This window comes from Flagellimonas allohymeniacidonis (assembly GCF_004296335.1).
Classification (GTDB): Bacteria; Bacteroidota; Bacteroidia; order Flavobacteriales; family Flavobacteriaceae; genus Flagellimonas; species Flagellimonas allohymeniacidonis.
Window position 1 is genome coordinate 359,910 of the sequence record NZ_SGIU01000002.1, and the last position, 57,671, is coordinate 417,580.

At 42.5% G+C, this 57,671-nt stretch carries 49 protein-coding genes (2 of these 49 cut by a window edge); 9 read left to right on the forward strand and 40 right to left on the reverse strand.

Translation table 11 applies throughout. From position 1 onward, the window contains the following. Positions 1-283, forward strand: the 3' end of a protein-coding gene (locus EW142_RS09980) for a vWA domain-containing protein (protein WP_130613441.1). It extends 890 nt beyond the left edge of the window; only the last 283 of its 1,173 coding nucleotides appear in the window; the start codon falls outside the window, past its left edge; the stop codon is at positions 281-283. A 49-nt stretch (positions 284-332) separates the two neighbouring features. Here EW142_RS09980 and EW142_RS09985 read toward each other — a convergent pair whose 3' ends face one another. Continuing rightward, on the reverse strand, positions 333-1,328 hold the full coding sequence (locus EW142_RS09985; protein ID WP_130613443.1) for a PorP/SprF family type IX secretion system membrane protein: 996 nt from the start codon (positions 1,326-1,328) through the stop codon (positions 333-335). 127 nt (positions 1,329-1,455) lie between these two features. On the opposite strand from EW142_RS09985, the gene EW142_RS09990 reads away from it, so the two are divergent. The 4 genes from EW142_RS09990 to EW142_RS10005 all read left to right on the forward strand — a co-directional run bounded on the left by EW142_RS09990 (position 1,456) and on the right by EW142_RS10005 (position 5,701). Then, the gene (locus tag EW142_RS09990; RefSeq protein ID WP_130613445.1) at positions 1,456-2,352 is read left to right on the forward strand and encodes a NifU family protein; all 897 of its coding nucleotides are present in this window, start codon (positions 1,456-1,458) and stop codon (positions 2,350-2,352) included. Between the two features lie 68 nt (positions 2,353-2,420). After that, entirely contained in the window at positions 2,421-2,621 is a 201-nt protein-coding gene (locus tag EW142_RS09995) for a dodecin family protein (protein ID WP_130613447.1), read from the forward strand. Positions 2,622-2,686: 65 nt separating this feature from the next. Then, positions 2,687-4,798 carry a thioredoxin domain-containing protein gene (locus EW142_RS10000; protein ID WP_240740194.1) on the forward strand — a complete coding sequence of 704 codons (2,112 nt, stop codon included), beginning with the start codon at positions 2,687-2,689 and terminating at the stop codon, positions 4,796-4,798. Positions 4,799-4,879: 81 nt separating this feature from the next. Then, positions 4,880-5,701 carry a mechanosensitive ion channel family protein gene (locus EW142_RS10005; RefSeq protein ID WP_130615660.1) on the forward strand — a complete coding sequence of 274 codons (822 nt, stop codon included), beginning with the start codon at positions 4,880-4,882 and terminating at the stop codon, positions 5,699-5,701. On the opposite strand, the gene tsaB is transcribed toward EW142_RS10005, so the two are convergent. The 18 genes from tsaB to EW142_RS10095 form a co-directional block, all read right to left on the reverse strand. Continuing rightward, the gene (gene tsaB / locus EW142_RS10010; RefSeq protein ID WP_130613449.1) at positions 5,698-6,372 is read right to left on the reverse strand and encodes a tRNA (adenosine(37)-N6)-threonylcarbamoyltransferase complex dimerization subunit type 1 TsaB; all 675 of its coding nucleotides are present in this window, start codon (positions 6,370-6,372) and stop codon (positions 5,698-5,700) included. The genes EW142_RS10005 and tsaB overlap by 4 nt on opposite strands. A gap of 16 nt (positions 6,373-6,388) precedes the next feature. Next, positions 6,389-7,726 carry a TolC family protein gene (locus EW142_RS10015; protein WP_130613451.1) on the reverse strand — a complete coding sequence of 446 codons (1,338 nt, stop codon included), beginning with the start codon at positions 7,724-7,726 and terminating at the stop codon, positions 6,389-6,391. A 48-nt stretch (positions 7,727-7,774) separates the two neighbouring features. Continuing rightward, positions 7,775-8,887 carry an efflux RND transporter periplasmic adaptor subunit gene (locus EW142_RS10020; RefSeq protein WP_130613453.1) on the reverse strand — a complete coding sequence of 371 codons (1,113 nt, stop codon included), beginning with the start codon at positions 8,885-8,887 and terminating at the stop codon, positions 7,775-7,777. Positions 8,888-8,924: 37 nt separating this feature from the next. Next, positions 8,925-10,181 (reverse strand): ABC transporter permease, encoded by a 1,257-nt coding sequence (locus EW142_RS10025; protein ID WP_130613455.1) that lies wholly within the window; start codon positions 10,179-10,181, stop codon positions 8,925-8,927. Next, positions 10,181-11,410, reverse strand: a complete 1,230-nt coding sequence (locus EW142_RS10030) for an ABC transporter permease (RefSeq protein WP_130613457.1) — start codon at positions 11,408-11,410, stop codon at positions 10,181-10,183. Before EW142_RS10030 ends, EW142_RS10025 begins: the two co-directional genes overlap by 1 nt. Next, positions 11,403-12,104 carry an ABC transporter ATP-binding protein gene (locus EW142_RS10035; RefSeq protein WP_130613459.1) on the reverse strand — a complete coding sequence of 234 codons (702 nt, stop codon included), beginning with the start codon at positions 12,102-12,104 and terminating at the stop codon, positions 11,403-11,405. Before EW142_RS10035 ends, EW142_RS10030 begins: the two co-directional genes overlap by 8 nt. Positions 12,105-12,202: 98 nt before the next feature. Continuing rightward, on the reverse strand, positions 12,203-13,315 hold the full coding sequence (locus EW142_RS10040) for an efflux RND transporter periplasmic adaptor subunit (RefSeq protein ID WP_130613461.1): 1,113 nt from the start codon (positions 13,313-13,315) through the stop codon (positions 12,203-12,205). 28 nt (positions 13,316-13,343) lie between these two features. Further along, positions 13,344-14,603 carry an ABC transporter permease gene (locus EW142_RS10045; protein ID WP_130613463.1) on the reverse strand — a complete coding sequence of 420 codons (1,260 nt, stop codon included), beginning with the start codon at positions 14,601-14,603 and terminating at the stop codon, positions 13,344-13,346. 17 nt (positions 14,604-14,620) lie between these two features. Then, positions 14,621-15,865 carry an ABC transporter permease gene (locus EW142_RS10050; RefSeq protein WP_130613465.1) on the reverse strand — a complete coding sequence of 415 codons (1,245 nt, stop codon included), beginning with the start codon at positions 15,863-15,865 and terminating at the stop codon, positions 14,621-14,623. A 113-nt stretch (positions 15,866-15,978) separates the two neighbouring features. After that, on the reverse strand, positions 15,979-16,191 hold the full coding sequence (locus tag EW142_RS10055) for a hypothetical protein (protein ID WP_130613467.1): 213 nt from the start codon (positions 16,189-16,191) through the stop codon (positions 15,979-15,981). Positions 16,192-16,196: 5 nt separating this feature from the next. Then, positions 16,197-16,730: a DUF420 domain-containing protein gene (locus EW142_RS10060; RefSeq protein ID WP_130613469.1), complete on the reverse strand. Its 534-nt coding sequence runs from the start codon at positions 16,728-16,730 to the stop codon at positions 16,197-16,199. Continuing rightward, entirely contained in the window at positions 16,730-17,476 is a 747-nt protein-coding gene (locus tag EW142_RS10065; protein WP_130613471.1) for an SCO family protein, read from the reverse strand. The genes EW142_RS10060 and EW142_RS10065 overlap by 1 nt, the downstream gene beginning before the upstream one ends. After that, entirely contained in the window at positions 17,457-18,089 is a 633-nt protein-coding gene (locus tag EW142_RS10070; RefSeq protein ID WP_130613473.1) for a hypothetical protein, read from the reverse strand. Before EW142_RS10070 ends, EW142_RS10065 begins: the two co-directional genes overlap by 20 nt. 69 nt (positions 18,090-18,158) lie before the next feature. Continuing rightward, a complete protein-coding gene (locus tag EW142_RS10075; protein ID WP_130613475.1) occupies positions 18,159-18,542 on the reverse strand; it encodes a cytochrome C oxidase subunit IV family protein in 384 nt (127 codons plus the stop codon). A gap of 51 nt (positions 18,543-18,593) precedes the next feature. Next, positions 18,594-19,568, reverse strand: coding sequence for a cytochrome c oxidase subunit 3 (locus EW142_RS10080; RefSeq protein ID WP_130613477.1), 975 nt, complete (start codon positions 19,566-19,568; stop codon positions 18,594-18,596). A 92-nt stretch (positions 19,569-19,660) separates the two neighbouring features. Then, entirely contained in the window at positions 19,661-20,242 is a 582-nt protein-coding gene (locus EW142_RS10085; RefSeq protein ID WP_130613479.1) for a cytochrome c oxidase subunit 3, read from the reverse strand. A gap of 3 nt (positions 20,243-20,245) precedes the next feature. Beyond that, the gene (gene cyoE / locus EW142_RS10090) at positions 20,246-21,148 is read right to left on the reverse strand and encodes a heme o synthase (RefSeq protein ID WP_130613481.1); all 903 of its coding nucleotides are present in this window, start codon (positions 21,146-21,148) and stop codon (positions 20,246-20,248) included. A 101-nt stretch (positions 21,149-21,249) separates the two neighbouring features. Next, positions 21,250-21,489 (reverse strand): helix-turn-helix domain-containing protein, encoded by a 240-nt coding sequence (locus EW142_RS10095; protein WP_165395252.1) that lies wholly within the window; start codon positions 21,487-21,489, stop codon positions 21,250-21,252. A gap of 304 nt (positions 21,490-21,793) precedes the next feature. On the opposite strand from EW142_RS10095, the gene EW142_RS10100 reads away from it, so the two are divergent. Both EW142_RS10100 and EW142_RS10105 read left to right on the forward strand, forming a co-directional pair. Further along, positions 21,794-22,042 (forward strand): hypothetical protein, encoded by a 249-nt coding sequence (locus EW142_RS10100; protein WP_130613483.1) that lies wholly within the window; start codon positions 21,794-21,796, stop codon positions 22,040-22,042. 170 nt (positions 22,043-22,212) lie between these two features. Beyond that, the gene (locus EW142_RS10105; RefSeq protein WP_130613485.1) at positions 22,213-22,584 is read left to right on the forward strand and encodes a SnoaL-like domain-containing protein; all 372 of its coding nucleotides are present in this window, start codon (positions 22,213-22,215) and stop codon (positions 22,582-22,584) included. Positions 22,585-22,762: 178 nt separating this feature from the next. Here EW142_RS10105 and EW142_RS10110 read toward each other — a convergent pair whose 3' ends face one another. The 11 genes from EW142_RS10110 to ruvB all read right to left on the reverse strand — a co-directional run bounded on the left by EW142_RS10110 (position 22,763) and on the right by ruvB (position 40,241). Next, positions 22,763-23,467: an energy transducer TonB gene (locus tag EW142_RS10110; RefSeq protein ID WP_130613487.1), complete on the reverse strand. Its 705-nt coding sequence runs from the start codon at positions 23,465-23,467 to the stop codon at positions 22,763-22,765. Between the two features lie 52 nt (positions 23,468-23,519). Then, entirely contained in the window at positions 23,520-23,921 is a 402-nt protein-coding gene (locus EW142_RS10115; RefSeq protein WP_165395253.1) for a VanZ family protein, read from the reverse strand. Then, the gene (gene gcvH, locus EW142_RS10120) at positions 23,914-24,294 is read right to left on the reverse strand and encodes a glycine cleavage system protein GcvH (protein WP_130613490.1); all 381 of its coding nucleotides are present in this window, start codon (positions 24,292-24,294) and stop codon (positions 23,914-23,916) included. The genes EW142_RS10115 and gcvH overlap by 8 nt, the downstream gene beginning before the upstream one ends. A gap of 101 nt (positions 24,295-24,395) precedes the next feature. Beyond that, complete coding sequence (sov, locus tag EW142_RS10125) at positions 24,396-31,541, reverse strand: T9SS outer membrane translocon Sov/SprA (protein ID WP_130613492.1); 7,146 nt, start codon at positions 31,539-31,541, stop codon at positions 24,396-24,398. A 5-nt stretch (positions 31,542-31,546) separates the two neighbouring features. Further along, positions 31,547-32,128 carry a Holliday junction branch migration protein RuvA gene (gene ruvA / locus EW142_RS10130; protein ID WP_130613494.1) on the reverse strand — a complete coding sequence of 194 codons (582 nt, stop codon included), beginning with the start codon at positions 32,126-32,128 and terminating at the stop codon, positions 31,547-31,549. 25 nt (positions 32,129-32,153) lie between these two features. Next, positions 32,154-34,454 (reverse strand): NADP-dependent malic enzyme, encoded by a 2,301-nt coding sequence (locus tag EW142_RS10135; protein ID WP_130613496.1) that lies wholly within the window; start codon positions 34,452-34,454, stop codon positions 32,154-32,156. Between the two features lie 115 nt (positions 34,455-34,569). Then, positions 34,570-36,285, reverse strand: a complete 1,716-nt coding sequence (locus EW142_RS10140) for a sodium:solute symporter (protein WP_130613498.1) — start codon at positions 36,283-36,285, stop codon at positions 34,570-34,572. Positions 36,286-36,477: 192 nt separating this feature from the next. Next, positions 36,478-37,401: a tRNA epoxyqueuosine(34) reductase QueG gene (gene queG, locus EW142_RS10145; protein WP_130613500.1), complete on the reverse strand. Its 924-nt coding sequence runs from the start codon at positions 37,399-37,401 to the stop codon at positions 36,478-36,480. A gap of 42 nt (positions 37,402-37,443) precedes the next feature. Next, on the reverse strand, positions 37,444-37,851 hold the full coding sequence (locus EW142_RS10150) for a DUF4242 domain-containing protein (protein WP_240740195.1): 408 nt from the start codon (positions 37,849-37,851) through the stop codon (positions 37,444-37,446). Positions 37,852-37,947: 96 nt separating this feature from the next. Beyond that, entirely contained in the window at positions 37,948-39,033 is a 1,086-nt protein-coding gene (locus tag EW142_RS10155) for a nickel-binding protein (protein ID WP_130613501.1), read from the reverse strand. A gap of 185 nt (positions 39,034-39,218) precedes the next feature. Next, positions 39,219-40,241, reverse strand: a complete 1,023-nt coding sequence (gene ruvB / locus EW142_RS10160) for a Holliday junction branch migration DNA helicase RuvB (protein ID WP_130613503.1) — start codon at positions 40,239-40,241, stop codon at positions 39,219-39,221. A gap of 141 nt (positions 40,242-40,382) precedes the next feature. Between ruvB and EW142_RS10165 the strand changes: the two genes are divergently transcribed. Beyond that, positions 40,383-42,647, forward strand: coding sequence for an acyl-CoA dehydrogenase family protein (locus EW142_RS10165; RefSeq protein ID WP_130613505.1), 2,265 nt, complete (start codon positions 40,383-40,385; stop codon positions 42,645-42,647). Between the two features lie 5 nt (positions 42,648-42,652). Here EW142_RS10165 and EW142_RS10170 read toward each other — a convergent pair whose 3' ends face one another. From EW142_RS10170 to EW142_RS10210, 9 genes are all read right to left on the reverse strand, one after another. Next, complete coding sequence (locus tag EW142_RS10170) at positions 42,653-43,477, reverse strand: GIN domain-containing protein (RefSeq protein WP_130613507.1); 825 nt, start codon at positions 43,475-43,477, stop codon at positions 42,653-42,655. Between the two features lie 118 nt (positions 43,478-43,595). Beyond that, complete coding sequence (locus tag EW142_RS10175; RefSeq protein WP_130613509.1) at positions 43,596-45,413, reverse strand: cytochrome c oxidase subunit I; 1,818 nt, start codon at positions 45,411-45,413, stop codon at positions 43,596-43,598. 40 nt (positions 45,414-45,453) lie between these two features. Then, the gene (locus tag EW142_RS10180; protein WP_130613511.1) at positions 45,454-46,512 is read right to left on the reverse strand and encodes a cytochrome c oxidase subunit II; all 1,059 of its coding nucleotides are present in this window, start codon (positions 46,510-46,512) and stop codon (positions 45,454-45,456) included. A 28-nt stretch (positions 46,513-46,540) separates the two neighbouring features. Further along, complete coding sequence (locus EW142_RS10185) at positions 46,541-47,878, reverse strand: quinol:cytochrome C oxidoreductase (protein ID WP_130613513.1); 1,338 nt, start codon at positions 47,876-47,878, stop codon at positions 46,541-46,543. Positions 47,879-47,899: 21 nt separating this feature from the next. Then, positions 47,900-48,472 carry a c-type cytochrome gene (locus tag EW142_RS10190; RefSeq protein WP_240740196.1) on the reverse strand — a complete coding sequence of 191 codons (573 nt, stop codon included), beginning with the start codon at positions 48,470-48,472 and terminating at the stop codon, positions 47,900-47,902. Positions 48,473-48,476: 4 nt separating this feature from the next. After that, complete coding sequence (locus EW142_RS10195) at positions 48,477-49,001, reverse strand: DUF3341 domain-containing protein (protein ID WP_130613517.1); 525 nt, start codon at positions 48,999-49,001, stop codon at positions 48,477-48,479. Between the two features lie 2 nt (positions 49,002-49,003). Next, the gene (gene nrfD, locus EW142_RS10200) at positions 49,004-50,752 is read right to left on the reverse strand and encodes an NrfD/PsrC family molybdoenzyme membrane anchor subunit (protein WP_130613519.1); all 1,749 of its coding nucleotides are present in this window, start codon (positions 50,750-50,752) and stop codon (positions 49,004-49,006) included. A 33-nt stretch (positions 50,753-50,785) separates the two neighbouring features. Continuing rightward, entirely contained in the window at positions 50,786-53,902 is a 3,117-nt protein-coding gene (locus tag EW142_RS10205) for a TAT-variant-translocated molybdopterin oxidoreductase (protein WP_130613521.1), read from the reverse strand. 30 nt (positions 53,903-53,932) lie between these two features. Continuing rightward, the gene (locus EW142_RS10210; RefSeq protein WP_130613523.1) at positions 53,933-55,300 is read right to left on the reverse strand and encodes a c-type cytochrome; all 1,368 of its coding nucleotides are present in this window, start codon (positions 55,298-55,300) and stop codon (positions 53,933-53,935) included. 219 nt (positions 55,301-55,519) lie between these two features. On the opposite strand from EW142_RS10210, the gene EW142_RS10215 reads away from it, so the two are divergent. Continuing rightward, on the forward strand, positions 55,520-55,909 hold the full coding sequence (locus EW142_RS10215) for an SPOR domain-containing protein (protein WP_130613525.1): 390 nt from the start codon (positions 55,520-55,522) through the stop codon (positions 55,907-55,909). 37 nt (positions 55,910-55,946) lie between these two features. Here the strand turns inward: EW142_RS10215 and infB are convergent, their stop codons facing one another. Further along, a protein-coding gene (gene infB, locus EW142_RS10220) for a translation initiation factor IF-2 (protein WP_130613527.1) crosses the window boundary here: on the reverse strand, positions 55,947-57,671 show its 3' portion. 984 nt of this gene lie beyond the right edge of the window; the window shows 1,725 of its 2,709 coding nt (coding positions 985-2,709); its start codon lies beyond the right edge, outside the window; the stop codon is at positions 55,947-55,949.

Genomic DNA, 57,671 nt, shown 5'->3' on the forward strand with positions numbered 1-57,671 from the left:
TTTAGTGGATGCCATTGAGGATGATGAAATTGAGCTTTCTGAATTATCAGACAAGGATCTCCCTACCGAACTCAAGGGTAAGTCTGAAAAGGAAATTGAAAAATACATTGACGGTAAGAAGGAAGAACGCCAACGGATTCAGAAAGAAATTCAAGAGTTAAACGCAAAGCGGGAAGCTTATATCGCCGAGAACAAAAAAGAAGAAGAGGGCGAGTTGGAAAATGCTCTACTGAGTGCCATCAAAAATCAAGCGGCTAAGAAAAATTATAAATGGGATGAATGATTGAATGAATTAGCCGTAGAAAATGGTCCGTTGTTACAACGGGCCATTTTTAGTTATTGGCTGCTGGGCAATAACAATCATAGCGTTTGCCCTGATCACTCTGACCAAAGTCGTAGCCTAGAGTTATCTGATGAAATCCTCCATTGTCAAAACGGATATCCCCAGATTGGTAGGAGTAATTGTAGGAAAACAAGAAATTATCCCAGTTTATTCCAACAATCGGTGTGAACAATTGCAAACGTTGTTCGCCAAAGCCGCCGTTCTGCTGAAATTGGGCTCCGTCAAAACTACGACGGTAAGAAAGACCGGCCCAAACGGTTCCAAAACTCACATCTCGGTAGACCTTGGCATTGATATCGATGGTTTTTTCCTCAGTGAACTCGGTCAATTGCAAGAGTACCGAGGGTTCTATTCGGGTGTTGTTTCCGAAAACATACCCCACTGAGAACAAATATCTTCTCAAATTATCAAATTCTGCTGCACTATATAGATCACGTCCACTTCCCAATACATTTAATACAGCGATGTGTGCATAGAACTCAAATAGATTGTAGGACGCACCCAAATCCATATTAAAGTAACTTGTTGTATTCTTTGTTCCGGAAATAACAGGATCTGGCACAATGGACCTAAACTCAGATTCATCCAAACTGCTCAAAATGGCTCCAACACTTAAACCAAAGGATAACTGGTTCAAGGTTCTAAAGTCTCCTGCAAGTTGTAAATGGTGTGCATAGGTGAACTTAAAACCGGTTTGTGAATGATATCCGTTCGAATCATTGAATAGAATTGCCCCTACTCCGCTGCGTTCCCCGACCCTAAAGTTACCGTTCAAGGTTTGAAGACTTGGTGCTTCATCCACGTTGAACCATTGTTTTCGGGCTGTAAGTCTTATTTTACCCCCTTCGGCAATACCTGCCATTGAAGGATAGACCAAATAATAGTTATCGGCCAAATAATCAAAATATACCGGAATTCCTTCTTGAGCTTTTGAGGAAAAGGCAAAAAAGGAGAGCAGGACTGATAGGGTTAAGTAGCGTCTCATGAAACGATAATGGGGCTATGGTTGATATTTATCGATAATCAAACATTTAAATAACGGCTTTAACACTACATTATTATATATTTTGAAGCTGATATTTACTTTGGTATTTTTGTACAAATTTCTTGCTATGAAAGAATACAACATTACCTTGGTTGCCACTGACAGCCCCAAAATATTAAAATTTGAGGCGAATCAGTTCTTGGTGAAGAGCAATTACGAGTTCAAAAATATTGATGAGGCGAAAAATTCTCCCCTCGCGCAACAGTTGTTTTACCTTCCTTTTATCAAAACAGTTTATATATCAGGCAATTTTGTGGCCATGGAGCGATTTGATATCGTTGAGTGGGATGATGTAAAAGATGAAGTGGCTCAACAGCTGGTGGAGTACTTGAATGCCGGTGAGCCCGTGGTTCATGAAGAATTGAATGGCAAAAAGGAGCCTGTGACCGTCTATGCAGAGGTAACGCCCAATCCTGCGGTTATGAAGTTCGTGGCCAATAAGAGGATTGTTCCAGCTATTTTCGAATTCAAAAACATCGATGAAGCCAAAGATTCCCAGTTGGCAAGGGAACTTTTCCATTTTCCATTTGTAAAAGAGGTGTTTTTTGATGAAAACTACGTTTCCGTTTCCAAATACGATATGGCAAACTGGGAAGAAGTTACTTTGGAAGTCCGAGAGTTTATTCGTGATTTTCTTGCAGATGGAAAAGAAGTAGTCTCGGCAGAGGCCGCTTCAAATCCCCAAAACTCAGTTCCAGACCATATAGAACAAGCTGAATACGACGATACCTCCCTTCAAATCATAGATATCTTGGAGGAATATGTAAAACCGGCGGTAGCCAGTGATGGGGGGAATATCTTGTTTCAATCCTATGAAGAGGACAGTAAAACTGTAAATGTTGTGTTACAAGGGGCGTGCAGCGGGTGTCCTTCCTCTACCTTTACCCTAAAAAATGGAATTGAGACCATGCTCAAAAACATGATGGGTGACAAGGTGAATGAAGTGGTTGCCATAAATGGTTGATTCTCCCAGTAAAAATGGGAGGTTTCAGGGATTTTTTATACCTTGAATAAAATTTAAAAACATTAACCATGGCAGTTTTAAAAGTTATTGAGGTATTGGCAAACTCCGACGAAAGTTGGGAACAGGCAGCAAAAAATGCCCTGGAGCAAGCCTCAAAATCGGTAAAGAACATTCGATCTGTGTATATCAATGAACAAAGTGCTTCCGTAAAGGATGGCAAGATTGATGATTACCGGGTGAATGTTAAAATCACCTTTGAGGTCAAATGACCTCAAACAAACAATAAAAACACAAAGCGCCCCTCCAAGGCGCTTTTTTGTTTAATCCATAAAGTATGACCAAAAAGCTTTCTGTCATATCCATGATCTTATGCTTCTCTTTTGGTTGTACCCAAAAAAAGAATGATGTGACCCATAAGCATACCAACGCACTCATACACGAGTCCAGTCCCTATTTATTGCAACATGCCCACAACCCTGTAAATTGGGAGGCTTGGAAACCTGAAGTTCTGGAACGTGCGCAAAAGGAGGACAAGCCTTTGCTCATAAGCATTGGGTATGCCTCCTGCCATTGGTGCCATGTTATGGAAAAGGAGTGTTTTGAAGACGAAGAGGTGGCTCAGGTGATGAATGAGAGGTTCATTAATATCAAAATCGATCGGGAAGAACGCCCTGATGTGGACCAAATCTATATGGACGCTATACAGTTGATATCGGGTCATGGTGGTTGGCCTTTGAACATTGTGGCCCTACCGAACGGAAAGCCCTTTTGGGGGGCAACTTATGTTCCTAAAAAGAATTGGATACAATCGCTTGAGCAGCTCTCAAAAATCTATAAGGAAGATAGAGCAAGGGTTGAGGAATATGCCAACAATTTATCACAAGGGGTTACTGCCATCAATCTTGTTGAAAACAAAGAAGGGCAAAACCTCTATAGTATGGACCAATTGGATGCCGCGGTAAGCCAATGGTCACAATATTTTGATACTTTTTTGGGAGGCTATAAGAGAGCTCCCAAGTTTATGATGCCAAATAATTGGGATTTTCTGCTGCACTACGCCACAGCGACCTCACATGGTGAAATTTTGGAATATGTGAACACCACATTAACGCGAATGGCGCATGGTGGCATATTTGACCAAGTGAGTGGCGGGTTTTCTAGATATTCCGTTGATACCAAGTGGCACGTTCCGCATTTTGAAAAGATGCTCTATGACAACGGGCAATTGGTCAGTTTGTATGCAAAAGCCTATAGCGTCACCAAAAATGAACTTTATCGTGAAGTAGTAGAGCGTACCATCGATTTTGTGATTGAGGAACTAAAAGATGAGAAAGGTGGGTTTTATTCTTCCCTGGATGCCGACAGCCTTGATGAAAATCAGATACTAAAGGAAGGTGCCTATTATGTTTGGACTGAAAATGAGCTTAAAACCTTAGTGGGTGACGATTTCCCTCTGTTTCAAGACTACTACAACATTAATTCCTACGGGCTTTGGGAAGAGGGAAACTATGTTTTGATTCGGGATAAATCAGCCGAAGAAGTATCCAAAAAGCACAATATCAGCCCATCCGAGCTGAAGACAAAGATGAATCTGGCCCTTGAAAAGCTCAAAAAACATAGGGAAAATCGCCCAAAACCCCGTTTGGATGATAAAATCCTTGCTTCCTGGAATGGGTTGATGCTCAATGGGCTTGTAGATGCCTTCCGCTATCTGGGTGATGCCCAATATCTGGACCTTGCTATCGAAAATGCTTTGTTTATCGAGCAGGAGCTGATGAAAGAAGACCATTCCCTTTTTAGGAACCATAAGAATGGGGGAAGTTCCATCAATGCCTTTTTAGAAGATTACGCCACGATTACAGAGGCCTATCTGAATCTATACGAGGTGACTTTTGATGAAAAGTGGCTCAATCATGCCAAAAATCTATTGGACTACACCAAGTCGCATTTTCTTGACAACGAATCAAAGTTGTTCTTTTTTACTTCGGATGAAGACCTTTCCTTGATTCGACGTAGTATTGAGACCAACGATAATGTTATTTCAGCCTCCAATTCAATTATGGCCAAAAACCTTTTAAAATTCCACAAATTATTCCCAGAAGAAGGCTATGGGGATATGGCAGCACAAATGCTCAAAAATGTTCAGGAGAACTTCGATAAGAGTGCACAAAGCTATGCGAACTGGTTACATCTTGTTCTCTTTGAATCCCAAAATTTCTATGAAATTGCCATTGTGGGCACTAATTTTAAACGCATTGGAACCGAAATTGCTGGCCAGTACCTCCCCAACAGTGTTTTGGCAGGTACAGCTCGAGAAGGGAATCTTGGGCTGTTAGAAAATCGGTACAGCGAAGGAAAGACTTTGATATATTTATGTATTGAAGGTGCGTGCAAACTGCCGGTGACATCGGCCGAAGAAGTATTCAAGCAAATAAAAGTCCGTTGAACCAGTTTAACCAAAATTTAAAATGCAAGCTTTGACTTGTTCAGAGCTTTTGTTAAGTTGAACCCTCAATAAAAAATGAACATGAAAGAACTTGCCAATTATCAAAAACATCTAGAGCAGGCCATAGATTGGTTTTGGAATATGCTGCCCAACTTGATTCTCGCCATTATTATCCTTGTCGTAGGACTTTGGGTCGTAGGTTTTTTGAACCGGATGGTTCGAAAGTTTTTTGAAAAGAAAGACTATGATGAAACGCTGGAGTCCTTTTTGCAGAGTTTCATAAAGATTACACTGAAAGTTCTTCTTTTTGTTTTGGTAATTACACAATTGGGCGTAAAAACATCCTCTTTGATCGCCCTTCTAGGGGCGGCGGGTTTAGCTGTTGGCCTGGCCCTTCAAGGTTCTTTGGCCAACTTCGCAGGCGGGGTTCTTATTTTGGTTTTCAAACCTTTCAAGGTTGGCGATTGGATTTCTGCCCAGGGACTGGACGGCAGTGTAAAACAGATAACGATTTTCAGCACTAAACTGAACACTTTTGGGAACCAGGTTGCCATTATTCCCAACGGACAACTTTCCAACGGCAACATCGTCAACTATAATATGGAGGATACCCGAAGGGATAAGTTTGATGTCGGAATCAGCTATGGGTCCAACATCAAAAAAGCCAAGGAAATTTTATTGCAGCTTTGTGCTGAAAACGAAGATATCCTTGCTGAGCCAGCACCTGAGGTTTACGTTGGCGAATTAGGAGATAGTTCGGTGAACCTTACGCTTCGTTTTTGGGCCAAGAACGACGTGTTTTGGCCAGCACATTTTTATGTGATCGAACAAACTAAATTACGTTTTGACGAAGCGGAAATTGAAATTCCATTCCCACAAAGAGTGGTTCACGAAGCCGACTAGCTTTTTTTGCCCTGCAAAACAAAATCTTTGAGATAGTAAGGTTCAAAATAGGCCACGTCCTCGAAAAGTGCCTGCTCAAATTTTTGATGGGCAATAGCTCCCATCTCTTGGGCAGATGGCATTATCGTAGTATTGAAAACAAAGTTGGCATGCTTTAAGACCTCAGCACATTTTGCAGCACCGTTGCCTATAAAGTGCACTTTTTTGGTCCCAACATATTCCTGAAAGGAATTCTCATCAATTACCTCGGCCCTTGTCTCCCTGATTTCTTGATATTGATAGTCGAAAACAGCAGAATAGACCTCCATACGCCTAGCATCCAAAACGGGAATAGCAACCTCACCCTTTTCCATTTCGATTTGCCTCGCCATACTTTCCAAGGTAGGGATGGCAATAAGCGGTAAATCCAAAGAAAAACAAAGTCCCTTCGCTGCTGAAACCCCAATTCGGAGTCCGGTATAGGACCCAGGGCCTTTGCTCACTGCAATAGCATCCAAATCGTGGAAAGTGAGTGAGGACTCCTTCAATATTTCATCAATGAAAATATGAAGCTGCTCGGAGTGGGAATAATTAAGGGCATTATTCTCTCTCAAAAAAAGAGTCTTCCCATTTTCCGAAATGCTTACGGAACAATTGGTAGTCGCAGTTTCTAAATTGAGTATTTTGGCCATAAAGGCCACAAAGATACTAGTTTAATGCGATGGGAATGCCAAAATAGAATTCCAAAATCTTAAGTCGGAAAATGTAATCGTACTTCGTTCGAATTACATCCGCCTCAGCATTATCGACCCGAGCTTGGGCCTGACTGAAATCGAAGGCATTCATCAATCCCACATCGTACCGCTCTTTGGCATAATCATAGGCCAAACGCCGGGCATCCATCGTTTTTAGAGCTGCCTCATATGCCTTAAAAAAGGTCGTAACATCAACATAGGCTTGTTGGATGTTCGTCTCCAAGGCCAACTTATCCTGTTCTAACTGAAGCTTTGCCTGTTCCAGATTGATTTTTGAGCGCCTCACACTGTTTCGTGTGCTCCAGCCATTAAAAATGGGCACGTTCAAACTGGCACCATATGAAATTCCATCGAAGACGTAGAGCTGTTCTGTAAAGGGAATAAGACTACCATCAGGTCCAAAGTTTTGGTCAGAGTATCGTGTGTTATAATTAAAGAATGCTCCAACCGTAGGGTAGTTGGCACCCTTGGCAATTTGAAGGTCTTTTTCTGCCAATTCTACACTCGTTTCTGAAAACCTAATGTCGTTTCTGAAGGTGAGTGCCTTATCGAATATCACTTTGGCTGAGTTCTTTAGGATATCAGAAGGCGGAATACCAAATTCCTCATCGGCGATATCGAAATTTTCATAATCCGTGATTTGAAGCAATTGGGCCAGGCTCACCCTGGAAATCAAAACCAATCCTTCGCCATTGATAATCTGCTGTTCTTGATTGGCGGCCGTGGCCTCAATCTCCAACAAGTCTCCCCTGGGCAATACGCCCGACTCAACCAATTCACGAGTACGTTTCAAATCCTGTTCCGTGACCGCATACTGCGCCTCAAACGTCTTTAGTTGCTCTTTGTTGGACAATACTTGCAAATAGGCATTTGCCACATTCAATCGAATGTCATCCTTTAGATCATCCAACCTGTACTGGTTGGCAATAGCATTCAATTTGGCCCTATTGAACTGATGTACGTTCCGAAGACCATCAAAAAGGGTAATGGCCGATGTAAGGTTACCTGTAAAGTTCAAAATTGTTGTGTTTACAGGTTCTTGGGTAGTTGGGTTAAACGATAGACCCGTACTCGCCGTTAATCTTGAATCACCATTTAACGATGGTAGAAAGGCCCCAAGGGCGTCTGATTTATCGATTTTGGCATTTTCCAAGTCCAGCTCGAACTGTTCGATGCTCAAATTGTTTTCAACGGCGTATTCCACGCATTCTTGCAAGGTCCATTTTCGCATCTGGGCATTCGAAAAGGACATAGCAAGGACTACTATGACAAGGGTTATTTTAAGTCTCATTCGTTTTTTGATTTTTTTTGGTTATCTATTCTGCTTGCTGGTTGTCAACTAGGAATCCTCGTCACTTTTCTTTTCAAGTGTATTCCAAACCTTGACCTTGGAATCCTCATCAAGTCCTGAGACCACTTCCACATCAATTCCATCGCTCACGCCCAACTCAATGTCCTTTCTTTCAAATTCATTTTCGCCCACTTCAATCTCCACAAAAGGCTTTTCAGTATCCTTGTCAAACTGCAACAACGCTTCCTTGATAGATAGGACATCTTTTTTCTCTTCGAGGACGATGGACGCATTTGCACTATATCCAGCTCGCACATAGGTGCTGTCATTAATGACCAAATCCCCTTCAATCTTAAATTGTACTGCTCCCTCCTCTTCAACTCCCTTGGGGGCGATAAACTTCAAGTTGGCATTGAACTTATCCTTTTCAAGAGCTCCCAAACTTATTTCCAGCGGCATACCCACCGAAAGCTTTCCAACTTCGGCTTCATCCACCTCTCCTTCAAAAATCATTTTGTTCATATCAGCAATGGTGGCGATTGTGGTACCATCGTTGAAATTGTTACTTTGGATGACCTGATCTCCTTCTTCAACAGGAATTTCCAAAATGGTTCCTGAAACTGTAGCTCTAATATTGGTATTGGCACTGGATGAACCGCCAATGGAACCTCTTTTGATAATTTGATAGTCAGTCCTGGCATTTGTCAATTCCTGTTGGGCTTGGTCGTACGTCAACTTTTGGTTGTTAAAATCTTGACTGGAAATTACACCCTTATCGAACAAAGTTTTGTTCCGATCAAATTCGATTTTTGCATTATTCAATGAAATTTCAGCATTTCGTACCCTACCTGCAGCCTGATTCAAAGATTGCTCGTTGGGAACGACCTTGATGACAGCAATAAGGTCCCCTGCATTCACATCAACCCCCTCTTCCAAGAAAATCTTATCGATAATCCCAGAAATTTGAGGTTTTATGTTAATCTCATCCTCTGGAATTACCTTTCCTGTGACAATGACTTTATTAATGATATCCTTGCGTTCAACAGTTTCAGTCTCATACAGCTTTTTGGGTGTGGAATTTTGTTTAATAAAGTATACAACGGCCAGCATAATCGCTATCACTGCAACACTAATTAATCCATACTTCAAATATTTGTTCATTTTCTTTTCTATTTGTTATTTCCTTAGTTTTTATTGGTTATTCTTCCCTGAGGGCCTCAATAGGTTTAACTTTAACTGCTTTGTTTGCGGGTAATAGGCCAATCAATACACTCAGGCCTACCATCAATAAGAATGAAATTCCAAATTGAGGAATGCTGATCATGGGATCCACAAACGGAAAATCCTCGCCGCTACCCCATAAGGAATCCAGTATCGACAATATCCCCACAGACAAGGCAAAACCGATTAACCCTGCAAAAGCGGTCAACACAATGGCTTCTACAACAATTTGACGCTTTACAATAATAGGTGTTGCCCCTAGAGCTCTTCGTACTCCAATTTCTTTTGTTCTTTCCTTGACCGTGATAAGGAGGATATTGCTAATGGCAATAACTCCAGCAAGCAGCGTAAAGATTCCCACAAAGAATGAAAACCCTTTGAGGACATTGGTGAACGCACTGATATTGTTGAAAATCTCAGACATGTCAAAACTGCCTATGGCCCGTTCATCATCTGGATGTATATCGTATTTGTTCTTTAAGATTTTTTTGATGTCTCTTTCTACTATGGCCACCTTGGTGTCAGGTTCCACGGCAATGGCCATCCACCCCATGCGGTCTCCTGAATTGAATGCTTTTTGAAAGGTGGTGAAGGGAATAAATACGGCATTTTCTCCGTCGATATTAATATTGTTGTTGGGCTTGTATATCCCTACTACAGCAAAGAAAACCCCATTTATTCGAATTTCCTCTCCTATGGCGTCTTCTCCCTTCTCAAAAAGCAACTTGTACGTTTCCTCTCCAATGACGCATACTTTTTTGGAGTGTTCAATATCATTATTGTTCAAGAATCGGCCTTCGACCAAGCTTTTCTTAGTTATGTTATCAATTTCAGGAAAATCTCCATACACGGCTGAACCACTTGTTTGACCCTTTCGATAGACTGTAACAATATCCCTGTGGCTTCCAAGTTCAATTCTGGGAGCCAAGACCTCTATTTCCGGAATCTGGCGCTTCAGAATTTCGGCATCCTCAATCTTGTATCGAATTCGTCTTCCCCTTTCAAATCCTTTGTAAGGTTCTGAGGTAGATTGCCCCCAAACAAAAAGACTATTTGAAGCGGTACCTGCAAATACTTTGTCAAATCCATTGCTCATTCCATTGGCCGACCCTAATAACAACACTAATATGATCATCGCAAATATGACCCCCAGCATGGTCAAAAATGTTCGAAATGCATTTTTTCCCAGGGTATGGAAAATTTCAGACCATAAATCTTTGTCAAATAACCACATTACTTATCTCTTAATGCTACAATTGGTTTAACACTCGAAGCTTTAATGGCTGGTATCAATCCGGCCAAGACCCCAGCAATAATTAATATTATTGTTGCCGTAACCACGGTTCCACCACTTACCGAGGGGTTGCTGAACGCAGGTGTTTCAATTGCCGGTCCTACAAGTGACAATACCGTCCATGCAAACATCAATCCTATAAACCCAGAAAGTGCAGTGATGAAAATTGATTCCAACAAGACCAAGTTTATGATTTGGCGTGGTCGAGCTCCCAACGCTTTTCGCACCCCTATTTCCTTGGTTCTTTCTTTGATAGTAAACACCATAATATTTCCGATGCCCACAATGCCGGCAATTAGGATAAGAAACCCTACCCCAATTCCAATGGCCTTTAGAACTGCGGTGAAACTACTGATGTCGTCAAATGCTTCAGCGTAGTTCCAGACAAAGAGTCCTGATTGATCTTCAGGAGATATCTTATGCCTTCTTTTCATAAGTTCTTCCAAACGACCTGAAAAGGCCAATGCCTTTGAAAGGTCATAGGTAGGATTATATGTGAGGGCTATAACATTAATGTTGTTGGTATTGCCATAAATTCGCTGATAAGTGGTTATGGGGGCGTATACCCTTCTTTCGGCATTGTCATCACCCTCATCGGTAAAAATGCCTATTACCTTAAATGGCAAGTTGTTCATTTCCACAAACTTTCCTAGAGGGTCCTCGTCCTTAAACAAATCTTCAGCCACCTTCCTGCCGATTACCGCTACCTTGGCCTTATTGATTACATCCGCTTCATTGAAATACCTTCCATCAATGACAAGGGTTTTCTCAATAATTTGATGATCGGGGTGTACAGCTTGTACAGGATACGAACCGGTCTCACTCTTATATCTTGCTGTGGCATTCGCATAGTACCTTGCACTAATGTATTCCACATCCTTTGGGAAACTCTTGGCAATGTAATCCAAGTCCTCATTTTTTAACTGTACTCTTCGACCTGCCTCAAAACCTGCATAGGCTTTCGCAGTAGTCCCTGGACGAACGAAAATAGTATTTGTGGCATCGTCATTGAATTGACCAACGAACCCGTTCTGCATCCCATTTACTGATGCTAGAAGCATAACCAAAATGAATATGGCCCATCCCACAGAAAACCCAGTCAAAAAAGTACGTAATTTGTTCTTTTTGAGTGTGTTGAATATTTCTTGCCAAATATCCCTATCAAACATATTGCTCGGCTCTAACTTGTTTCACTTTCTTGTCCTCAACGATAACCCCATCCTTTAGGTGCACAATGCGCTTACACATATGCGCGATATCCTCTTCGTGGGTAACTACCAAAATGGTATTTCCCTCGTCGTTTATCTTTTGGATTAGGGCCATTACTTCATACGAGGTGGTACTGTCAAGGGCTCCTGTAGGCTCATCGGCCAGCAACACTTTCGGTTCTGCTGCCATCGCCCTAGCAATGGCCACCCGCTGTTTTTGTCCACCTGATAACTCGCTGGGTAGATGGGATGCCCATTCTTTTAGACCCACTTTATCCAAGTAATTAAGTGCCTTTTCCTGGCGTTCCTTCCGTCCTACTTTTTGGTAATAGAGTGGGAGAGCCACATTTTCTAGTGCACTTTTATAATTGATTAGGTTAAAGGACTGGAACACAAATCCAAGGAATTTGTTTCGATACTGTGCAGCCTTGGTTTCAGTCAAATCTTCAATAGGGACGCCATCGAGAGTGTATTCTCCTGAGTCAGCACCGTCCAAGATACCCAAAATGTTGAGTAAGGTTGATTTTCCAGAACCCGAAGAACCCATAATGGCCACCAATTCGCCTGCTTCAGCTGTAAAATTTATTCCCTTTAAAACATGAAGGGAATTGCTCCCCATTTTATAGGACTTGTGAAGATCTTTAATTTCTATCATGATTGGTTCTGTTAGCTATCTGGGTTGTAACTCCCCCGTAATAGGACTTACAATTTGATAAAATGTTACAAGAAAGGTTTAAAATTTTTGTTAAATGGTTAATTGGCCTCTTCGTCATCTGAAACACTGTTCCAGACCTTGACCTTATCGTTCTCGGAAATTCCAGATCTTACCTCAACAAAAATACCATCACTAACCCCTAATTCTATGTCTCGTCGCTCGAATTGTTGATCGGCCGTCTCAATCTCAACAAAAGGTTTTTTGGTATCATCATCAAACTGGACCAAGGCCTCTTTCAATGCCCAGACACTATCCGCTCTGGCCAGAATAATAGAGGCATTTGCACTTAACCCGGCTCTGATAAAGGTGGTATCTTTTTTAGTCAAGGTTCCTTTGATTTCAAACTGAATGGCTCCATTTTCTTCTTTCCCTTTTGGCGCGATGTAATCCAGGACCGCATCAAAAACTTGATTCTCTATGGCGCCTACGGTAATTTCCAAGGGAAGGTCCTCTTTGATTTTTCCTACTTCGGATTCATCGACCTTGCCTTCGAAAATCATCTTTTCAACATCGGCAATGGCAGCAATGGTAGTACCCTCATTGAAGTTATTGCTCTCGATGACCTGGTTTCCCACCTCAACAGGAACCTCCAACACCATACCACTTACAGTGGACCGAATTAGGGTATTGGCAGCATTACGAAACCCGCTGGTGGTTCCTGTATTTACGATATCGAACCTTTTATTGGCTGCTCCATAGGTCTGTTTGGCTTGATCATAGGTAACCTGGGCGCGCTCCAAATCTGCCTGTGAAATCACGCCTTTATTGAAAAGGGACAACTGCCTTTCATAGTTTCTTTTTTGGTCATCCAAATTAATTTTGGCCTCATCAATGGCATTTCGAGCATCATTCAAGGCATTCAAATTGGGAACTACTTTAATTTTTGCCAAAAGATCACCAGATTTTACATAGTCTCCCCCTTCCACATAAATCTCTTCGATAACGCCTGAAATATTGGGTTTTATGAGCACCTCTTCCAAAGGAAGAATACTACCTGTGGCCACTGCTTTTTTAACAATGGTTTGTTTACTCGGATTTTCCGTTTCGTAGACTATGGGGTCCTCTGAATTTTTTTGATATAAATAAAACATTGACCCACCGAATACGATTACGATGAGCAATAAGATGATAATGGTAACTGATTTTTTCATTTTTTATAGTCGATTTGATTGATTCGTATTATTCGGTTCGCAATGCTTCTATGGGTTTGACCCGAATAGCACTGTTGGCAGGGATAAATCCGGCCAAAAGTCCCGATACCATTAATATGAGCAATGCCCCACTGACCACACCTACGCTTACACTGGGGTTGATGAACATATCCACTGGTCCAACACTGTCCAACAACGAGTTGATTCCGTATATTACCAAAGAGCCAAAGATAATGCCTGTCATTCCAGAAATAATGGTCAAAAAGATGGATTCCATCAAAATCTGAAGTTTTATGGACCATGGTTGCTCCCCAAGTGCTCTTCGAATACCGATTTCCTTGGTGCGCTCTTTAACTACAATGAGCATAATGTTGCTCACACCAATGATTCCAGATAATAACACCATAATCCCTACGATGTACGCAACTCCTTTCAAGGCACCAAACAGACTTTCAACCCGGTTAAATTGCTCGTACAGGTCAAAGTGTCCAATGGCCCGGTTATCTTCGGGGTGCACCTTATGTCTTTGCCGCATTACCCCAATGATTTTTTCCTTCAACACGGATATGGAACTTCCATCATGGGCGGTAATGGCCATCCAACCTACATCTTCACCACGGTTGAAAGCTTGGGAAAATGATGTAAAGGGAACATAAATTTCCTTTTGGGCTTCTTCACCATCGCCATCATTGCTGTTTTTCTTATAGGTGCCCACCACCATGAAATTGACGCCTTGAATTTTTATATAACTACCCAGAACCTCTTCCCCTTTTTCGTAAAGATCATTCTTTACCCCTCTTCCAATGATAGCAACCTTTCTTTTCTCGTTGATATCGTTGTAATTGATAAAGCGTCCTGAGGTGACGGTCATGGGGTCTTGATTGATGATTTCGGGATAGTCCCCATAAATATTGTAAGCCCCTGTTCGGATTCCCCGAACCACATTGCTCCCTCCCCGAAATCCTCCCAGTCGATTTCTGGGTGAAATAAATCTAAGGTTCGGCACATTGTCCCTTATGGCCTGAACATCATTTATCTTGAATTCAAAGCTTCTACCCTTTGGTAATCCTTCATAGGGTTTAGTTGTACTTCGGGTCCACATGAACATGGTATTAGTGGCAATATCACCAAAGTCGGCCCGGATGCCATTTTCCAATCCCTTGCCCGCCGCTAAAAGCACAATCAGAATAAAAATACCCCAACATACACCAAAGGCGGTAAAGACCGTACGCCAGACATTGCTGGTAAGCACCTCTATTATTTCACGCCATCTGTCTTTATTGAACATGCTTATTCGGTATTCGGTTATTCATCTCTTAGGGACTCTATTACTTGTACTCGAGCAGCTCTCCATGCCGGCACAAATCCGGCCAGTGTTCCAGCCAAAATCAATACAATGACAGTTGCAAAGGCCACATTAAAACTCACTGATGGGTTTACCACATAATCCACTTCTATATTTGGGCCTACAAGCTCAAGAAGGGCCATACTGAAAATAAGTCCCCCAAAGCCTGATATGGCCGTAACAAAAATGGCTTCATGCAAAATCATTCCTACAATAGACCAAGGCTTGGCACCCAATGCTTTTCTGATTCCTATTTCACGAGTACGCTCACGAACCACAATCAGCATAATATTACTGACACCTACCACCCCCGCGACTATGGTACAGATACCCACAAACCAAAAGAAAATCTTGATATTCCCCGTAAGGCCATAGTATCGTTTAGCTTCTTCCATGGCGCTCCAAACCTCCATGGCCCCAGTATCATCGGGAGCGACGGTATGAGCCTGCTGAAGATAGGTTTGAAGACTGTTCTTAAAATTAACTGCTTGGGCAACGGCTTCGTCAAAATTCTGCACTGGAGGAAGGGTATACGAAAGGTTGTTCACCCGGTTTCCTCCATTAAAAACCCTTTGTGCCGTAGTTATGGGAATGTAAATCCTTTCTTCTTCTCTTTCCCTTTGTTCTTTAAAAACCCCTATAATCTTAAAAGGGATGCCAGAGATGTCAACAAATTCTCCAATGGGTGTCTCCACCTCATTAAAAACATCTGTTCTAATTTTTTTTCCGATGATGGCCACTTTTCCCAAAGCAATTTCATCTTGGTAGTTGATAAATCGGCCATCTATCATTCCCGTATTTTCAATGAACTGAAAATCGGATGCAACGCCCTGTACACTATAGACCAGGGCTTCCTTGCCATAATTGACGGTAACGTCCCTAACAAAAATCCGGGCCGACTCATACTCAATAACATCATTGTACATGGAGCTCACCGTGTTGAAATTTTCATTTACAAACTGAATCCTTCTACCTGGATTGAGTCCCTTGAACTCTTTTGAAGTGACCCCGGGCCATGCCCAAACGCTGGTGGAGGCGTCTTGCTTGAATTCTTGCTCAATGCCATTCTGCATGCCTTGTCCAAAACCCAATAAAATAACCAAAATGAATATTCCGGAAGCTACAGATAGCCCCGTTAGGAAAGTGCGTAATTTGTTCTTTCGGATGGTGTCAAATATTTCTTGCCACCGTTCTATATCGAACATATGGTTGGTGTTTGATGATTGATGAAGTACGCAAGCGTACTCCTATAGGATAACAATTAAGTTGTATTGTTACACTTTGACCGTAAAAAAAATGTTAAAATTTTTAAGAAATTTTAATTTCTCATTCTACGGTAGATAAAATAGAATAAACCGGCTACCAAAATGTATGGAATCGCCATTAAATAAACGATACCGTCATTGAGGGCTTCTGCCGTTTCTGCATCTCCTTCACTCTCTACCACTGCCCTGCACATGGCGCATTGTGCCTCGCTTAGCTGAGGAAGCGCTAAAAAAATCAAGAGTGCTATGAGAATCTTTGTTTTCATCAGAATCAATAGGCATAGTAGGGGGAAATCATCACATAAACAATGACCCCAGTTATGGCGACATACAACCAAATGGGAAAAGTATATTTTGCCCATCGTCTATGGTTCTCAAAATCTTTTAGATATGCTTTGGAATAGGTGATAAGCACCAAGGGAATTACGGCTATGGAAAGCACAATGTGTGTGATCAGAATAAAATAGTACACGTATTGAATACCTCCCTCTCCTCCAAATTTGGTGCTATCGGAGGTCATATGATAGCCCACGTACATCACCAAAAACAAAGCCGACAGTACAATAGAGGTCGTCATCAGGTTTTGATGTAGCTTTCTTTTCCCATTTTTGATGGCAATCACAGCAACAATGAGCAACAAGGCGGTCAAACCATTGATGGAAGCATAAATGGGAGGAAGAAAATACAAAGGTTCTGCATCTGGAATTTTGTAACCAAACAATAGGGCCACAACCAATGGAATAACTATAGAAATAATAGTGATCCCGCGATTAAACCGTTTCTCGTTTATTGCTGCCTTTTCCATTAGTCTTCGAGCAATAGTTTTTTAATATCCTCCTTTAGCATAGTGATTTGTTGTGGCTCACCCTCCGCGTTCACCCCTTGTTTTTCGGTCACGGTACCGCGATAGTATATTATCGGATTCCCATAAGTATCCATTCTTGAACGAATATAACCTTCTTTATCAATAAGGGCGAACATTCCCGAGTGCTCAAATCCTCCAGGAACCGAAGTATCTTCACTCACGGGAACATAAAAACCTTCTTGCGCCAATTCGTAAATTGCATCACGGTCACCGGTCAGCAAGTGCCAGTCTGGGTCTGTTATCTCATATTTACCCGCATACTTTTTTAACACGGAAGGAGTATCATATCTTGGATTAATGGTAAATGACGCTACCCCAAAATCATCATATTCCTCAAAGGTTTCCTGAAGCTCCACCAAGTTGGTGGTCATAATGGGACAAATGGTGGGACAGGTAGTGAAGAAAAATTCCACAACGTACACTTTCCCCAAATAATCGGTATTGGAGATAGGCAGACTATCCTGATTGAAAAAAGAGAAGTTAGGGACCTTTCGCTTTTGACCGTTGTTTATCACAAAACCTACTTCCTGTTGAGCCACACCTAAGCTCATACGATCATCTTCAACTACTGAACTACCTTTAAGTCGATTAACGATTTTTGGAATGAAGATGATTCCAAAGACCAGAATAACCAATGAAACCCAAACGTAGGTGTATTTTTTGCTGCTATTTGCTCCTGTTGGCATTGTTCTTTTTTAAGGCAAGTCTGTATTCGGCCAAAATGATTTTTACATCATCCTCCATCTTATTGTTCAACTCAGCTACCGAAGTGGTATTGAATCCGTATTTGACCCCTTCATCCTCATCGTCATTTCTACCTCTAAGATTGCGGTCTTTATCCACGATAAAAACATAGGGTGTGCCATAAGTCTCATCTAAACTTAGGTTGGTTTCAAGGCTCTTGAAGAATGTTTCAATCTCAGCGGTGGACCCAAAGACAAAATTCCATTTATCCACATCAGAAAGTGTTCCCAATTCCTCCTTTAGCGCGGTCACTTCCTCCTCATAACCTGTGGGCACCATCATCAACATCTGAAAATCGTTGAACTCACTGAACCGCTTATAAATCTTTTGATTTAGGTTGAAGGCGTTTCCTTTGATCTTACCAATTTCGGTTCCCAAAAATCCCAAGATGGTAATTTTACCCTCAAGTTTGGCATCCCCAGTAAACTGTTCCAACTCATCCACGTTTTCAGTAAGTACAGGAAGCCTTCCAAAGTTGTTTACCCCTGAGGCAAAGAAGAGATAGGCCACTAACGGAAAAACAAAGAGAACGACTAAAACAAAGGTCTTTTTCATGAAAATCTCAATTCCACAAAAATAAAAAAGACGGTTTTGAAACCGCCTTTGATGTATGTTAATACTTTCTTAGAAATCCCAGGATAAAAAGCCATCCTTAAAGACGTTGTAGATATAGTCCGCTTCAAAAAGCAAGATAAATATCAGATAGCAAACCAAGAAGATGGGGGTCCATACTATCGCCCTACGCAATGAGCTTTTTTCATCCCTAAGGTGCATAAAATCCCAAGCGATATAATAGGCCTTCACCAAGGTTAAAATGATGAAAATCCAGTTAAGAAGTTTCATGCCCAAAAAGTAGTTTTTGGTCAAAACCTCTGGTTTGGTGATACCCAAAGCCACTTCTACTGCGGTTACGATACTTAGGAAAATCAAAACCCCCCAAATTTTTTGGGTATTTGATCTAAATTTTAAAAGTCCCCTGAAAATTTCCAGTTTATGTTCGTGTGCCATATGAATAGATACTGTTTCGAATGCTGCCCTTGCAGCAATAACAATTGAATTTTAAACCAAATAAAAGAATGTAAATACAAATACCCACACTAGATCTACAAAGTGCCAGTACAATCCCACTTTTTCCACCATTTCATAATGGCCCCTGCGTTCGTAAGTGCCCAAAATAATGTTGAAAAAGATAATCACATTGATGACCACTCCCGAGAAAACGTGGAAGCCGTGAAAACCTGTGATGAAAAAGAAAAAGTCAGCAAAAAGACGACTACCATATTCATTTCGTATCAGATTGGCTCCCTCAACCACCAATACCGCATCTTTGAGTTTCTCCAAGGATTCTCCGCGAGTCAATAGTGTTTTTTCACCTTCCTCATTGATGGTCTCCGTACGAATCAAAATATTTGGATTGGCCCTAAAGCCTTGAATCACCTCATTTAGGGAGTAGGATGTTTTATACCCTTCTTCCTGATACCAGATACCAGCACTTTTTTCATGCTTTACTCTTTCCTCTGGTAAGATTTTGGAAAAGTCGGCCAAAGCAGCTCGTTCACCGGTTTCTGCATTTACAAATTGTAGAATACGTCCTCCCTTGGTTTCCAACGCCCCATAATCCCCTTTAATAAAGGTTGCCCATTCCCAGGCCTGTGAGCCCACGAAAATGGCACCTCCAATAATGGTAAGGAACATGTAAAGGATAACACGGTTCTTCATCATGCGGTGACCCGCATCAACGGCAAGTACCATGGTGACCGAAGACATAATCAGAATGAATGTCATGAAAGCCACATAGTACATCGGGTAATTCCCATGGAAAAAGGGAACGTGGGTAAAAACCTCATCGGCTATCGGCCAAGTTTCAATAAACTTAAATCTGGAAAAACCATAGGACACCAAAAAACCAGAAAAGGTCAAGGCATCCGAGACGATGAAAAACCACATCATCAATTTTCCGTAGCTAGCACCCAGGGGACGGTTGCCACCACCCCAAACGTTATCTTCAGTACCGGTCGTTACCGTAGTATCCATAAAAGAACTCGTTTTAATAAAACTTTAGCAAAAATACACCTTTTACCGTATTGGAAAAGACAAAGTGCAATGAAAACTTCAACACCAAAAAATTATTTTACGAAATACATAAAAAGTATTAAGTACACCCAAAGGAAATCCAAAAAATGCCAAAAGGTTGCCCCCAATTCAAGGCCCAAATAACTTTTGGAACCATACTTAGCCCTTAGTTGCTGAACCAACACCACCAAAAGGGAAATCAATCCGGCCACCACATGCACAATGTGCACTGCAGCAATCAGGAAAACATACGACATTTTGATGTTACTGGTAGGTCCCGTGAAGTAATACCCATTCTCCAACATTTGCGAAAATCCTACAAATTGCAGTACGATAAAAAGAATCCCCAATCCTAGGGTCACCAACAAAAACAGGGTGCCTTGTTTTTGGTCATCTTTTTTTACGGCTCTCTTGGCAAGCCAATAGGTGATACTACTCAATACAATGGTTGCCGTACTCCACAAGAATGCTTGGGGCAAATCCAGGTCACTGATCCAATCGCTACGTTTACTACTCACAATATAGGCACTGGTCCAACCAGCAAATCCCATTATTAAGCTCACAATACCGAACCAGAGCATCATCTTTTTGGCCCTTCTATTCTTTTGCTCTATTGTTCCTTGGGTAAAATCCATTTTCTAACTGATCAATTTATCAACAACATATATTATCTGAATCAAGGAGATGTAGGTCACGCTGGCCAGCATTAACCGTCGTGCACTTACATTGTCCCTTTTCTCATAAAGCCTAAATGCAAAAAACAGCATAATCAAACCACATAACAAAACGATGGTTGCTGCCGGAATCGTCAAATGCAGGCGCCCTGTGAAACCAAAAGCTGGCATTACGGAAATAACTATCATCCAGATGGTATACAATATGATTTGCAGAGCGGTGCCCCTATCTTTTTTTCCCGTTGGAAGCATTTTAAAGCCTCCTCGCTTGTAGTCATCGTCCAACATCCATCCCAAGGCCCAAAAATGCGGAAACTGCCAAAAGAATTGAATCATAAACAGGGTTCCTGGTTCTATTCCGAAGTCATCTGTAGCGGCCACCCATCCCAACATAAAGGGTATGGCTCCCGGAAAGGCGCCCACAAAGACTGCTAATGGCGTCTTTGTTTTGAGCGGGGTATACACGCTAGTATATAAAAAGATGGAAATAGCCCCGAACATGGCCGTTTTTGGGCTCAAAAAATATAGGGAAATGACACCTAGAATGGTTAAAAGAATAGCGACGGTCATTGCTGTGCTAACCGACATTCGCCCCGAAGGAATTGGGCGATTTCGAGTCCGTTTCATAAGTGCATCGAGGTCTTTCTCAATGACCTGATTGTAGGCATTGGAGGCCCCTACCATGCAGTAGCCACCAAAAGCCAAGAGAACAACGGACCATAATTCGATTTGATAGGCTCCCAAAAAATATCCGGCAATGGAAGAGAACACCACACTCACGGCCAGTTTGGCCTTTGTGATTTCCTTGAAGTCGGAAAAAATTAAGGATAAGGATGTGCTTTTTAAGGAACCTACGGCAGATTTCATCCACATTGCGTATTGGCGTGCAAAGATAGTCCTCGAAGTATTCTTTTCCAACCCCTTGAGATTGTTTGTGTTAATTTTAGAAGATTTAAAAAGAAATACGTTTACTCCCCAAACAAAAACAATGTTGACAAGGGAACCTCAAGGGCGTTGGCAATACGATTTAGGGTGACCAAGCTAGTGTTATTCTCGGCTCTTTCAACGCGCCCGACTTGAGTTTTTGGAATATCGGCTTCTAGCGCTAAATCTTGTTGGGACATACCTTTCTCCTTGCGAAGATGGCGAATTCGTTGTCCCACTTTTTTCATTACTTCCGCATCTTCTGGCAAATACTCCCTATACATGGAACCAAAATCCAATGTTTTACTGAAAGATTTGGTTACATCGTTGTGCTTTTTTGATTCATTTTGATTATTTTTGAATACGCTTTCTGCATAACCCCCTCACCCCAAAACCAGGGTTATGCCAATATTGCCTATTGTAAAAGAAATTACCGAAATCTTAAATCGTAGGGTGTCTGCTTCTTGGGAGCTTCGTTTTGGCACCTTGCAAATCGATACCTACCACCAAGGGATGCTATAGCAGAGGGTACGCCGGCCCAGTGGCCAGCTGCTGCTCCATACCCAACCCCACACACCATTTGCCCACATGGAAGTGCTGGACCATTTGGTGTTTTCCTTCGGGTTCACCTTTGCCAAACCCCAAGACCAAAACCGGTATGCAACGGTATTGGAACAACTCCCCCGACCTTTGGTCGATGGTACTTTGCTATTAGATGAGAATGCCATGACCCTTGCCTTCACCATTGACGCACCTGATAGAGCTTTGCAAGTAAGGGTAGAGCAAACGTATCTGCAACTTACTTTAGTAAAACCTCTTTTTTTTGTCCGGTGTTGAGATTTCTCAGTCGCTTCGCTCCTTCGAAATGACTCTATTAATCCAATATTAATAGTAAAAGTGAATAAACGGGAAATCTATAACAGCCTTCGGGAAATATGGGCAATGAAAAGGCCTATGACCCCAATTACCTTTGTACCAACAAAATACTAATAAAAAGCATTTCAATTATGGAAACTACAACACAAGAACAAGAATTATTGATAAAAGCAAACGAGGTGACCGCTTTATTGGCCGAAGGGAAATTTATTGAGGCCATGGAAAACTACTTGGCGGATGATGTACAACTTTTTGAAGGAAACAATCCTGCCAAGGTAGGTAAGGCATTTAGTTTGGCCGAAGAGCAAAAGTTATTGGAAACCGTTACCAATTTTCATGGGTATACCGTGACCAGTGGCCCAGCCGTTAAAGGCGACACCACTTTTTATGAGGCTGTTATGGAGTTCGATACCAATGATGGAACCAAACACCGATTTGAGCAGGTGGTACGTACCCAATGGAAAGATGGAAAAATTGTGAATGAGCGCTATTACCACGCTTAGTTCCACAAGTAGAATGAGCGTAGAGAAAAAGCTCCGATTAAAAATCGGAGCTTTTTCTTTTAAGCATAGTATAATAAGCCCTCATCCACATGGCTATTACTTATTGCTGGAGGCCTTGCTTGCCAACAAAAAAGCCCCGGCAAAACTGCCAGGGCTACTATATTTGATATCATATTTTTTACTGTAACTTAAAGGTAATCGGAATACTGAAAGGTACTTTTACCGCTCTACCTCTTTGCTTACCTGGAGTCATGTTAGGCAGCTTCTTGATGATTCGCAACGCTTCAGCCTCCAAGTTTTTGTCCGGTCCACGCATCCTGATGTTTCCAATGCTTCCATCTTTTTGGATAACGAAAATAACATTAACACGTCCTTGTACTCCCATTTCTTGGGCGATTTCAGGATAACGGAAGTTCTTACGGATATGCTTCTGCATCATTTCCTGAAAACATGCTTTTTTGTTGCTAGATCCTTCACATCCGGGGAAAATCGGTACATCTTCAATTACGGCAAAAGGAACTGAAATATCTTCATCTACTTCGTCAACTTCGACTTCTTCCACTTCCATTACCTCTTCTTCCTGACTGGTTTCAGTAGACTCAATAACAGTTTCTTCAACTTCTTCCTCATCTTCAACAACCTCGATTACTTCAGGGGCAGCAGGTGGTGGTGGTGGTGGTGGCGTTTTAATTTGTTCCGTCATTGGCACCTCTTCATCCAACTGGTCCTCAACGTTCAATGAGATATCATAGTCATTAATCTTGTCATATTTTTTCCACTCCATGGCTCCGTATACCAGCCCCAGCACAGCAGCCAACCCTATTACGAAATACAGGGTGCTGTTCTTTCCTACATCAGCTTTTGGATTCTTTTTTAATTCCATTTTTTTGAGTTTAGTATTCGCTAATTTAATATTTAATTCGTTAAATAAGCAATTAAATTTTCCATTTTAACGGCTGTTTTTTAGAAAAATACCACCAAATCAATAACGCGCCCAAGCCTGCCCCAATGGTATTCGCAATGGCATCTCCATATTCGGCCATTCTATTTTCCGTAATGGTATACTGTAAGAACTCAATAAATATGCCATATATCACAGCGCTTGGAAGCATAATTGCTATTGCCCCATTACAAGCTATTTTTCTGGATTTCAATTCCCTAATAAACAGGCATCCCAATACAACAAAACCACCATAAAACACCAAATGGGTGACCTTATCGGCATAGGGAATGCTCACTGAGCCGGTATCCAAACCTGAAAAAGAAAATAAGCTGAGCCATGTAATCAACACAACCCAGCCTATAAAAAATATGGTAAAAAAATAGTTTTTAAGCACCAATCAAGGCTTTGTAATCGGCATCGCTCATCAAATCATCAACCTGTGATTCGTCACTGATTTTTAATTTGATCATCCAACCCTCACCATAGGGATCTGAGTTCACTTTTTCCGGTTCGTCTTCCAAAGATTCATTGAACTCAACGATTTCACCGCTTAAGGGCAAAAACAAGTCAGAGACCGTTTTAACGGCTTCCACTGTACCGAAAACCTCTTCCTTGTCCAAGGTTTCATCAACAGTCTCCACCTCGACATAAACAATATCACCAAGTTCTCCTTGGGCAAAATCTGTAATCCCGATAGTGGCTATATCGCCTTCAATTTTAACCCATTCGTGGTCTTTGGTGTACTTTAGGTCTGCTGGTATGTTCATTGTCTCAAATAATTTTTGTCCGAAGACAAATGTAACCGATCAGGCATAGCTTTTCAAGTAAACTTTGGGCAAAAGAAAAAATACCAAAGAAAATCCTTCCTCTAGTTTCCGAAGTTGTATCGAAGGGTAAAGCCGGTGTTAATCGTGGTTTGTGGAAAGGCCGTTGACACAGCAAACTCCGAGAAGGAATGATCGTAAAAGAACAGTGCGTTAAAGTTTTTGCTCAGCGCATAATCTGCTGTGAACTTAAAGGACACCAATTTCTGACCTGAGGTGATTTGATTATTATCTATATCAAGGTTTCTAATGATGGTAATATTGTCCCTAAGTGAAAAATCGGCTTTGAGGTTCAGGTCTCCCTTGAGTCTTGTTCGCTCCCCTCCAATGTTGGTCACGAACTTCACATCTTTAAAACGATACCCAAGGCCAACGGTATATTCCTGACCGTTGATCTCGGTAAGCAGACTGTTATCAAAACTTAAGGAAAGGGTTCTGTCCCTGCGCACTTCGGCCAAGAAGCTGAAGGAGTTCTTCATTTCGAAATCGACCCGCATTAGCGGATTGAACTGGTCGGTCAGTACTACATTGCTGATAATGTTTTCAGGGAGCAAATCCCCATTTTCTGGGTTTACCGAGCTATTTTGTCGCTCCAGGTTGGTCTGAAAATTATTGATGCTATAGGCCGCCCGATAGCCATGGCTCAACGAAAAACGTTTGAACTTCTTCTTGAACCAGCGATTTTTCATCAAACCGGTGTACTTAACGTTCCAATTGGGAATGGGGATTTCGCGAAAAGCATCCAAATTGACCCGATTGACATCCCGTCCCGTATAAGCCGCAAAAAAGGCAGGTAGCAATACCTCTTGCTGGGTCTTTCCATATAGTTCAGGGAAACCATCATCGTCCAAGGTGCCTGGTGACTGATTCCTATCGGCCACCAATCGATTTGCAATCACAATTCTGTTCTGTTTGAATTCTTCAAAAGTCTGAGAATCAAATTCATCACTCTTATTGAAAACCGTGCTGATCATCATGGTCGAGATACTGAAATTTCCAAACTCATTGATCAGTCCGTCAAGACCATTCTGCCAAAGCTCTGGACTAAAGTTTTCTTGTAAGCTTGTTGTCAATTGACGGTCGGCAGTGAGGTCAATGGTCAAATCTTGTGTTGGTTGGGCCGTAGCTGTAATGTTCAACTGCTTGGTTGAATTTCTCAAGTATTGCGAGTTAAATTCAGGGAAAGTAGTCAACCAGCCGTTTCGGGCCGCTTCAAAGCGCACATCTGACTGACTTCCGAACACAAAGCCGAAGGTGGGTCTGGTGGTACCAATAAAGCCTATGGACTGGGTGTATCCTGGAAGGACCGTTCCATTATTCTCGCTGTAATTCACATTGACCCTTTTCACCATAGTTATGGCATCGATAAGGGTATTGACTGTCTTGCTGGTTTTTTTCTTTGGTTTTTCGTCTTCAGTTCCCGAAGCCGGATTTCCAGCTTTGTCCCTTCTCGCTTGCGCCTGACTAGCCAGTACCTTGCCGTCCCTTTTCCTCAATCCAAGAAAGTCATAAAAACGTTGCATCGACAAATTTGCCGTAATATTATGGGTGTTCGCGTTTTGTACGGTATTGATGTCCTCACCGGCCACCTCATTCAAAGCATCTCCACCCCGTTGCCAATCAAAATTGCTGGTATAGGTATACTGGGCGTTAATGAAATTCAAGAACGGAAACTTACTGAACGGCAATTCATAATTGATTTGCATCTGTTGGGAATGTCGGTTAGGTTCCCCAATATCAAAAAAGCCATCCCAGAGATCAAGAAGCTCGTTGATACCCGAATCGGGATCGCCTTCTTCGTTAAAATAATTGCGAACAATATTGTTGTTGGAAGCGGTAAGGTTCAACCTTAACGATTTGGTAATGCTATAGTTTAGGGCATACTGCCAATTGAACAGATAATTTCGCTGTTGAAGCAACGGTAAATCCAGAGCATCAACCCCAGGCTCCAAAACATCTCGAAAACGCTGCTGATTGAAGGAGCGATTCAAATTTGAATTCAAAGAAAAACTGGCGGGCAATAAATTAATGTTAAGTTCTTTAAGCCATTGCCAATACTTTCCAGTAAACAAAGAGTCTTTTTTGGCAAAAGGAGCTATAGTGGCAGGTTTAAAATTATGATTGTAAACAAAACCTGTGGTCACATTTTGATCCCGAAGTTCCGCTACTTGAAAATCTCTATGATCGGTTTCGTTATAGGAATAGTTGAAAGTGAAGTTTTCAATATCAAAGAAGTTTTCCTTTGCTTCCTCCCCTCTATTTTTTCGAACACCAATTAAGTTGATACTGGTTCGCTTTGTATAATCCTCGGCTTGCTCCCGTATGGTCTCGGCTTCCTCAGGAGTGGATGCTGCGTCGATACGGTCATCGAGCTTTAAATCATCATAAACAGGGTCAAACTCTGGAGTAATCAAAGTTTCTGATATACCATAGTTGAAAGGAATTTGAAGCCCCCATTTTTTAGGAAACAGCTGACCGACATTTACATTGGTGACCACATCATAGGAGATGGCATCCTCTCGCAGACGTTCATTGGGCATTTGATCTATAGAGCCAAAACCAGAGGTACTTCTGCTTCCCGTTGCCGTAACATTGGCAAAATCGGCCATGTTGGCGTCCAGCGCTGCAATAGCGGCCCAACCACCATTATTGTCCAAGCCTGCCAAACGTAGTTCATTGAACCAAACCTCTCCTCGAGCTGGAAGGTCATCGATATTCTTGACCCCTACCATCATACCACGTATGCTTCCCAAAGAGGGGTTACCTTTAATCCCAATACGGACCCTCCCCAAAGTTCTCGGTGCAAATTCATCCACAAGTACTGCAACACCATCAATAATTTCATAAAAATTGACCTCGTTCAGGGTTTGTTCTGCTATGCCGAGGGATTTTACCTTATTTAGGTCAGCAAGGGCAATATCAATTTCATTTACTTCCGGCCAAATCTCCTCTGGGGATGTCACGTTGAATGAAGTAAACTGCAGGGGAAGCTCAAGCTGATAGAAGTTTTCTGAGAAGTCCGTTCCCATTCGAAGGAATCCGACCAAAGGGGTATCATCGTCGGAATAGTCGCCATCCAAAATCTTTTCGGCATGCATAAACATTTTGATGCGCTCATATTGGCGAATATCGATGTTGACGTTTTTAAAAACACCCCGGGAATCTTCAGATTCCAGATTTTCTACCACAAACGACAGCGATTGCTCATTTTGACGGATAATGGTATTGTTGTTGTTCAGCTGTTCCCGTACAACTCCAGGAGGAAGCACATACGGAATGGGCTGTCTTCCAAAGTTTTCCTCGATGTTTACCGTATTAACATCGGTAACAGTGCCGTCATCCGAAGGGTCATTGTCCACATCAGGCTGAAGGGAATTCGTATAAGTACGCCAATCACCACGAACCAAATCCAAGGTCGCAAAACGAAGCACCACATCATCGGAAAAGCCTGTGAGGTACATCCGCATAAAACTTATAGATCGGAAATCGGTTATCCCACCTACGGCTTCTGTGAAGTCGCTCAGGGGTATTTTATATTGAATCCATCTTCGGTTAAGTTGGGTTCCATTCGGTAAGGTCGGTGTAAGACCTTCACGGATATCTGTTACGTACTGATCATCCACCGTGGTATTGGGTCGAATCTGAATCCGGTATTCGTAGTAGCTATCCACCGTATTCATGGTCAAATCACGGTCAATATCCTCTACATCTGGCAAAGTGGTCGAGCCCCTGCTTGTATTGGTCACTGCCACCGGGGAATTGCCTTGAGGGTTATTGAAATCGAAATAGCGCTCTAAAATTCCTCCTTCACGGTTCAGATAATATTGATAATTGTCAAAAGCGGGGTCTTCGGCAGGTCCATTATAAATAGCTTGTTCTTCGGCATCATTTAATCCATCAAATCCAACATCTTGCTGGGTTCTATTGGTTTCATCAGCATCAAAGGCATAGACCAATGATTGGGTTGAAGGTACTTGCCCCCAAATGGTTGTCCTAGGAATTTCATTATTGGTGGTGGCTGGAAGACCATTTTCATATTGTTTTCTTCCATCCTTTAGGATGTCTTCTGAAATATTTCCCAAATTCAACACCAATTCCCCGACATTTCCATCAGTCGTCTGCCCATCAATGTATGGGTCCAACACCCAGAATTGGACAAACTCCACATTGGACTGTTCAAAATTAGTGCTGCTCAACGGACGCATGATTCCTGCCCATTTTTCAGCAGGTGTCTCAGCAACAAAGTTCGGATTTGCATTATAAGGCCCTTGGTCGTTCGGATAGTAAATGATATCCAACGTTCCCTGCACCTGTGTTTGGCCTTGGGCAATATCGGTCTCGGTAAATACCTCATCAATAAAAACGCGTCTTGTGGCGTTCAATGAAATATCGTTATCGGAAAGTCCGGCAGGTCTTTGGTTGGTATAAAAAATAGGGTCAATCGTGTACCACGACATTTTTGCTCGCTCAAAACCGACGTCGATACCGGTACGATCCTGCAAGAATTCCACTGGGGGGCTTGCCAAGGTCCAACCCAGTGATGAACGAATGTCAATCAATGCCTGGGCTCCTTCAAAATCATCCAAATAGGTCGTTGTTTCTCCTTCAAAATCTGCGTTCTTGGGTGAATTCGGTCTTAAAAAGGCCACCTCTCCTCTCACAGATAGGTTTGAGGGCACGTCCGTATCAATATTGGGTAATTTATTGGCCAATCGCGTGAGAAAGGGAATCTCCGTGCTAAAGTTTCCGTTAAGTCCGAAAATGGTATTGTTCACTGGTTCCACTCCAAAATTGGATTTTTGGGTAAGTGGACGTTCGTTTAGGTTGAGTACCGTAGCACCCAAAAGAAAGTTCTCGTTAAATTGGTGTTCTACATTGATACCCGTAAACCTTCGGGTCTGCTGTCCAAAAACGGCATTGTTCTCAACAGATATATTCACCGGAGTGTTAGAAGCTTGAAGACTGGGGTCCAAAATTTGAACGGTTCCTGCCTGATAGTTAACGGTATAATCAATTCCCTCCTGTAGCTGTCGGCCTCCTGCGGTTACCCGAACCGAACCTCTGGGCACGTTGAAAGCCCCAATTGGAATACCATTGTTACCCTCTGACTTATATCTTCCCTTTAACTGAAACCTGTTCTTCTCGGCATCTTGTAAGGAAGCTGCCTTGGTCTTGGCGTACATATTTCGGAAAACATAGCGCTCCTGATTGGGGTTATAGCCCTGATCATCTTCCACGTCATAAATTTCACCTGCATTACTTCGCAAAGTTTCAAAGAGGAATTCCCCAAATGGTTCCACTTTGGTAAAAATAATTCGTCCCGATTGGGTGTCAACTGTAATCCCTGGAACGTAATCAAAAAAGCCATCCCCTCCACGTTGTACATCGTTATAGATGTTTAAGCGGTCCAGATTGAAGACTTCCAATAATATACGTTCATCCAAGGGTCTGTTGCCGTTTATAGGAGCGGGAAAATCCACCACTGGGGTAATATAGTTACGAGGGGTTGGGTCGGAATACAGAATATTGAACTTAAAATCTTCCTGACTTAGCTGAAAAGCACCTGTGGCGTAGATATTTTTCATCATCAAATCCCATATGGGATCATCCACGTTGGTAATATTACTTTTCAATAATTTTAGAATCAAGGTGTTGTTTTCAACGATTGGGTTTACACCACCTGATACCGTTGTTGCATCAATTCCACCATTGGCGAACTCCCCAACTTGGAAGACTTCCCCATTGAAGGTGTATTGAAAAGCCACACCCAAGACTTCGTCGTTGCTCAACCGTTGATTCAAAGAAATGTATCCCAATTGCTGGTCGAACTGATAGTCACGGCCCACTTCCAACTTTCGAGCATTCTCCAGAAATGCATAATCGAATCCTTGATTGGCCGAATATCCGTTACCAAAGGTAAAGCCTTGTTCCACGGTCGCTATGTCACGGATGGAAGCATTTAATACCCCACCATTACCAATAAGGCTTGGGTCATAGTCGTTCGCACCATTTTGTGGTAGGACATCGGTACCAGGTATATTGAAAAATCCTGCCGGTGCACCCCCTAGGATACCGATTCTGGTCTTTTCATTGCCCGATCTCCCCAGTTCGGCCTCTCCCAAATCTTGAATGGCCACAACATTTCGAACGTTCAAGGTTTGCTGATTTCTATTGGTGACCCACACCTCAAGTCTTGTTATTTGCACCTGACTTTGGATAAAAGGGTAGTTCTCTAGAGCACGGTCATAATTATCCCGAAAATATTGCGCTAAGAAAAAGTGCTTGTCCTCATCGTAATCCAAGGCGGTAAGGGCAAAATCATTCAAAGTACCTCCTCCTTGGGCGACCACCGTATTGTTTTGTGAGCGCTGTTCCGAAAAAACAGCGGTAACCGTGGTTCTTCCAAACTGCAATTGTGTTTTTACCCCGAACAGGCTTTGAGCTCCTGTGATCAAAGAGCTATTAAGGGGCATGTTTACGTTACCAATTTCAATTTTTCTCAGGATGTCATCCTCGGTTGGGGTGTAATCCAGCTTTACCAAATTTTGGAAATCAAATGTGGCCTCGGTATCGTAGTTTGCCGTTACTTGAAGACGTTCTCCTACCTTTCCCAACAAGCTAAGACTAATCCTTTGGTCAAAGTCAAATGAGAGGTTGGTACGGTTTCTAGGGGAAAGGGCCGGATTGTCATTTTTTTGCCATAGGACTCCCAAATCCATAGCAACGGAACCCTGAGGTATTACCTCGATAGTATTTCCTCCGAAAATAGATTCGAAGAAACTGCTGTTCACATAAAAATTGGGCAATAGATTTTTACGTGCTTCTTGGCTACCTTCCTTTTTTCCTGTGAATGCATCGATTTTCTCTTTGAAATAGGTTTTCATCCCTTCCCGGCGTATCAATTCAAAATACTGTTCGGGTGTAAGTATTATGGGATAGGAGATATCAAAATCGCCAATAGTTTCAGAGTATATATATCGGTCTAAATCGGGGTCGTACGTGTATTTGGAAACAATGCTGGTGGGGTTGGCCAAGTTCAAGCGTCCCAAGGCAACTCCGGTTTTCACGGAATCCTGTGCTTGCTCATTGTTCTCTTGTCCCCAAGAAATGGAAACGAACAAAAAACAAAAACAAAAGAAAAAGTGCTTAAATCCAGTTGGTTTAAGTATTGGTCTTGCCCCTCTTTTCAAACTAGTTACAAATTTTTCAGCGCCAGTTTAATAATGTCCTCGACGCTAAGAGAAGGATCTTGGGAAACGATTTTGTCCACTACCTTTTCGGACTGTCTTCGCACGAAACCAAGAACCTCTAAAGCAGATAACGCTTCTTCCTTGCTTGTATTGTTTTTTTGGAGGGAAACTTCGTCCATATCGAACACTTTCAAAATTTTGTCCTTAAGGTCGAGAATCACACGTTGGGCGGTCTTGGCTCCTATCCCCTTGATTGCCTGTATGGAAGGTACATCGCCGGATGCGATGGCCTCCTTAATTTGATCTGGTGAAAGGGACGATAGCATCGTGCGGGCAGTGCTCGAGCCAATTCCTGATACTGAAATCAGCAAACGGAAGATTTCCCGTTCAGACTTCTCCATAAAACCGAATAGCGTATGGGAGTCTTCCTTTACTTGAAGATGGGAATAAATTTGAATGCTCTCCTCATCTTTGATCAAAGAGAAGGTATGAAGCGAAATGTTTAAAAAGTAGCCCACACCATTGCATTCCACCACAACAAAGGTGGGGTTCTTTTCTACCAGTTTTCCTTTAAGATGTGTTATCATTTATGGGTTGGTTTTACTTTTGGGGTTAATCTGTTTCTCCCATTTTGGCCTTTCTTCGTTTTTCTCGCTCTTGGGCATCAATCACCGCGACAGCTGCCATATTTACCATTTCGTCGACACTTGCCCCCAACTGAAGAATATGGGCAGAGCGTCTTAATCCGACCATCACCGGACCTATTGAATCCGCATTGTGAAGGCCTTTTAACAGCTTGTAGGTGATATTGGCTGCCTCTAGATTCGGAAAAATGAGCACATTGACCTTTCGACCTGCCAATTTCGAAAATGGAAAATTGTTGTTGCAGAGCTCCTGGTCTAAGGCAAAATCGGTCTGAATTTCCCCATCGACGACCAATTCTGGATTTTTTTCGTGTAAAATACGCACAGCTTCCCTCACCTTCTGTGCATTCGGATGGTTGGAAGACCCGAAATTAGCATAGGACAGGAAGGCCATCACGGGGTCAAAACCAAAGGTTTTGGCCACATTGGCGGTCATCAATCCAATTTCGGCCAATTCTTCGGCACTGGGGTCTACATTGATTGAGGTATCTGCCAAAAAAAGCGGACCCCTATCGGTTATCATGATGTTCACTGTGGAGGCGTTTTTAACCCCTTTTGCCCTTCCCAGCACCTCAAATACGGGACGCAAGACTTTAGGATAGGCTCTTGAATATCCCGATATCATTCCATCGGCATCTCCTTCCAATAACATCATTGAGCCGAAGTAGTTTCGTTTCCCCATATTAATACCGGCGCTGTACTGGGTTTCTCCTTTGCGCTTTCGGGATTCCCAAAGTTTTATGGCATACTGGGCCCGAATTTCCTTGGATTCATCTGATCGTGGGTCGATAATGGGTACTTCAGCATCAAAATCCAGCTCTTTTTTCAGCTTTTCAATGGTTTCCCTATTTCCCAATAAAATAGGTTGTGCGATACCTTCATCGTGAACAATTTGGGCTGCCTTTAGAACATCCAAAAGCTCAGCTTCCGCAAAAACAATTCGTTTCGGATTTAATTTGGCCCTGTTGTGCAACAGTCGCACTACTTTGTTGTCATTTCCGGAACGCAGATACAACTCTTCCTCATACCTTTTCCAATCCTCTATGGGTGCTTTGGCCACACCACTTTCCATAGCAGCCTTGGCCACCGCGGGAGGGATTTTCGTAATCAAACGTGGATCAAAGGGTTTGGGAATAATGTAGTCCTTCCCAAAGGCTAAGCGAGTAGTATCATAAGCAATATTGACCTGTTCGGGTACAGGTTCACGAGCCAAGTCGGCCAATGCCATTACAGCGGCCATCTTCATTTCTTCATTGATCTTGGTCGCCCTTACATCCAAAGCTCCTCTGAAAATAAAGGGGAAACCCAAAACATTGTTCACCTGATTAGGGTGGTCTGAGCGTCCCGTGGCCATAATGATATCCTTTCTGGTCTTGCAGGCCAAATTGTACTCAATCTCTGGGTCGGGATTCGCCATGGCAAAAACAATGGGGTCTTTGGCCATGGATTTCAGCATATCAGGGTTAAGGATATCAGCGATGGACAATCCAATGAATACATCGGCATCCACCATGGCTTCTTCAAGAGTGTCAATTTTTCTATGGGTCGCAAATTCTTTTTTCTCAATCGTAAGGTTTTCACGATCCAGACGAATTACCCCCTTACTATCGAGCATTACGATATTTTTAGCGTTAGCTCCAAAAGCTTTGTAAAGCCTACTGCAAGAAACTGCGGCAGCACCTGCCCCGCTTACCACTATTTTTACGTCCTCTATTTTTTTTCCTGTGATTTCCAATGCATTCAATAATGCAGCAGCGGAAATTATAGCCGTACCGTGCTGGTCGTCATGCATCACAGGAATGTCCAACTCAGCCTTGAGTCTGCTTTCTATCTCAAAAGCTTCAGGCGCCTTAATGTCTTCTAAATTAATTCCGCCGAAGGTTGGTGATATGATTTTTACGGTTTCGATGAACTTTTCAACGTCGGTGGTGTCCAGCTCAATGTCAATTCCATCGATATCTGCAAATATTTTGAAAAGCAAGCTTTTACCTTCCATCACTGGTTTGGAGGCCTCTGGCCCTATGTTGCCCAGTCCCAATACGGCCGTTCCATTGGAAATTACAGCAACTACATTGCCCTTGGCGGTGTATTTATACACATCATCCTTATTACGCTCAATTTCCAAACAAGGTTCAGCGACTCCTGGGGAATATGCTAACGCTAGGTCACGCTGGGTTGCGTAGGGTTTGGTAGGTACCACCTTTATTTTTCCTGGTTGGGGTTTGGCGTGATATACCAAAGCTTCCCTGCGCTGTTTTTCTTTGTTCATGCTCTCGAATTGAAAGTGTAAATTTAGAAGTTATTCTTTGATCGCGATGAGATTATCCCATAAATGAAAAAGACGCCAGCTTTACTGGCGCCTTTGAATGGAATACTTTTATCTGTTACCAGAAAGAACCTACTATTATAGCCGTAATAATCAAAAGTATAACTGCCAAATATCGATAATTTTTATACCAAGGCAGACTCTTGAGTTCTTCAGTTTCCTCTGTGAACAAGGTTTTCCTATAGGTGTATTCTGCCACCTTTTCAGCTGGAGATGGAGCCGTAGCAAGACTGACTACCACATGTATCACAACACAGATTACAAATAACCAAGACGCCTTGGCCAAGAAGTGAATCGCATTTATGGGCTCGATCCAGCCAAAAATCTGTGAAAGAATCGTGAAAATGGCCAATCCAAAACCTATAAGCAAGCTTACGATAGACCCAGTACCGTTTGCCCTTTTCCAAAAGAGTCCCAGAAGAAATGTAGATACTGCGGGCGGACAGGTATAGGCGATTACCGTTTGCAAATATTCCCAAAGGGAATCGCTCACCGTTTCAATAAAAGGTACCCAGAGGATAGCAAGTACCACAAGAATCAAAGTGGTTATTTGCCCTGATCTTACCAATTGCTTACTGGTCAAAGAAGGTTTTAACTGTTTTACAAAATCCATGGTGACCAAGGTCGAGGCCGAGTTGAATGTAGCGGATACGGACGACATCATCGCAGCCATCAGTCCTGCTACCACCAGCCCCAATACCCCGGTAGGTAGTAGCTTGAAAAGCAACACCGGATAGGTAAGGTTTGGACAGTCGGACAAGTCATCACAAATACTTCCGTCCGTTAATTCATAATTTAAGCTGGAAATATCGAGGGTATTGAACAAAATCAAAGCCAAAACCCCAGGAACCACCATGATGAATATTACAGGAAGTTTGAGCAATCCAGCAAAAAGAGCACCCCAACGACCATGGTTCAAATCTTTTGCTCCCAATACGCGCTGCACCATAAACTGGTTATTGGCCCAAAAATAGAATCCCAGCAACGGAATACCCGTCAATAAGGACCATCCCGGAATCTTATCATTGGAAGGTCTAACCAGACTAAATACATCATCCGATGTTTGGGGAATATATTGACCCGCCTCAATTTTTTTGTCAAAATTCACATCACCATTGGCTAACATCGCATCCAAATTTTCCATCATGGCCGACCAGCCTCCCCCCATTCGGTCAAATGCGAAATAGGTTAACAAGCAAGATCCAATAATCAGCAATACGGCTTGGATTACCTCGGTCTGAATTACAGAATTCAATCCACCAGGAATGGTATAAGCGGCAGCGGCAACCGCCAGCAACACTAATATCAATGTAGAATCCAGTTGTGGAAACAAGAGGGTGAGTACGATTTTACCAACATAAAGTCCCGCTGCGGTATCCACCAAAACATTGCCCACCACTGTGATAAATGAGAAATAATATCTAGATCGACTGTCATAGCGCCTTTCCAAAAATTCGGGCATGGTATACACTCCGGATTTTAAGTAAAAAGGCAGGAAAAAAATGGAGAAGAATATTAAGATTATCACGGCATACCACTCGTAGTTGTATACACTCACATCGGTTTGAAATGCATCCGATGCCAATCCAACTAGGGTGGAACTTGAGATGTTGGCAGAGAAAAGCGCAATCCCCACAATAGGCCATGTCATGGTCCTACCTCCTAAAAAATAATCCTCTGAACTACTGCGTTTTGATTTTGATATTCCATAAATGATGATTCCGACCAGGTAAACCAGAATTACCAACAAATCCAAGGTTTGTAATTCACCCATAATTGTATTGATTTAGTTAGTTAGTTATCTTGTTTAGGATTCCAAAATTTATGGGGTCCTAAAAATTAAGGGGCCAAAATTGCATTTTCAGCAGTACGGCCCGGAATCTAATATAAGATATTTAGCTATTCCTTAAAAAAAACTTAACATGAAATGCCGGAAAGGCTTCAGCGAAATCGTTGTAGTTGGTTTTCAATACTTTAAAAAATCAACGTTTCGCTGCAAGCCGGAGAATTTTGTGCGCTTCACCGCGGATTTTTTGAACAATTTTTTGAAAACATCTTCGGTGATTTCCTCCCAGTCCGATTTGGACATCGAAAGCAATTCCGGATGAGGGTCAAACAGAGGTTCACTATGGGATTTTGAGAATCGATTCCAAGGGCAAACATCCTGGCAGACGTCACAACCAAACATCCAATCGTCAAACTTGCCTTTAAATTCTGAAGGAATCTCATTCTTGAGTTCGATGGTAAAATAGGATATGCATTTGCTTCCATCGACCACATAGGGTTCCACTATGGCCTCTGTTGGGCAAGCATCTATGCAAGCTGTACATGTACCACAATGGTCAGTTACTGGAGTGTCGTACTCCAATTCCAAGTCCACGATGAGTTCGGCGATAAAATAAAAGGAGCCCACTTGCTGAGTTAGGAGATTGCTGTGCTTTCCCATCCAGCCCAAACCACTTTTGGCGGCCCAAGCCTTATCCAAAACAGGGGCTGAATCCACAAAGGCTCTTCCGCTAACCTCTCCGATTTCTTCCTGTATAAAATGTAACAAACTTTTAAGCTTGTCCTTTATCACAAAGTGATAATCCGTTCCAAAAGCATATTTCGAAACCTTATACGAATCTGGATTTTGCTCCTTGGAAGGATAATAATTGAGTAGTAATGAAATTACCGATTTTGAGCCTTCCACGAGCTTGGTAGGGTCCAACCTTTTGTCGAAATGGTTTTCCATATAGGCCATTTCACCATGCCTATTTTGCTTGAGCCATTTTTCAAGTCGAGGGGCTTCCTCCTCTAAAAACTCAGCTTTGGAAATTCCGCAAGACAAAAAACCGAGGCGCTTGGCTTCGGTTTTTATGATTTGTGTATGATGTCTTCTCGAATTCAGGGTATTGAAATGTAACTTCTGCTAAGTTACAACTATCAATAGTTATTTGTTTGCTGTCTCAGGTCCAATTTTAGTTGACAGTTCTTGAATTGAATTCACAGGGAATCCTCCTTTTTCGGCATGCTTTCGAATCAACTCTTGATCATTGGCCTTGTATAAGCAATATACCTTATCATCTGTGACATAACTATGCAACCACACAATATCATCTCCCATTTCCTTTAAAACCGAACAGGATTTTTGGGAAATGCCCCTCAACTGATCTTGGGTTAAATTTCCCGCATCAGGAATTTCCCGCTCTATCAAATAGGTTTTCATTGTTGCATTTTTCTTCTTTTCCCTTGCCATCTTAACATAAACCACCTCGCCCCCTTGTTCTTGGGCTTTCAGATGATTTGTAGTAAAAAAACAACTAAAACAAATTGCTGTACATAATGCCAAATTTTTCATGATTTCTGGTTTTAAAATTCTATACCAAAACTACTCTATCCACACCTTGGGGTCTGAAAGTATTGAACCAAAAAATACTAGAAATGGCTTATTTATCTATAGTGATTTTTGATAGGTCAAAGGGGAAAGTCCGAAGCGTTCCTGAAAACATTTTGTAAAATACGAGGCGCTACTGAAGCCCACATCGAAGGTAGTTTGTGCTATGTTCCTGTCCGTTCTTAGCAACTGCAAAGATCTTAGCAATCTGTGTTCTCTAACCAATTCATTCGGGGACATTCCCATAAGGTCAGTACTTTTTCGATACAGCTTTGATTTGCTCATAGACATCCGGTTGCAAAATTCAAGTACCCCAAAACGATGATTCTCGGTATTTGCTGAAAGCGTATCCATCAATAATTGAAGGATATTTTCATCTCTTGGGTCTATGCATTTTAATGCTTTACCTCCTGTTTTATCGGAAGTGTCGTCCTTATAAATCTCACGAATTATGGAAGCGATGACTATTTCATCATTCGCGCTAGTCTTGCACAAGTGTTTTGCCATTTTTACAGTATCCCCAAAAAGCTCTTTACTTTTTGAAACGGGCATGCCAGCATTTAAGGCGATTCTTAGCCCCAATGGCTCAGAAGCAATGTGGATGTCCTTTTTTATGGCCAAGGCACAGTCCACTGCTTGGGAAACCGATACAAATGAAGCCACATAAGCCTCATCCTTTAATTCCACTTCCCTTCCTTCGTGAACTTTAATCTGTTTCCGCATGATTTCAGTAAATAGTGAAATCAGTCTTTCTGCTTTTTCTGGCCCCAATTTGTGACGCAACAATAAGGCATCCGTGATTTCCGAAACCAAAATGATACGAAATGCAGGGTCATTAAAGATTTTGAGTCCGGAGTCGTCAGGGTCATAGTACCCCTCAGGGTCTGCAATTCTACCCAAAAATGCCTCGACAACATTACTGTCCACCTGAACTATTTCATGGGGCATAAGTCCGTGGGCCCTGTCATGCATCTCCTTTACAGCTTTTTCATTGGGTGCATCGATCAAACAAAAAGCACTACCTCTTTCCTCATCTACCCAATACGTCATACAGCGACATCCGTATTCATCCTGAATTTTCAAGTCCTCACGATGCGCCTGGGCAGCATGCTTGGCCTCTATTCCTGGAACAATATGTCTATCCATATATATGGGCACAGCGAGTTTGGTTTTATAAGGGTATCAAAATTGATTCAAAAGACTTTCTTCCTTCTAAAGAAAAGCAACTATTGCTCTTCAAAATAAAAAAAATGGTTCAAAAAATAGCAGAAATGATTCACCATCAACTAGTTGAACTTGAGAGCAATAAACAGGTAATTCTCAAAAAGTGTTTAAAACAAGCCAGATTGGGCACCTCCTTTTAACTTTCCCAAATGTTTATAAGCCAGTTCGGTTACTTCACGTCCTCTGGGGGTTCGCATGATAAAACCTTGTTGAATCAAGAAGGGTTCGTAAACTTCCTCAATGGTTTCGGCACTTTCGGAGACTGCGGTGGCCAAGGTGGTAATTCCAACAGGGCCTCCCTTAAACTTATCAATAATGGTACTCAGTATTTTGTTGTCCATTTCGTCCAGTCCATGAGCATCTACATTCAAGGCCTTCAAGCCGAATTTTGAAATTTCCAAATCGATGTTGCCATCACCCTTGATTTGGGCAAAATCACGAACCCGTCGTAAAAGCGCATTGCAGATACGTGGCGTTCCCCGACTCCGGCCTGCAATTTCTATAGCCGCTTCTTGGGTAATGGGAACTTTCAAAATCCCCGCACTTCGCTCAACAATAGTTGACAATAGTTCTGTATTATAATATTGCAAGCGACTTTGGATTCCGAATCGAGCCCGCATGGGTGCGGTGAGTAATCCTGAACGTGTGGTGGCCCCAATAAGGGTAAAAGGACTCAAATTGATCTGGACAGTTCTTGCATTCGGGCCAGTTTCGATCATAATATCGATTTTATAGTCTTCCATGGCGGAATACAGGTATTCTTCGACTATGGGACTCAATCGATGGATTTCATCAATGAAAAGGACGTCGCGTTCTTCCAAATTTGTCAAAAGACCTGCTAAATCCCCAGGTTTGTCCAAAACCGGACCTGAAGTTATCTTGATACCAACACCCAGTTCATTGGCCAAAATATGGGCCAAAGTGGTCTTTCCCAATCCTGGAGGTCCATGGAAAAGCGTGTGATCCAAAGCCTCCCCTCTTAAATTGGCAGCTTGAACAAAAACCTTCAAATTTTCCAACACTTGCTCCTGCCCTGTGAAGTCATCGAAGGTAATCGGCCGCAAAGCTCTTTCAATTTCGAGTTCTTCTTGGGAAAAATTATCGGTGGTCGGATCTAAGTTCTCATTCATACCTCAACAAATATAGTTGAAAACGGCTCCTCCCTAAAAACCGAACGACTAAAATACATTTCCAAAAAGGCGATTGAGGAAGTTCGGCGCCTAAGCCTTAACTTAGATACAGAAAATTGCACTCCCTACAATTCTACATTTATGGTCACCCTCGATTATTCACTAGGAATTCTCCAATATATCCCATTCTACTATGTTATCTGGTCTGACGATTTGCTCTCTGCTTCGGAAATATCCGTTGTGCAGAAAACCATTGAGGAAGATTCGTCTTTGGATACCTCTGACAAATCACAGCTATTGAAATGGTTGAATAGGGACAGTCCTCCGACCGAAGAAGAATTTAAAAAATGGAAGCAAACCATTTCCAATTCCCAAATAAAACTGGTTGAAAGTGACACCTACCCTTTGACTTCATTAAGTCAGAGATTGGGCAATGTATACTGTGGGGACTGTGATTTCAATGATCACTTAAAGCATATTGAAATCAATCTTGGCATTCAGCCCAATCATTACAATCATCTTTTTCATGTGGAGGTAATCCACGAAAAAACATCTAAGCAGTACAATGCCAATGAGCTCGACAAGATTCTTATGGGTGAGCATAGAGCCGTTGTTGAGAAGTTCCGAGCTTTTTTAAAAAACAATGTCTTTCAATGGCAAATTGAAAGAAATAAGGAACTTCTACGAGAATCCATTTTGAAACAAGTGCAACAGCTTGGCGAAAATGGGTATGGCGCACTGGCCTATCCCAAGGAATACGGCGGAACCGGAAACATGCCTGCCTATGGTGCCATTTTTGAACATTTGATGTATTTGGATGGTAGCCTCGCCGTGAAATTTGGTGTTCAGTTTGGCCTTTTTGGAGGCAGTATTCAAAAATTAGGGACCAAAAAACATCATGATGCCTATCTCTCAGATGCGGGAACCACAAAATTATTGGGATGTTTTGCTATGACAGAAACGGGGCATGGGTCAAACGTAAGGGGCATCAAAACGACTGCTACCTACGACAAGAGTTCGGACGAAATCGTAATCCACACTCCGGGCAAAAATGACAATAAAGAGTATATCGGGAATGCGCTTCATTCGAAAATTGCGACGGTTTTCGCTCAATTGATTGTTGATGGAAAAAATGAGGGAGTGCATGCCCTAGTAGTTCCCTTGCGAAACGAGCAACATGAGTTGTTTGAGGGAATCACTGTAGAGGACAATGGGTATAAATTAGGATTGAACGGAGTGGACAATGGCAAGATTTGGTTCAATCAAGTTCGCGTTCCTCGTACAAACTTGTTGGACAAGTACGGTGCCATCTCTGAAAAGGGAACTTATACGTCTCCTATCAAGAATCCCAACAAACGCTTTTTTACAATGCTGGGCACTTTGGTGGGTGGAAGAATTTGTGTGGCCAGAGGTGCCTTGGGCGGTGCTAAAATGGCGCTCGCCATTGCTGTAAAGCATGCCCTAAACCGTCGACAGTTCAATGACAGCATAAAAGTGCAAGAGGATTTAATCATGGATTATCCAACCCATCAGCTGCGTCTTACTCCTGCTGTTGCCGCTTCTTACGTATATCACTTTACGTTGGAGGAAATGATGAAATCTTACAGTGATGAATCGCAACCTGACAAAAGAAAGGTGGAAACACAAGTAGCGGGATTAAAATCCATAATCACCTGGTATGCCAACAACACCATTCAAGAGTGCAGGGAAGCCTGTGGAGGAAAGGGCTATTTGGTGGAAAATCGAATCCCTGATTTGAAGGGCGATGTAGATATCTTTACCACTTTTGAAGGAGACAATACGGTCTTATTGCAATTGGCCGCGAAAGGTGTTCTTTCCGATTTCAAAGCAGAGTTCAACAGTGCAGGCTTTGCCTCTGTATTGAAATTGCTTCGAACACAACTTTCAGACCGCCTCAATACATTAAATCCGATTTATGCCAATAAGGTCGATGCTGAGCATTTGTACAATCCAAAATTTCACAAGCATGCTTTCGATTATCGAACGCGCCGCCTCACCTATACCTTGGCCATGCGCATTCGAGACTACATCAAAAAAGGTGTTCCATCTTATCAGGCGTTTTTGAAAGTGCAAACACATCTTATTGCCCTAGGAAAAGCATATAGTGTTGAATTGGCGTACAACACTTTTTCCAATGTTTGCGAATCGATGGAAAATATGGAATACAAAAAACTCTTCACCAAATTGGGAACGCTGTATGCTCTAGATCAACTCAATCAAGACGCTCGCTGGTATTTGGAACAGGGGTATATTGGCGGAACAAAGTCAAAAGCCATTAGGCAACGGGTAGAACGTTTGTGTACCGAGCTTCGCCCGCATATAGAAGTATTGGTAGATGGTTTTGGCATTCCAGAGCATTGTCTTACTGCTCCAATAGCCAAGTAAGACGATTACTCCACCTTTTTAAGGAGTTGGGAGGTATCCGTAAACTCAAGGACTGTAATTTGGGGATTGCCATAGAGCGAGGTGCGTGCATTTCCCTTGGAGGAAAGCTCTATATCGCGGTAGGCGTTCAAACGAACGCTAGCAGAATTTTCCAATTTGGCAATAACGCTTCCTGCTTCCATTTTTTCCCCTTTGAACTTTCCATTCCCTGTAACTTCCAACTGCATTCTGTCGGTAGTGCCTTCAAGGGTAAGTGATGCATTTCCATCCAAAGACACGGTATTGGCTTCGTTGACAGCATAGACATAGGCTTCGGTTCTATTGTTCATGCTCACATTCAACGAATCCACATCCACATTGAACTCAGCTTTGCTCATGTCTTCCAAATTAATGTCCATGACGGCCGCGCTTGCCTGTAGGTTCAATCTTGAATCAGCAAAACCATCAACGAACAGTTCGTCGCTATTGATCATTCCATCGGAATTGATACTACCCTCCTTGGCAGCAATAGCCTTCAACTCGGTGTAATTGACAGTGATGTCAAACTGTTTCTTTGCTGTAACATCATAAAACGAAGTGATTACCAATGTGCTGTCCTCAACCTTGAACTTCAAGATATCTATCAGGTTGTCATCGGCCATTATTTCATAACCTGGACCAAAAGATTTCTTCAGGCTAATGTCCAAATCAGAATTTAACTGAATAGCGTTGAATGCTGGCAGTTCTTCATTTACTTCAGTGACAACACGACTCCCCTTGATTTTGGGTTTTCGCTGCGAAAACATCATTAAAGGAAGTATAAGCAGAAGGGCAAATGCTGTTCTTTTCACAGGTGTTCTTTTTAGATGGGTGGACTAAAGATATTATAATTAGCCTACAATTGCCATACCAAAGTCCCTAAACAAAAAACCCATCCTTAAGGATGGGCTTTCTTATCTGTTAGTGAACCTAGTGATTCAGTTCTTCCTCATTTTCTTGCAATGGCGTGGTCTGCGGGACAAAATCCTGTCCAGGAAGAATATACTCTCCATTGTCATAGGTCTTACTGTAGTCGTAAGCCCATCGATGTACATGCGGAATTTCCCCATGCCAGTTTCCATGAAAATGCTCTTGCGGTGCAGTCCATTCCAAAGTTGTAGCTTTCCAAGGGTTTTGTGGACCTCTTTTTCCATAGAAAATACTTCTAACGAAGTTAAAGGCAAACACCAGTTGGGCCCCAGCTGTAATCAATGCAAAAACCGTCATCAATACTTGCACGTTGGTCAATTCATCGAACATGGGGAAGGCTGTATTCTCATAATAACGTCTCGGTACTCCTGCCATGCCCACAAAGTGCATCGGGAAGAAAATTCCGTAGGACCCTATTGCAGTAATCCAGAAATGGACATAGCCCATGTTTTTGTTCATCATTCTACCCTGGAACATTTTTGGGAACCAATGATACACTCCGGCAAACAGCCCATATAAGGCCGAAATACCCATTACCAAGTGGAAGTGTGCCACCACAAAGTAGGTATCGTGTACATTGATATCAAGCGTACTGTCACCCAATATGATTCCTGTAAGCCCCCCTGTGATGAAGGTAGAAACCATACCAATGGAAAAGAGCATCCCTGGATTCAGCTGGAGGTTTCCTTTCCATAAAGTGGTAATCCAGTTAAATGCTTTTACTGCGGATGGTATTGCAATCAATAAGGTTGTAAATGTAAAGACAGACCCCAAAAATGGATTCATTCCTGAAATGAACATATGGTGTCCCCATACAATGGTGGACAAAAAGGCAATGGCCAAAATAGAAGCTATCATGGCACGATATCCAAAAATTGGTTTACGTGCGTTGACCGCCATTACTTCGGATACAATACCCATTGCAGGCAGAATAACAATGTATACCTCCGGATGCCCCAAGAACCAAAATAGGTGTTCGAAAAGTACAGGGGAACCTCCTTGATAATGCAATACTTCTCCTTGGATAAAGATATCTGAGAGGAAGAATGAAGTTCCAAAGCTTCTATCCATAATCAACAATAGGGCTGCTGATAAAAGAACCGGGAAAGAAATAACCCCAATGACGGCAGTAACAAAGAAAGCCCAAATGGTCAAAGGTAGACGCGTCATGGACATTCCTTTTGTTCTAAGGTTAAGCACGGTCACAATATAATTCAATGAACCCAGTAAGGAAGATGCAATGAATATTGCCATGGAAACCAACCACAAGGTCATACCTGCCCCCGATCCTGGCTGTGCCATAGGCAAAGCACTCAAAGGTGGGTAGATGGTCCACCCAGCAGCAGCGGGTCCTGCTTCAACGAAAATTGAAATAACCATAATCACCGCTGACACAAAGAACATCCAAAAGGAGAGCATATTTAGGAAGCCTGAAGCCATATCCCTGGCACCAATCTGCAATGGAATTAATAAGTTACTAAAGGTACCGCTCAATCCCGCTGTAAGCACAAAGAACACCATGATGGTTCCGTGCATGGTCACCAATCCCAAGTAAATATCGGCATCCATAACACCGTCAGGAGCCCACTTGCCCAAAAATGCTTCAAAGACAGAAAAAGATTCTCCTGGCCATGCCAATTGCATTCTAAAAAGCAATGACATTGCAATTCCAAGGAAGCCCATAATCAAGACACCCGTAATAAGATATTGCTTGGCAATCATCTTATGGTCTTGACTAAAGATATATTTGGTTACGAAGGTTTCTTTATGATGATGTCCATGATCGTCATGTCCGTGTTCGTGTCCAATAGCTGACATAATCTTTCTAAATTTTTTATTATAGTTCTTTTCCTAGCCTTTACTCTACAGGTGTAATCGTTTGCCCAAACGTCACCTGTTCGGCCATCCACTTATTATATTCTTCCTCGGTCTCCACAATAATCTTCATCTGCATATTGTAGTGGGATTTTCCGCAAATCTTGTTGCAAAGCAATATGTAGTCATACTCCCATGGGTCCGAATTAGGTCTACCTTCTGCAGCCCACTTGGCGCGCAATGCGTTTGTTCTTTTTACTTTATCTACCACATCAGGATTCAATCTAATTTCCTCTGTGGTCACTGTCGGAGTAAACGAAAATTGTGTGATCATCCCAGGAACACAGTTCATCTGCGCCCTAAAATGCGGCATATACGCGGAATGTAGCACGTCTTGGGAACGCATCATAAAATTCACTTTGCGACCAACGGGTAGGTGTAATTCTTTTACAATGACATCATCTGTTGCATTTGGATCGGATTCATCAAGACCTAATACGTTTGCTCGGTCAATATCAATAAGTCGCACACTGGCATCGCCAAGTACATTGTCCTCTCCACCATATCTTGCGGTCCAGTTGAATTGCTGTGCATATAGCTCAACTATCAAAGGATCATCTTCATCATTTACATCCATGATATTGGTCCAGGTATACAATCCCCAAAGAATCAAACCGGCCAAAACAATTACAGGAATAATGGTCCAAATAAACTCCAGCCTGTCATTATCAGCAAAGAACAAGGCCTTCTTACCTTTTTCACCCCTATACTTGTACCCGAAATAGTGTAAAAGCCACTGGGTAATCGTCTGCACAAAAAAGATAATGGCAAATGACACCCACATCAACTGATCGTATTCCCCGCCATGGGCGGAGGAAGCTTCTGGAAGAAGCATCTTGGAATACTTGGCAAAACTAAATATGGTGATTCCATAAATAAAGATCACAAAGACGAACAATAAATAACCGTTGTACTTGTTATCGGAATCGTTTGCTACCTCTGAGTGCTCTGCTTTAAGCTGGGACAATTCAAAAATCTTGGTCATTTGCCAGATTGCAATTGCTACCAGAACTAAAACAGTCAATGTTAATAATGCAGTCATTGTATATCTTTCTAAGACTTAAATCGTATTAATAATGAAATTGTCTACTTTCCTCAATAAATGGATTGCGTTTCGGCTGTAATGCTTCCTTGGTCAACGTATTGAACGTCCAGTAAGTAAACAGTCCTCCAAAAAACAAAATACCTCCTATTTCAGGAATTCCAATGTGCCACTGGTCTCCAACTGTCGCCGGCATTACCATAACGAATACATCCAAATAATGTCCGAGCAAAACCACTATTCCTGTCATAATCACAAACCAATTCACTCTTTTGTAATCACTGTTCATCAGCACCAACAATGGGAATATAAAGTTCATGGCCACCATTCCAAGGAATGGAAGCTGGTAATCTTGAAAACGAGCTACAAAATAGGTAACCTCTTCAGGAATGTTGGCATACCATATCAACATGAACTGGGCGAACCAAAGGTATGTCCAGAAAATGCTAATACCGAACATAAATTTGGCCAAATCGTGAATATGGCTATCGTTAACCTGCTCTAAGTATCCTTTGGATTTTAAGTAAATGGCAACAATGGCAATTGTGGTGATTCCTGATACAAACATACTGGCAAACAGATACCATCCAAACAAGGTACTGAACCAGTGTGGATCTAAACTCATGATCCAATCCCACGACATCATAGATTCACTGACCAAATAAAATACCAAGAAGGCTGCGGACCATCTAAAATTCTTAACGAAATTCGAGTTGTCATCCGAATTATCTTGAGCCAAGGAGAGTTTTCTGGAATATTCCCTGTAGAAAATCCATCCGCCTAAAAATATAGCCGCTCTTATCAAGAAGAAAGTGGGATTCAAATAACCTGCTTTGCCCTGAAGTAATTTATCATGGGCCACAGTATCGGCATCCATCCAAACGAACATGTGGTTCATATGCAATACGGAAAGTACCAAAATCACAAACACAATGATTCCACCGGGAACCAAATAAGCCGTAATACCTTCCATTATCCGAAACAGCAAGGGTGACCAACCGGCCTGGGATGCTCTTTGTACCGCATAAAAAGCAAGTACACCCAATGCAATCATAAAGAAAAAGAAAGCAGCAACATACAATGCTGCCCAAGGTCTATTTTGCAGTTGGTGCAGTAAATGTTCATCGTGCGCGGCGCTATGGTCTTCACCATGCGCGGCAGCTTCACCATGATCTGTTTCTTCACCATGGGTCGCAGCAGCTTCTTCTCCGTGTCCGCCCCCATGTCCATCGTCATGTGCTGCTACCATTGCTTTTGCTTCTTCCACGGTGCTCGGTGCAGAAAGGAAGCCCGAGGCAAGGCAAATCAATCCGACTGCCATCGCGATGAAAGAACCTATTTTGAGTCTATTTGAAAACGTATACATAGTTCTTGTGCTATCTTTCCTTTATTTGGTTAGGTCTTCCTTTAATTGCATTACATATTCCGCCACTTGCCATAGCTCTTCCTCATTTTCCAATTGAGCAGCATAGGAACCCATGGAGTTCAAACCGTAATACATGGTATGGTACGTGCTTCCCACAGTGATGTTACGTGCAACATCATCATAACTGGGAACACCTAATATTTTTTCTCGTTTTACCAAAGTCCCTTGACCAGCACCTTTATTACCGTGGCAAATGGCGCAGTAAATATCATATAACTCTTTTCCCTTGGCCAGATTGGTTTCTTTTTGAAGGGAGTCCAATGGACTGGGTTGCAATCGTGCCAATTCCTTTCCTTCAAGTGTATTCTCAAACTCGTAGGGCATATATCCTCTTGAGATGGTGTTCTCTGCAGGCAACAAAGCTTCTGTTCCCTCAGGGAACAAACCATTGTCCACCGCCTCGTAGGTTTCATACCCGACAGATTCATACATGTTTGGCATGTACTGGTAATTAGGGCTATTCTTGTTGAAACACGATGTGAACACAAGCACAAAAGCCAATACAAAGGTTACTTTACCAAAGGTCTTGATCATCTTATTACTTTTTTTTGGGAACATGGACCTCAACGGCTCCTGTTTCCAACAACAAACTTTTTAATGCTTCCTCATCCTTCCCGACCTCAACTTCCACCAAAAATCGGTCATCAGTAGTTCGAATATCCGGATTTTCAGCTTTCTTAAAAGGCCACATCCTACTTCTCAAGTAGAAGGTAATCACCATAAGGTGGGCTGCAAAGAAAACGGTCATCTCAAACATGATCGGAACAAATGCCGGCATGTTTTCCAAATAGGTAAAGCTAGGTTTACCACCAATATCTTGGGGCCAATCCGCAATCATGATGTAGTTCATCATCACAATGGCCACGGTAAGTCCCAAACATCCATACATAAAAGATGTAATCGCTATTCGTGTATCGGCCAGTCCCATGGCTTTGTCCAAACCGTGAACGGGAAAGGGGGTATACACTTCTTCAATATGGTATTTTTCTGAACGAATTTTCTTGACAGCGTTCATTAACACGTCATCATCGTCGTATATCGCTTTGAATGTGGTTGCTGCCATGATTATTTATCTAAATTGATTAATCCTTTTGCTTGACCTGCCCAGTCGTCACGTTGTGCTCTCCCTGGGAAAGAACCTGTAATGGAATCCAAAAGATTGTATTCCTTTTCGGTCATTTTACTTACCTGAAGGAAAGAGAAAATACCAATTTTATTCAAGGTTTTCTCCATCAATGGGCCTATGCCCTTTACCTTTTTTAAGTCATCCGGAGTGTCCGTATCCACATTGAAACTTCCAATGGAACTCAACAGTTGGGTTACGGGGGCTCCTAAAACTCCACCTGAAGGGGCCTCTTCTTTTTGCGTTTCGTCTTCATCTACATCCACCTCAATGATCACACCATTGGTTGGTTTCGTATATAAAGGTTTTCCCGCATCGCGAAGCACTTTAAAGCGTTCTCCTGATGATTTCAGAATGGACTTTACTTCGGCCTGCGCAATAACCGGGAATGTTCTGGAATACAATAGGAACAAAACGAAGAAGAATCCAATGGTTCCAATAAATATTCCGATATCTACAAAAGTTGGCGAGAACATCGTCCAAGAAGATGGAAGGTAATCCCTGTGCAAGGAGGTCACGATGATAACAAAACGCTCAAACCACATTCCAATGTTAACCACAATGGAGATAAAGAACGAGAACATGATGCTCGTACGTAATTTTTTGAACCACATAAATTGTGGAGAGAACACATTACAGGTCATCATGGACCAATAGGCCCACCAGTAAGGACCGGTAGCTCTGTTCAAAAACGCGTACTGTTCATATTCCACACCAGAATACCAAGCGATAAACAACTCTGTGATATAGGCACATCCCACAATGGAACCTGTAATCATAATCACAATGTTCATCAATTCAATATGCTGAACCGTAATGTAGGCTTCTAAGTTACATACCTTTCTCATGATGATAAGAAGGGTCTGCACCATCGCGAATCCAGAGAAAATCGCTCCTGCAACAAAGTATGGCGGGAAGATGGTGGTGTGCCATCCTGGAATCACCGAAGTGGCAAAGTCAAAAGATACAATGGTGTGTACGGAAAGTACAAGTGGTGTTGCCAAACCTGCTAAAACCAAGGAAACTTCTTCAAAACGTTGCCAGTCTTTGGCCCTACCTGTCCAACCGAAGCTCAACAGACTATAAATTTTCTTTTGGAAGGGTTTGATCGCCCTATCACGAATCATGGCAAAATCAGGTAAAAGACCTGTCCACCAGAATACCAAGGATACCGATAAATAGGTAGAGATCGCAAATACATCCCAAAGCAAAGGAGAATTGAAATTCACCCAAAGGCTACCAAATTGATTGGGAATGGGAAGTACCCAGTAGGCCAACCAAGGTCGTCCCATGTGTATGATAGGGAACAATCCTGCTTGGATAACCGAAAAGATGGTCATTGCCTCTGCAGAACGGTTAATGGCCATTCTCCATTTTTGTCTGAAGAGCAAAAGTACAGCCGAAATCAGTGTTCCTGCGTGACCAATACCTACCCACCAGACAAAGTTTGTAATATCCCAAGCCCAGTTGACGGTTCGGTTAAGACCCCAAACCCCTATACCTGTTGATATGGTATAGATGATACATCCTAGACCCCAAAGAAAAGCAACAAGTGCAATGCTGAATACTATCCACCAGTGCTTATTGGCCTTTCCCTCAACCGGTCGAGCGATATCCACGGTAACATCATGGTATCCTTTGTCTCCCAGTACCAGGGGTTTTCGAATAGGTGCTTCGTAATGCGACGCCATAATTTATATTCTAATTACTTTCTTATTTATTGATTATGCCTCATCCGTATTTCTCACCTTCACATGATAGAATACATTGGGTTTTGTACCCACATGCTCCAACAAATGGTACATTCTATCATCCTTCTTAAGCTCTGCCACCTTGCTTTCCTCATCATTGATATCTCCAAACACAATAGCTCCAGAGCTACAGGCAGAAGAACAAGCGGTTTGGAATTCTCCATCCTTGATTACACGACCTTCACGTTTAGCGTCCAAAATGGTCTTTTGTGTCATTTGGATACATAGTGAACATTTCTCCATGACCCCTCGTGAACGTACATTCACATCTGGGTTGATGACCATTTTACCAAGATCGTTGTTCATATTGAAATCGAACTCGTCATTGTTGTTATACAAGAACCAATTGAACCTTCTTACTTTGTAAGGACAGTTATTGGCACAGTATCTTGTTCCCACACAACGGTTATAAGCCATGTGGTTTTGACCCTGTCTACTGTGTGCAGTAGCAGCAACCGGACAAACGGTTTCGCATGGTGCGTGGTTACAGTGCTGGCACATTACCGGCTGGAAGGCCACCTGAGGATTCTCTGATGGATTCTCCAATTCGAGCATTGTAGCCCTGTAGCCATCAGCAGACTCATCTTTTGTCTGTTCATCCTGAGCGAATGTTTCTTCGGAAGAATAGTAACGGTCAATACGCAACCAATGCATATCCCTAGACAGTCGGATTTCTTTCTTTCCAACTACAGGTACATTGTTTTCAGCATGGCAGGCAATTACACAAGCACCGCATCCCGTACAGGCGTTCAAATCAATGGACATATTGAAATGGTGTCCAATGGAACGATCAAATTCTTGCCACAAATCCGCATCAGGAGAGGTAACTGGAATCTCTTGATGATTCAAAGTCACTTGAGGCATGTAATTCCATTCATGCTTATCCTTGGTATTGAAAATTTCCAAGGTGGTCTCCTTAATGATATCTCCACGCCCCATCATGGTTTTATGCAGCTGTACACATGCGAACTCGTGCATGCCTGAAGCTTTTTCCACAGTCACATTCTGGGATTCAGAGAAGTTTTTATAGAGTGAAAAGGCATTGACGCCAGTTGCCATTTCGGCTTTCATACCTGCCCTCCGGCCATATCCAAAGGAAAGACCAATTGTATTTTTTGCTTGACCCGGTTGAATGATAACTGGAACATTTTCCAAGACGGTTCCATCGACGGTAAGCTTGGCATAACTTCCATCCAGACCACCGTTGGCTACATTTTCATTTTCGAAGCCCCATTGTTCGGCATCTGCCTTTGAAACTGTGATGTAGTTGTCCCAGGAAACCCTTGAAATCGGATCAGGGAATTCTTGAAGCCAAGGGTTGGTAGCTTGTCTACCATCTCCCATTCCAACTTTGGAGTAAAGCACCAATTCGGTTCCTCCGCTTGTGGAATTTACCAAAGAGCGCACAGCCGCTGCAATAGGCGCAATGCTCGACTGCTCAGCTGAAGATTCATCCTCAGAAGAAGCGGTCGCATCTGTTACTTCAACATCAGCCACTGGGGTTTCGGAGGTAACAAACACGCCATCTTGAAGCGCCTGGTTCCAACTGGATCCTTGAAGGATTGAAGTGTCCCAAGTTTCTTTAATATAGTCGTAATAGCTTTTATCGTTGCCCATCCATGTCAACAAGGATGATTGAAACTGTCGGGTATCAAAAAGCTCTCGAATCGTTGGCTGGGCCAAGCTGAAATGTCCTTTTTTGATTTGAGCGTCACCCCAAGATTCTAAATAATGAGAAGCCGCTGCAACGTATTTTGCAGCTTGTGCTGTTTCATCGTTATTATATGCGAAGCTTACAGAAACATCCACCTTTTCCAAACCGGAAACAAAATCAGCCGCATTGGGTAAACTGTAAGCAGGATTCACGCCATCCATAATCAAGGCTCCTACTCTTCCTGCATTCATATCTGATACCAGCTTGTTCACCTTTGCAACATCTCCTTGACGAACATATCGTGGTTGTTCGGCATTCATTGCCTCACTGGACAGCAGTTTATTAATGGCCAATACAACTGTTTGGGCATTAATGTCATTAAGTCCCGTAACCACTACGGCTTTACTTCCCGCTTTGCGTATATGGGCTGCCATCTGATCAACGGCCTCATCCACATCAGAAGTACCTCCTCCTACATTGCTGCCATTCAACTTTCCGTACAACTTCGCCAAAGCAATTTTCTGCTGTGTCGGTGTCATCGGATAGCGGTGGTCCGCATTGGCGCCTGTCAAAGACATATTGGATTCTAGCTGGATATGCTTTGACATTTTCCCGTTTTTGGGAACACGTCCTTTTGCATAACTGCTATCATATCCTCCTCCTTGCCAATCTCCAAGAAAATCAGCTCCGAAGGAAACAATCAGCTCTGCTTTTTCGAAATCATAATCCGGCAAAGCCCTTTCTCCATACATTGTATTGAAGGCATTCAACGCAGCGTCTTCAGAAATGGCATCATACACTACATGTGATGTATTGGGATAAGCTTCTTTGAACTCAGCAATCAACCGATCTGTAGAAGGACTGGCATGGGTTTGAGTCAACAGAACAATCTGTTGGTTTGAGTTGGCCAAACTGCCCAACTTGGCCCTTACTGTAGCGTCTAATATTTTCCATTCAATCGGCTCTCCATTAGCCATGGGGCCTTGAACTCGGGTGCTATCGTACAGGGAAAGCACTGAAGCTTGGACCCTGGCATTGGCGCCCCCATTTACCTTGGCATCGGTATTGTTCTCAATTTTTATTGGTCTTCCCTCCCGGGTTTTCACCAAAATACTGGCAAAATCAAACCCATCTGCAATAGTGGTAGCATAGTAGTTCGCAACACCGGGAACAATTCTATCGGGTTGGAAAACGTAGGGAATGGATTTGTGCACAGGCCCTTCGCACGCAGCAACCGCAGCGGCAGCTGTACTAAAACCCACATATTTCAGGAAGTCCCTTCTATTGGTCGTTGTAGCCGAGAGGTTTTCTTTGTCTCCCAAAAACTCATCAACAGGAATTTGTTCCGTGAATTCATTTTGTCTTAGCGCCTCAACAATGGAATCGTTTGGATTTAACTCCGCTTCGCTCTTCCAATATTTTTTGTTCGATGCCATACGATATATCTGAGATTATCTTCTTTTAAATTAATAGTGACATTTGCCACATTCAAGGCCGCCCATCATAGCTGCTGTCAATTCTTCAACACCGTACTTTTTGGAAAGTTCGGCATGAATTGCCTCGTAATATTCATTACCCTCTACCTTGATGTTGGTCTCACGGTGACAGTTGATACACCATCCCATGGTCAACGGAGCGTATTGGTACATGATTTCCATTTCCTCAACAGGACCATGACAGGTTTGACATTCTATCCCCGCAACGCTCACGTGTTGGGAGTGATTGAAATAGGCAAAATCAGGAAGATTGTGGATGCGAACCCATTCGACCGGCTGGGTTTCCCCAGTGTATCTTTGGTTTTCTTCATCCCAACCCACAGCCTTGTATAACTTTTTGATCTCACCCGTATAGAATTCATTGGTGTATCCGTTGGCCAAATCCTCTGCACTTGGCCCTTCAGGATTTCCTGTGTATTCGTAAATGGACTTGTGGCAGTTCATACAAACATTCAAAGACGGGATTCCAGAATGTTTAGAAACCCTTGCTGAAGAGTGGCAATATTTACATTCAATCTTATTGTTACCAGCATGTATTTTATGTGAATAATGGATAGGCTGCACCGGTGCGTACCCTTGGTCCACACCAACCTGCATCATCCATCCGTAGGCAAAATACGCACTGCCCAACAAAAGGAAAATAGCAGCGACCAAAACCAAAAACTGATTCTGGGCAAATGCCTTCCAAATGGGAACGCGCTTTTCTGCTTTGGCCTTTTCCAAAACAACGCCATTGGCCCGGGCAATACTCCGAAGGGTATTGTTGACCAAAAAGAGCATAATCACCAAAAGCCCAAAAACCAGGACAAGGGCACCTAAAATTATTTCGTTGGAAATACCTCCCGAACCTTCACCACTTCCACCTTCCGATTCAGCAGTAGCGGTTGCAGCGGCAGGTGCTGGAGGAGGAGCGGCTGTATAAGCCAAAATATCGTCTATATCTTGATTGGAAAGTGTTGGGAAGGCGGTCATCGCCGCTTGATTGTACTCTGCGTAAATCTTATTGGCATAAGAATCGCCAGAGGCAATCATTCCTGCACTGTTCTTAATCCAAGTATATAACCATTCGCGGTCCAATCCCTCATCTTCCGCCAATCTGGTTTCAACATTGGCCAACGCGGGACCTGTCATTTTTCGATTCAAGGCATGGCATGCCGCACAGTTCTGGTTAAACAATTGCTTCCCTTTTACCGGGTCACCATCACCAGATGCACTAGCTTCCTCTGCAACAACCTCTGTAGCCGCTGCCTCTTCCTGCGCATAAAATGAAGTTGAAAAAAGTAGGAGGGAAAGACCTAGAACATTTGTAAATAGATGGCGGTTTAAAACCTTTTTCATACTTGCGAAGTTTCTGTCGAAATCTTTGGTACGGTTATTTCTACTAAACAATTAAAATAGCAGCTTTTTGCCGTATTAAAAATTGGACACAAAAGTACGACATAGAGTGATTTTTCAAAATCTTAAAGGATTTATAAATACTAATTTATAAACGTTCTAAATAATGTTCCGTTCACTTGTTTAACTTTGAAAAAATTACATTTGCATAACACCCAAATTATGAAGCACATAAATCACATGAAAACCCTATTTTTTATAGCTTTCTCGATGTTTTCAGTAGCACAACTATTAGCTCAAGAAGGTAGTATTACTATTGAACAGGACCCTAAGATTGACCAGTTATTAAAGGTCTATGCAGAAGTAAATTCCAAAGCGGAATACTATCAAATCCAAGTAGGTTTTGGCAGCTTTCAAAAGGCACAAAACTTAAAGACCAAGGTTGATCTTGACTTTCCTGGCTGGTACTCAAAAATCGAATTTGAATCCCCTACCTATCGGGTGCGATTGGGAAAATTTAAAACAAAATTGGAAGCGGAACGAAAATATTTGGAAGTTCGAAAAAAGTATCCCGATGCTATGCTCCTAAAACCTGAGAGCAACTCCAGATAAAAATAAAAAATCCCACTTTCGTGGGATTTTTTAATCTCTATAATTTCTTTTTGACGGCCACTTCTTGGAAGGCTTCTACAATATCACCCTCCTTGATGTCATTGTAGTTCTTAACCTGCAGACCGCAATCGTATCCCTTGGAAACTTCCTTCACATCGTCCTTAAATCGTTTAAGGGAAGCAAGTTCGCCCGTAAAGATTACGACCCCATCACGAATCAAGCGTATTTGGGAGTTTCTGAATATCTTTCCAGTAGTGACCATACAACCGGCAATGGTACCGACCTTGGAAATTTTAAAGGTCTCACGTATCTCGGCGTTTCCTGTAATTTCTTCCTTGATTTCGGGAGATAGCATCCCTTCCATCGCGTCCTTAAGGTCATTGATAGCATCATAAATAATGGAGTACATTCGAATATCGATTTCCTCCCTATCCGCCACAGATCTAGCGTTACCCATAGGCCGCACGTTAAACCCAATTATAATTGCATCGGAAGCGCTTGCCAAAAGAACATCTGATTCCGTAATGGCACCTACTCCTTTGTGAATGATATTTACCTGAATCTCATCAGTTGACAATTTTTGGAAGGAATCGGTAAGAGCTTCCACAGAACCATCCACATCACCTTTTAAGATAATATTCAATTCCTTGAATTCTCCTAGCGCAATTCGTCTACCAATCTCATCCAAGGTAATGTGCCTTTGGGTCCGAACCGATTGCTCTCTTTGCAGTTGCGATCGTTTTGCAGCAATTTGCTTGGCTTCCCGTTCATCATCCAAGACATTGAAACGGTCTCCTGCCTGCGGTGCACCATCCAATCCTAGTATGGATACCGGCGTGGCGGGGCCCACTTCCTTAACGTCTTTTCCGCGTTCGTCTTGCATGGCCTTAACTTTACCACTACACGTACCGGCCAAAACATAATCTCCTATCTGCATTGTACCTGATTGCACCAAGACAGTAGAAACATATCCCCGACCTTTGTCCAAGAACGCCTCAACAACTGTACCTGAAGCCAGCCTGTCTGGATTGGCTTTCAATTCCAACAATTCGGCCTCCAACAATACTTTTTCCAAAAGCTCCTTGACGCCTTGACCGGTTTTGGCCGAAATATCGTGGGATTGGATTTTCCCTCCCCAATCTTCAACCAAAAGGTTCATTGCCGCCAAGCCTTCCTTAATCTTATCAGGGTTGGCTGTGGGCTTATCTATTTTGTTTATTGCAAAAACAATAGGAACATTCGCTGCTTGGGCATGACTGATAGCTTCCTTGGTTTGAGGCATAATGTCATCGTCCGCAGCCACTACGATAATGGCTATATCCGTGACTTGGGCACCACGTGCACGCATCGCGGTAAACGCTTCGTGACCTGGCGTATCAAGAAAGGTTATACGCTGTCCATCTTGCAGAGTAACGCCGTAAGCACCAATATGCTGTGTAATTCCACCGCTCTCACCGGCAATAACATTTTCTTCACGGACATAATCCAGCAAGGATGTTTTACCATGGTCAACGTGACCCATAACCGTAACGATGGGGGCTCTTGGTTTTAAATCTTCTGGTGCGTCCACTTCCTCCTCAATGGATTCCTCAATCTCGGCGGTTACAAACTCAACTTCATAGCCAAATTCATCAGCAACTATGGACAATGTTTCTGCATCCAAGCGTTGGTTCATGGTCACCATAATCCCTAAGGACATACAGGCTGAAATAATCTCGGTAGTGGAGACATTCATCATCGTGGCCACCTCATTGACCGTAAC

Coding starts and splice junctions, on each gene's coding strand:
- EW142_RS10110 (WP_130613487.1), bottom strand. CDS start 23,467: ATGGAATTAAAAAAGAATCCAAAAGCTGATGTAGGAAAGAACAGCACC.
- EW142_RS10205 (WP_130613521.1), bottom strand. CDS start 53,902: ATGGCATCGAACAAAAAATATTGGAAGAGCGAAGCGGAGTTAAATCCA.
- EW142_RS10135 (WP_130613496.1), bottom strand. CDS start 34,454: ATGAACAAAGAAAAACAGCGCAGGGAAGCTTTGGTATATCACGCCAAA.
- EW142_RS10080 (WP_130613477.1), bottom strand. CDS start 19,568: ATGGATACTACGGTAACGACCGGTACTGAAGATAACGTTTGGGGTGGT.
- EW142_RS10020 (WP_130613453.1), bottom strand. CDS start 8,887: ATGAACAAATATTTGAAGTATGGATTAATTAGTGTTGCAGTGATAGCG.
- EW142_RS10105 (WP_130613485.1), top strand. CDS start 22,213: ATGGAAACTACAACACAAGAACAAGAATTATTGATAAAAGCAAACGAG.
- EW142_RS10060 (WP_130613469.1), bottom strand. CDS start 16,730: ATGGAAAAGGCAGCAATAAACGAGAAACGGTTTAATCGCGGGATCACT.
- EW142_RS10095 (WP_165395252.1), bottom strand. CDS start 21,489: ATGTATAGGGAGTATTTGCCAGAAGATGCGGAAGTAATGAAAAAAGTG.
- EW142_RS10155 (WP_130613501.1), bottom strand. CDS start 39,033: ATGGATAGACATATTGTTCCAGGAATAGAGGCCAAGCATGCTGCCCAG.
- EW142_RS10210 (WP_130613523.1), bottom strand. CDS start 55,300: ATGAAAAAGGTTTTAAACCGCCATCTATTTACAAATGTTCTAGGTCTT.
- EW142_RS10050 (WP_130613465.1), bottom strand. CDS start 15,865: ATGTTCGATATAGAACGGTGGCAAGAAATATTTGACACCATCCGAAAG.
- EW142_RS10150 (WP_240740195.1), bottom strand. CDS start 37,851: ATGAAAAATTTGGCATTATGTACAGCAATTTGTTTTAGTTGTTTTTTT.
- EW142_RS10175 (WP_130613509.1), bottom strand. CDS start 45,413: ATGTCAGCTATTGGACACGAACACGGACATGACGATCATGGACATCAT.
- EW142_RS10075 (WP_130613475.1), bottom strand. CDS start 18,542: ATGGCACACGAACATAAACTGGAAATTTTCAGGGGACTTTTAAAATTT.
- EW142_RS09990 (WP_130613445.1), top strand. CDS start 1,456: ATGAAAGAATACAACATTACCTTGGTTGCCACTGACAGCCCCAAAATA.
- EW142_RS10180 (WP_130613511.1), bottom strand. CDS start 46,512: ATGACTGCATTATTAACATTGACTGTTTTAGTTCTGGTAGCAATTGCA.
- EW142_RS10035 (WP_130613459.1), bottom strand. CDS start 12,104: ATGATAGAAATTAAAGATCTTCACAAGTCCTATAAAATGGGGAGCAAT.
- EW142_RS09985 (WP_130613443.1), bottom strand. CDS start 1,328: ATGAGACGCTACTTAACCCTATCAGTCCTGCTCTCCTTTTTTGCCTTT.
- EW142_RS10065 (WP_130613471.1), bottom strand. CDS start 17,476: ATGCCAACAGGAGCAAATAGCAGCAAAAAATACACCTACGTTTGGGTT.
- EW142_RS10165 (WP_130613505.1), top strand. CDS start 40,383: ATGGTCACCCTCGATTATTCACTAGGAATTCTCCAATATATCCCATTC.
- EW142_RS10005 (WP_130615660.1), top strand. CDS start 4,880: ATGAAAGAACTTGCCAATTATCAAAAACATCTAGAGCAGGCCATAGAT.
- EW142_RS10025 (WP_130613455.1), bottom strand. CDS start 10,181: ATGTGGTTATTTGACAAAGATTTATGGTCTGAAATTTTCCATACCCTG.
- EW142_RS10085 (WP_130613479.1), bottom strand. CDS start 20,242: ATGGATTTTACCCAAGGAACAATAGAGCAAAAGAATAGAAGGGCCAAA.
- EW142_RS10015 (WP_130613451.1), bottom strand. CDS start 7,726: ATGAGACTTAAAATAACCCTTGTCATAGTAGTCCTTGCTATGTCCTTT.
- EW142_RS10215 (WP_130613525.1), top strand. CDS start 55,520: ATGAAGCACATAAATCACATGAAAACCCTATTTTTTATAGCTTTCTCG.
- EW142_RS10030 (WP_130613457.1), bottom strand. CDS start 11,410: ATGTTTGATAGGGATATTTGGCAAGAAATATTCAACACACTCAAAAAG.
- EW142_RS10195 (WP_130613517.1), bottom strand. CDS start 49,001: ATGGCAGCAACCACATTCAAAGCGATATACGACGATGATGACGTGTTA.
- tsaB (WP_130613449.1), bottom strand. CDS start 6,372: ATGGCCAAAATACTCAATTTAGAAACTGCGACTACCAATTGTTCCGTA.
- ruvA (WP_130613494.1), bottom strand. CDS start 32,128: ATGATAACACATCTTAAAGGAAAACTGGTAGAAAAGAACCCCACCTTT.
- EW142_RS10100 (WP_130613483.1), top strand. CDS start 21,794: ATGGAAGTGCTGGACCATTTGGTGTTTTCCTTCGGGTTCACCTTTGCC.
- gcvH (WP_130613490.1), bottom strand. CDS start 24,294: ATGAACATACCAGCAGACCTAAAGTACACCAAAGACCACGAATGGGTT.
- EW142_RS10055 (WP_130613467.1), bottom strand. CDS start 16,191: ATGAAAACAAAGATTCTCATAGCACTCTTGATTTTTTTAGCGCTTCCT.
- EW142_RS10140 (WP_130613498.1), bottom strand. CDS start 36,285: ATGGGTGAATTACAAACCTTGGATTTGTTGGTAATTCTGGTTTACCTG.
- EW142_RS10185 (WP_130613513.1), bottom strand. CDS start 47,878: ATGTATACGTTTTCAAATAGACTCAAAATAGGTTCTTTCATCGCGATG.
- ruvB (WP_130613503.1), bottom strand. CDS start 40,241: ATGAATGAGAACTTAGATCCGACCACCGATAATTTTTCCCAAGAAGAA.
- nrfD (WP_130613519.1), bottom strand. CDS start 50,752: ATGGCGTCGCATTACGAAGCACCTATTCGAAAACCCCTGGTACTGGGA.
- EW142_RS09995 (WP_130613447.1), top strand. CDS start 2,421: ATGGCAGTTTTAAAAGTTATTGAGGTATTGGCAAACTCCGACGAAAGT.
- cyoE (WP_130613481.1), bottom strand. CDS start 21,148: ATGAAATCTGCCGTAGGTTCCTTAAAAAGCACATCCTTATCCTTAATT.
- EW142_RS10045 (WP_130613463.1), bottom strand. CDS start 14,603: ATGTTCAATAAAGACAGATGGCGTGAAATAATAGAGGTGCTTACCAGC.
- EW142_RS10000 (WP_240740194.1), top strand. CDS start 2,687: ATGACCAAAAAGCTTTCTGTCATATCCATGATCTTATGCTTCTCTTTT.
- EW142_RS10070 (WP_130613473.1), bottom strand. CDS start 18,089: ATGAAAAAGACCTTTGTTTTAGTCGTTCTCTTTGTTTTTCCGTTAGTG.
- EW142_RS10040 (WP_130613461.1), bottom strand. CDS start 13,315: ATGAAAAAATCAGTTACCATTATCATCTTATTGCTCATCGTAATCGTA.
- EW142_RS10190 (WP_240740196.1), bottom strand. CDS start 48,472: ATGATCAAGACCTTTGGTAAAGTAACCTTTGTATTGGCTTTTGTGCTT.